We start from the raw sequence: 55,695 nt of genomic DNA, 5'->3' as shown, positions 1-55,695 counted from the left end.
GGCGGTCGCGGTGGAGCGCCGGAGCGGGCACCCGATGATGTCGGGCTTCCACGGCCTCTACAGCCTCGGCTGCATCCTGGGGGCGCTGATCGCCAGCGGCCTGCTGGCGGCGGGCCTCGGCGCGGGCTGGAGCGTGCTGCTCCTGACCGCCGGCATCGCGGCCCTGTTCGCCGCCGCCTGGCCCGGCATCCTGCCGCCGGACAGGGGAGGGGCGCGCGGCGGCCCCGCCTTCGCGCTGCCCCGCGGCCCGGTGCTGGTCCTGGGCCTGCTCTGCTTCGTGGTGTTCCTCACCGAGGGCTCGGCCCTCGACTGGAGCGCGGTCTTCCTGATCCAGCAGCGGGGGCTCGATCCGGCCTGGGCGGCGCTCGGCTACGCGGCCTTCTCGGTGACGATGACGGTCGGCCGGCTCGCGGGCGACCGGGTCGTGGCCCGGCTCGGGCGCCGGAGCGTGGTCGTCCTCGGCGGCCTGCTGGCGGCCGTCGGCCTCGCGCTCTCGGTCCTCGTCCCGGCCTGGGAGGCGGCACTCGCCGGCTACGCGCTGGTCGGGGCGGGCTGCGCCAACATCGTCCCGGTCCTGTTCACGGCGGCCGGCCGCCAGAGGGCGATGGCCGCGCGCGTGGCGGTGCCGGCGGTGACGACGCTGGGCTATGCCGGGGTGCTGGCGGGCCCGGCCCTGATCGGCTTCGCCGCGCAGGCGCTCGGCCTTCCCGCGGCGCTCCTGATCGTGGCGATCCTGCTCGTCGGCGTGGCGGCGGCCGGGCGCTCCCTGCGGGTCTGACCTCAACCCTCCGCGTTGCGCGCCATGAAGCTGGCCGGCGTCCCGTCCTCCGGGTTCACGAAGATGATGTCGGTCGGCGCCCGGCGGGGCGTGTCGATCGACAGGAACACCACCGGGTCCCCGGGCTCGAGCGCCGGCATCGCGTGGACCGTGCCCTTCTCGAAGAACAGGAGCTGGCCGGGGCCGAACGCGGTCACCGCGGCGGGATCGCGCATCCAGAAGGTGCCCCGGCCCGAGAGGCAGTAGAGGTACTCGTCGCAGGTGGCGTGGTAGTGCGGCGGCGTCGGCCGGTAGACCCGGAACACCCGGGCGCTCGCGGCCTCCCGGTCGGTCAGGTAGGTGTCGACCAGGAGGGTCCCGGCGCTGTCGGGCAGCGCCGCCGCCAGTGCCGCCACGTCGAAGATCCCGGTCCCCGCCGCCTCCGTCATCGCGTCCTCACTCCGAGAAGCCTTCGAGCACGATCTTGCCCCTGGCGCGCCCGCTCTCGATCAGGCCGTGGGCGCGCCGGAGATTCGCGGCGTCGATCCGCCCGTAATGCTCTCCCAGGGTGGTGCGCAGGCGGCCCGAATCAATGAGGCGGGCGACCTCGTCGAGGAGCGCGCCCTGGGCAGCGATGTCGGCGGTGGCGAACATCGAGCGGGTGAACATGAACTCCCAGTGCAGCGACAGGCTCTTGCGCTTGAGGAGCCCGACATCGAGGCGCTCCGGATCGTCGATCAGGGCGAGGCGGCCCTGCGGGGCGATGAGCTCGACGATCGCGGCGAGGTGCGCGTCGGTGTTGGTCGTGGAGAAGACGAGGCCCGGCGCGCCGAGCCCCAGGGCCGCCACCTCGGCCGCCAGGGGCTTGGAATGGTCGACCACGTGGTGGGCGCCGAGGTCCCGGCACCAGGCCGCCGTCTCGGGCCGCGACGCGGTGGCGATCACGGTGAGGTCGGTGAGTTCCCGGGCGAGCTGGATGGCCACCGAGCCGACGCCCCCCGCGCCGCCGACGATCAGGATCGCCGGGGCGGCGCCCGGAACCGGCTTGCCCGTGTCGAGCCGGTCGAACAGCGTCTCCCAGGCGGTGATCGCGGTGAGCGGCAGGGCGGCGGCCTGCGCCCAGTCGAGGCGCGCGGGCTTGCGCCCGACGATGCGGGCATCGACGCAGTGGAACTGGGCGTTCGTCCCCGGCCGGGTGAGGTCGCCCGCGTAGAACACCGCGTCGCCCGCGGCGAAGCCCTGGACCTCCGCGCCGGCGGCGACGACGGTGCCGGCCGCGTCCCAGCCGAGCACCTTGGCGCCGCCGGCCTCCGGCTCGGCCCGCCGCCGGACCTTGGTGTCGACGGGGTTCACCGAGACCGCCTCGACCTTCACCAGCAGGTCCAGCGGGCCGGGCGCCGGCTGGGGCAGGTCGAGGTCGACCAGGGCTTCGGGATCGGTGATCGGCAGGGACTTGCGGTAGCCGACGGCGCGCATGGTGATCTCCTCGGGCTGTCGCCGCAGGAGATGCCGCCCGCCTTCACGGGCCGCAAGTACGCACATAAAACGCCGCTAGTGCCGGAAACGATACCGTCGGAGACGCCCATGCCCCGCACCCGCCGCCACACGGGGGCCTGCAGCCCCGGCTGCGCCGTCGAGGCGACGCTCCGGCTCATCGACGGCAAGTGGAAGGGCGTGATCCTCTATCACCTGCTGGAGGGGACCCTGCGGTTCAACGAGATCCGGCGGCGCCTCGCCAGCGTGACCCAGCGCATGCTCACGAACCAGTTGCGCGAAATGGAAGCCGACGGCCTGATCACCCGGACGGTCTATGCCGAGGTTCCCCCGAAGGTCGAATACAGCCTGACCGAGCGGGGGCGGTCCCTCGAGCCGGTCATCCGCGCGCTGAAGACCTGGGGAGATCTGCACGTCGAATTGGCAGATGCGGCCCAAAACGCCGCCTGATTGGGCAGACCGGTCCCGGATCCGCGCGAGACCCATAACCGGATTTTTATGACTTGGCCGGAAGGTGGCGCGTCTCCTGCCGGACGGTTCCAGATCTTCCGATGCCGATCCTCGCCTCGCTCCGCGCCCGCATCCTGGCGGTGGCGCTCGCCCCGTGCCTCGCCTTCGCGGGGGCGGCCGGCCTCGCCGTGTCGGACCAGTGGGCGCGGCGGGCCGAGATGGACCGGGTTGAGGGCCTGGTCGGCCTCGCCTCCCGGATCAGCGCCTTCGTGCACGAGGCCCAGCGGGAGCGCGGGGCCTCGAGCCTGTTCCTGGGCGCGCAGGGCGCGCAGTTCGGTCCGGAACTGGCGGCCCAGCGCAGGCGCACCGACGCGGCGCTCGCCGGACTGCCCGAGGCCGTGACCGCCGCGACGGGCTTCGGGCCGGTCTTCGCGGCCCGGAGCGAGGGCTTCGCGCAGGCGCTCACCGGACTGGCCGCGCAGCGCCGGGCCGTCGACGCCCTGACGGCGGCCACGCCGCAGGCCGTGGCCTACTACACGGGCCTGATCGGGGAGGGGCTCGGGCTGGTGCGGGCCATGGGCGGCGCGATCGACGAGGCCGGCCTCGCCGCCCGGGCGAACGCCTACGCGGCCTTCCTGGCGCTGAAGGAGGCGGCCGGCCAGGAGCGGGCCGTCGCCGCGGCGGTCTTCGCCTCCGGCAACCTCGACCTCGCGGCCGCCCGCCGCCTCGCGACCCTCGCGGCCGAGCAGGCGACCTATGCCGGCCTGTTCCGGGCCGGGGCCGAGGCCGGGCAGGCGCACCTGCTCGACGCCGCGGAGGCGACCGGGCCGGCCCGCGAGGTCGCGCGCCTGCGGACGGTCGCGCAGGAGACGATGCCGGGGACGCCCCTCGCCTTCCGCGACGCGCCGGCGTGGTTCCGCCTCGCCACGCAGCGCATCGACGCCCTGAAGGGCGTGGAGGACCGGCTCACCGCCGACCTGGTGGCGGCCGCGGGGGCGGTGCACGCCCGCGCCGGGCGGATGCTGTCCCTCTGGGCCGCCGGCGGCCTCGCCCTGTTCGCCCTCTCGGCCGGCCTCGCGGTCTGGCTCGGCACGGCCATCGCCCGTCCGCTCTCCCGGATGGCCGGGGTGCTGACCGCGATCGGCCGGGACGCGGGCACGGCCGACCTGACCATCCCGACCGGCGGGCCGCGCGAGGTCCGGGCGATCGCCGCCGCCGCCCTGGCGTTCCGCGACAGCGTCGCCGAGCGCCGGGCGGCCCGGGCCGCGCAGGAGCGGCTCGCCGCCGAGACCGCGGCGGCCCAGCGCGCGGCCGCCCTCGGCCTCGCCGACAGCTTCGAGCGCCAGGTCGGCGGGATCGTCGCGGCCGTCTCGGCGGCGGCGGCCCAGCTGGAGGCCTCCGCGCACGGGATGGCCCGCGCCGCCCAGGACACGACCGATCTCAGCCGGGCGGTGGCGGTGTCGGCCGATTCGGCTGCCCGCTCGGCCGACACGGTGGCGGCGGCCACCGAGGAGCTCACCGCCTCGGTCCGGGAGATCGGCGTGCAGGTCGGGTCCTCGGCGGACCTCGCGGCGGCCGCCACGCGGAGCGCGGACGGCATGGCCGGGGAAGTCCACCGCCTCGCCCAGGCGGCCGGCAGCATCGGGGAGATCGTCGCGATCATCTCGCAGATCGCCGGCCAGACCAACCTGCTGGCGCTCAACGCCACCATCGAGGCGGCGCGCGCCGGGGAGGCCGGCCGCGGCTTCGCGGTGGTCGCCGCCGAGGTCAAGCACCTCGCGGAGCAGACCGCCCGGGCCACCGAGGAGATCGCCGGCAAGGTCTCGGAGATCACCGGATCGACCGAGGCCTCGGTCCGGTCGATCGGCGGCATCACCGCGGTGATCCGCGACCTCGCCCGGATCGGCGCCGAGATCGCCGCCATGGTCGAGCAGCAGGGCGCGGCCACCGCGGAGATCGCCCGGACTACCGCGCAGACCTCGCAGGACACAAGCGGGGTCTCGAAGCACATGGCGGGCGTCGGCGCGGCGGCCGGCACCGCGAGCCAGGGCTCGGCCCAGGTGCTGCACGCGGCGGCCGACCTGTCCCGGCAGGCGGGCGATCTGCGCGGCGCGGTCGAGACCTTCCTCACCCGGGTTCGCGCAGCCTGACGCGGGATCCCGAAGGGCTCGGCCCTTCGGCGGGGTGTCGGGGCAGTGCCCCGACATGCGGGCCGCGCCCGCGAAAGGTCCCGGACCTCCCGAACCGGGCTTTCCCTACGCGGCGAGGCCGAGCCCGAGGAGCCGGTCGGCGTTGCGCCAGAGGGCGGCCTCCAGGGCCTCCTCGGACAGGCCGAGGCCGCGGAAATCCGCGACGCCCTGGCCCATCGGGCGGAACGGGAACGAGGAGCCGAACAGGAACTGGTCCTTCATGAACCCGTTCGCCGCCTCGACGTAGAGGCCGCCGCCCGGCGCGAACGTGTACATGTCGGGCGAGACGAAGACGTTCGCGTTGCGGAACGCCACCGTCACCATGTCGGCGACGTGCGGGTAGAACCCGTGGCAGCACACGATCGGCAGCGCCGGGAAGGTCCTGGCGACCCGGTCGACGGCGAGCGGGTCGTTGAGGCGCAGGTCCGGCGTCGTCGGCCCCGACATCACGAAGGCCGGGACCTCGAGCTCCTGGCACAGCTCGTAGAGCGGCATCAGGCGCTCGTCGTCGGCCCGCATGGCCTCGCGGTAGAAGCCGGCATCGAGGTTGATGCCCTTGAAGCCGAGCTCGGTCACGGCGCGCCGCGCCTCCGCGAGGGCGGCCTTGCGGCCGAGCTTCACCGGATCCACCGAGGCGATGCCGATCAGCCGCCTCGGGTCGTGCCGGGCGGCCTCCGCCAGGGCGTCGTTCGAGACCCGCACCCCCGGGACCGAGCGGGCGACCATGACGGCGACGTCGATGCCGGCCCCGTCCATCTCGGCACGGAAGCCCTCGATCGTCGCGCCGCGGGTGAAGTGCTCCACCTCCCGGCTGCCGACCCGGGCATTGAGCCAGCGGGCCACGCCGAACTCGGGCGTGTCCGGCTCGGCGCCGAAGAATCTGTGCAGGAAGGTCGGCCGGCTGCGCATGTCCACGACGGGCATTGTTCGCGAGTCTCCTGTGCGGATCGAGCTGTGTGTCCGGTCGGTCCTCGTCTCAGCGCGAGACGGCCTCCAGCACCTTGCCGCGGGTCTCGACGCCGAGGGTCAGGACCAGCAGGGCGGCGATCAGGAAGCCGCCGGCGCCGACCTGGAACGCGGTGGCCGGGCCGTGGTCGCGCACCAGCACCGGCACGATCATCGGCCCCAGGATGGCGCCGATCCGCCCGAAGGCCGAGGCGAAGCCGGCGCCCGTGGCCCGGGCCCGGGTCGGGTAGAGTTCCGGCGTGTAGGCGTAGAGGCAGCTCCACATGCCGAACATGAAGAACTGCATGATGAAGCCGGCGACGAACAGCCAGGTCACGGCGACGCCCGAGACGGTCAGCACCGTCCCGGCGCCGGCATTGCCGTACAGGTAGGCCGCCGCCGCCGCGCAGATCAGGAACAGGGCGGTGGTGGGCTTGCGGCCGACCCGCTCGAGCAGCACGGCCGCCGCGGCGAAGCCCGGGATGCCGCCGAGGGTGATCAGGGTGACGAAGCCCACCGAGCCGACGATCGAGAAGCCGCGCTCCTTGAGCAGCACGGCGATCCAGGAATTGAGGCCGAAGAAGCCGATCAGCGCGAAGAACCACAGCCCGAACGCCATCACGGTGCGCAGGCGGTATTCGGGCGCGAACAGAGTCGCGACGGCGCCGCGGTGCGGACCCTGATGCGGACCCTGATGCGGATCTTGCCGCGGGCCGGGCACGGCCGCCGTCGCCGCGGCCAGGGCCGGCGCGACCGGGGGGAGGGGGCAGCCGGTGGCGCGCTCGACGGCCCGCTCCATCGCGGCCATCGCGGATTCCGCCTCCGCTTCGCGGCCCGCCTCGGCGAGCCAGCGGGGCGATTCCGGCATCGTGCGGCGCACCGCCAGCACCACGAGCGACAGCAGGCCGACCACCACGAAGGCCCAGCGCCAACCGAGATGGGGCAGGACGAAGAAGCTGATCGCCCCCGAGAGGACGTAGCCGACCGCCCAGAACCCCTCCAGGATCGCGATGTACTTGCCGCGCACCCGGGCCGGTACGATCTCCGAGACCATCGCCTGCGCCACCGGCGCCTCGCCGCCGACGCCGACCCCGATCAGGAACCGGCAGGCCATCAGCACGGGCAGGCTCCAGGCGGCCGCCGCCGCGAGGCTCGCCAGCCCCCAGACCACCATGGTCACCTGGAACACCGCCTTGCGGCCGAACCGGTCGGAGGCGGTGCCCGCGAGGACGTTGCCCACGAGCTGGCCCGCGAAGGTCATGGCGGCGAGCTGGCCGGCCTCGGTGGGCGTCAGGCCGAAGGCCGCCACGATCGCGCCGAGCAGGAAGGTCAGGAGCGCCACGTCGATCTGGTCGACGAGCCACGCCGAGGCGATGACCGCGAAGATCCGGCGCTGGTAGCCCGACATGGGCAGCCGCTCCAGGCGCGCCGCGATGTCGGAGGCGTGCGGCCGCGCGGCCCCGGATGACGGGGCGACCGGGCGTTCGGCGGCTGGCGGCACGGTCGGCTGCTCCCTCCGCGTCCCGGACCGTACCGGGGCGGTTCCGCGGATCCGGTACATCACGCCGGGGTCTCGGAACAGGGACGGTGCGCGCCCGTGCGCTTCGGAGCGGGACCCGGGCCGGATCCCGGTCGGCCGGGGCCGCCCCCGGGGTTTCCGGTTCAGTCGGGAATCGCGAAGCCGATCGACAGGCACAGGGCCGCGACGGCCGTCAGGGCCATGGCGGCCTGACGGACCTGGTGCCAGCGCGCGCTGCGCGCGCGCTCCTCCGGGCTGGCGCCGAGCCGGAGCTCGTCGTCGAAGCCCGTCACGAAGGATTCGAAGCTCGGGAAGGCGCGCCGCGCGAGCCAAATCCACACACCGACGGCGACCAGGCCGAGGGCCCAACCGCCGTAGGTAAACGCATCGTCCAACATCCGGCGCAGCCCTCGAGCCGACGCCCCCCTCGCCGCGTATTCTACGGGAAGTTGCGAAGATTGCCTAGGCGGAACAGGGGCTTCCGGGCCCGGTTCCGTGTTTCCGAACGTATCGCGGCGGCCCCGCTCGGGGACTGGTCCGGCCGCGTCACGGTCCCGTCAGTCCCTCTTCCGGCCGAGGGCGTAGAGGGTGATGGCGGCGGCGTTCGAGACGTTGAGGCTGCGGATCGCGCCCGAGAAGGGGATCCGGGCCAGGACGTCGCAGCAGCCCCGGGTCCGCTCGCGCAGGCCCTTGCCCTCGGCGCCCAGCACGATCACCAGGGGCCGCGCGACCGTCAGCGCGTCGAGGCTCTCGGGCGCGTCCGAATCGAGGCCGACCCGGGTGAAGCCGCGTTCGCCCAGTTCGATCAGGGCCTCGGCGAGGTTCCGGACAGTCACGAAGGGCACGTGTTCCAGGCCGCCGGAAGCGGATTTCGCCAGGACCCCGGTGGCGCCCGGCGCGTGGCGCGCCGTGGTGACGATCCCGGCCACGCCGAAGGCCGCGGCGGTGCGCACGATCGCCCCGACATTGTGCGGGTCGGTGATCTGGTCGAGCGCCAGCAGCAGCGCGTCGGCGGGCAGATCGTCGAGGCCGGGGGCGGGTAGGGGCTCGGCCTCCAGGTACAGCCCCTGGTGGACGGCGTCCGGGCCGAGCAGGCGGCCGATGTCGCTCGGCCGGACCAGTTCCGGGGTGATCCGCACGGCGCCGCCGAACTCGGCCTCCAGGCGCGCGGCCGCGTTCTCGGTGGCGAGCAGCCGGTGCAGGCCGCGCTGGGCGTTGCCCAGGGCCTGCACCACGGGATGCCAGCCGTAGAGCACGGTCGGCCCGTCGCCGCCCTCCTCCCGCGGGCGGGCCGCCGCGGCTGGGCGGCTTCCGGGCCGGGGGGCCGGGCGCCGGGGCCAGGGCGGGCGTGGCCGGCTGGGGCGTCCGCCGGGCGGGCGGCCGTCGTCGCGGCGATCCGTCATCGGGCTGCGATCGGCGAAGGGGCCCAGGGCAGGGCGAGGCTGGGCCGGGCGAATTCGGGCAAGGGGGGCATCGGCGCGCTCTTCTCTGAGGGCCCTCTCGGAAGGAGCCGAGAAACCGGGCCGCATCGTCCGCGTCAAGCCGCCATCACACCGTGACCCTGGCCGAACCCCGGTGCGATGCCGGAGGCCACCCGGTCGTCGGCGGGGCGCGGCGGCACGGCACGGAACTCCTTCGCCGTTCCGTCAAGCCGCGACGGTCGTTCCCCGTGGGAATGTGGAAAACCTGCTCATATTCCCTTTGAACCCTGTGCATGTGCGGCGCGACACGGTCGTTCGTCAGAACGAACGGGCTGGTCCGCAGTAGGAAGATTATCTGGATGAATCTTTCAGAGAGTCAGTTCAGCAGGTTATATGGGGTGGCGAATTCCGCATGTGTGCCAGTGGTTTGGCGCGCGTTCGCGCATCCGACTCTGCGCGGGGATGCATTGAACTCTGCGCGGCGGCGTATCCGATTCTGCGCCCGGGCCGCGCCCCGCCGTATCGGAATCTGCGCGGCCGCGTATCCGATTCGGCGCGGATTCGCCCCCGGATCGGTGGATAACGGGGACGGTCACCGGGCACCCGCGCGTATCGGACTCTGCGCCGGACGCGGCGTCGGCTCGGCGTCGGATCGGCGGGCGACAAGACCCGTATCGAACTCTGCGCGCCGGGGCGGGCGCCGGCCGTGAAGCGACCGGCGTCGGCCCGCTCGCGGGCGTGATCCCGCACCGGGGAAGCGTGGATTGCCGGGACAAGGCCGACCGGACGGGGGCCGCGGCGGGCGAATCGTGGCATGGCAGGATCGGGCCGTCCGTCCGCCCGCCGGATGGACGGCCCGTGCAGCGCGGGCCGAGGGGCGATGAGCATCGAGGAGAAGATCGCCGGGATCCATGACCCGGACCTGCGGGCCGAGATCGAGGCGGCGCGCGGCGGCTTCCTGTTCGCGCAGATCGTCGAGCACGTGCTGCACCGTCAGCGCGAGCGCGATGCCCGGGCCGCCCTCCTGGGGGAGGAGGAGAGCCGCCGGGCCGGGCTGTCGCGCGACCAGCGCCGCCGCGACGCGGTGCGCCTCGTGATCGAGAACGAGCCGGCCCTCCCGTCGAGCCTCCAGCACATCCACTCGGTCCTGGCTCTGTGCGGCCTGCCCTACCGCGATCCCGGGCCGGTGCGGGAATTCTCCCGCAGCTACGGCCGCAACTCGCTCAACCTGATCGCCGGCCGGATCAAGGACCCGGAGACCGGCGCCTTCGAGCCCCAGGGGCTGCCCTACGGCCCGAAGGCCCGGCTGGTCCTGCTCCACCTCTGCACCGAGGCCGTGCGCCAGCGCAGCCCCACCGTGAAGGTGGCCGAGACCCTGTCTGGCTTCATGCGCGAGATGGGCTTCGCGGTCACGGGGGGCGAGCGCGGCACCATCCGCCAGTTCAAGGAACAGCTGAACCGGCTGGCCGCCTGCTCCATGCAGATCGGCCTCTGGGACGGGCGCGACAGCGCCACCACCCTCAACGTCCCGCCGTTCCGCAGCCTGGAGCTGTGGCGCCCCCGCGCCGGGGAGGGGGACGACGAGGCCGGCCGCACGGTGCGCTTCGATCCCGAATTCTACGAGACCCTGATCCGGCACGCCCTGCCGGTGGACGTGCGGGCGGCCCGGGCCTTCTCGGGCTCGGCGCGCAAGCTCGACCTGCTGTTCTGGACCGGCTACCGCCTGCGGTCCCTGCAGCGGCCGCTCCGCCTGACCTGGGCGAACCTCCACGCGCAGTTCGGGGCCGAGAACGCCTCGATCCGCAGCTTCCGCCAGGCGTTCAAGGCCGATCTCGCGCACCTGCGCGAGGTGTTTCCGCGGCTGCCGCTGGTGCTCGACGACGGCGGCCTGACCCTGCACCCGGCCGATCCCAGCACGCTGCTCGTGCCGCCCCGCCCGGCGAGCAAGGGAATACGGAAGCGCGCGAAGGAATAGATCAGAGCGCGAGGTTCATTCCCTCACGGAATGAAACGGGCCAGGATGGAGAGTCGGTCGTATTCCCTCTGCCGATCGGAATGAGTATATGTTCCGTCCGCTTGGAAGGAACATGACGTGGGCCTGTCGGACTCCGAGATCGCGGCGCGGCTCGCCGCGCTGCGCCGCCAGCGCGAGGCGCTCGATCGGGAGATCGCCGATCTCGTCCTCTACCAGGAGCTCGGTCGCCGACTGGCGGCCGGCGGAGCGGACGCGCGGCCGGACCCGACCCTGAAGCCCGATCCGCCGGCGGGGCTGCGCCGAGACCCGGCCGACGGGCCGCCGCGGGGTCGGGACGTGCCGGAGGGCCGGCCCGGGGCGCCTGCCGACGGGGAGCCCGCGGCCCGCGGACGGCGGGGCGTGCGGGTCGATCCGGCGGCGCGGTCCGCGGGGGCGCCCGATCCCGCCGGCGCCGCCGGGCCGATCCCGCCGGTGATCGCCTTCACGGAGGACGCCGCCGGCGCCCGCCGCTACGGCCGGGCCGTGGTGCAGGCGGCCTGCGCGGCGATCGCGCGGGCGGGCCGGCCGCTGCACGCGGCCGAGATCCTGGAGGTGCTCGCCCGGCAGGGCTTCACCCTGCCCGGCCGGGATCCGGTGGCGGCCCTCAACACGCGCCTGTGGAAGCGGTCGGGGCCGGGCGGCCCCCTGAACCGGGTCGCCGAGGCCACCTACGCCCTGGCATCTTCGGAGCCGGACCCAGCCCGAGGGGTGCCAGTCACGAAGACGTGACGCCGGACCCCGCCACCGTCTCCCCACTTGGGCGCGCGTCGGGCCCGGCGATCCGCTCGGCCGCGCGCTGACCCAGGCCGCCCGCGCCCACGCGGATCTGATCACGCGGCTGCTCGCCGTCGCGGCGGTCGGCGCGGCCGTGCCGGTGCTCCTCGTCGCCTCCCGCGACCACGCGCCGGAGGGTTGGGACCTTCGACGAGGTCACGGTCTACGCGGCCTCCTGGCCCGGCCGCCGGGCGCCGGCAGCGCCGGTCGGGCCGCTTCAGTTGACCAGGCAGAAGCCCTGACCGGTGCCGACCCGGCGCTCCTGCGCGCACCAGGGCTTGGACGCGCCGGAGCCGGTCGCCGGGGCCCTCAGGCTGGCGGTCGTCTGCGCGGGGTCGGCCGCGGTGCCGCGGAGGGTGAGGCTGCCGAGGGGCGCCCGGCCGGGCTCGGGCCGGAGCGCGGCCTGATCGGGGCCGGCCTCCGGTCGCGACCCCGGCGCGACCGCCCTGTCCGGCGCCGGGAGCGCGGGGCTCGCGGCCACCGGCTGCACCGGGTCGGGCGGGCTCAGGGTCGCGAGGCCGGGCATGTCCTGCGCTGCCGCGGCGCCGCACAGGACCAGGCAGGCGGCCGGGGCCGCGAGGAACCTGATCATCGACGAAGCTCCTGACGAGAACCATTCCGCCGGCCGGTCCCGCGGCGCGGGCCTGCCGTGGGGCTGAGTCTGGCCTTCCGCTCGTTAAAGGGGCGCGAAGATTCAGGATTAACCGGTTTTGAAGATCGCCGGGTCCCCGGACCCGGACAGCCTTGACGGCCCGCGCGGCGGGCTGCCGCCGCCCGGAGAGCGGGGCCGGTGGCCGGACGCGGCGCGGAGCCGCTCCCGATCGCCCCAGCGACGGGAACGGCTCCGCGCCGTTGTTTCTCGGGCCGCGGCTTCGGCGCCCGGCCCGCGCTGCGGGCGCCCGCCGCCGGACCGGGCCGGCCGCCGGCAGAGGGCGCGGGGCCCTTCAGTGGGCCGGGGCCGCCACCGCGGCGGCGAGCCGGTCGTGCGGGACGCCCGAGCCGCCGACCACCGCGATCCGGCTGCCGCCGGCGCTGCGCCGGCTCGCCCAGTCGCCGATCATCTCCAGGCAGGTGTGGTCGATGGCCGCGAGGTTGTCGGTGGCGAGGCGGACCTCGCCGCCCGCCGGGGTGCGCTCCAGGGCCGCCGTGAGGCTCGGCAGCTGCAGGAAGGTGGCCGCCCCCGACAGGCGCAGCTCCGGCACGCCCGGCACTTCGGGGGCCGCCGCGTGCTCGATCCGGAGCCGTCCCTTGCGCAGGCTCGGCAGGGCCTGGAGCAGGCTCAGGGCGAGGCCGGTCAGCACCCCGGTGAGCAGGTCCACCGCCACCACGGTGGCCATCGTGGCGAGCCAGATCGCCGCGGTCAGCCAGCCGTAGCGGGCCTGCAGGTGCAGGGCGTGGGCCGGGCTCGCCAGACGCCAGCCGGTGACCACCAGGATGCCGGCGAGGCTCGCGGTCGGCACCAGGGCCAGCAGCCAGGGCAGCGCGAGCAGGAAGGCCAGGATCCAGGTCCCGTGCATCACCGTGGCGGCGCGGCTCACGGCGCCCGCCTGGACGTTGGCCGAGGAGCGCACGATCACCCCGGTCATCGGCAGCGCGCCGACGAGCCCGCAGATCAGGTTGCCGATGCCCTGCGAGCCGAGTTCCCGGTTGAACTGGGTGCGGGGGCCGTCGTGCATCCGGTCGACGGCGGCCGCCGAGAGCAGGCTCTCGGCGCTGGCGATCACCGCGATCACCAGGGCCATGATCAGGATCTCGGCCTCGGCGAGGCGCGCCCAGGACTCGGCGGCCGGCAGGGCGAGGCCGGAGAACAGCGCCTCCGGCACCGCCACGCGCTTGACGGCGAAATCCCCGAGCCCCGCCACGAGGCTGCCCGCCAGCACGCCGACGAGCGCCCCGGGCAGGAGCCGGAGCCGCGCCGGGCGCAGCCGCTCCCAGGCGATCATCGCCGCGATGGTGATCCCGCCGACGATCACGGCCCCGGTGCGGTCGCCCGTGCCGGTGACGAAGTTGAAGAACGCGGCCGGGATCGCCACGAGATTGTCGAGGCCGCTCGCCCGGGGGAGGGCGTCGGTCAGGACGTGGATCTGGGCCAGCACGATCAGGATCCCGATGCCGGCCAGCATGCCGTGCACCACGGCCGGCGAGATCGCCCGGAACCAGCCGCCGACCCGCAGGGCGCCGGCGGCGAGCTGGATGAGGCCCGCCACCACCAGGACGGGGCCCAGGGCGTCGAGACCGTGCGCCTGCACGAACCCGTAGACGATCACGGCGAGCCCGGCGGCTGGCCCGCTGACCTGGAGCGGCGAGCCGGCGAGGAGGCCGACCACGATGCCGCCGACGATGCCGGTGATGAGGCCGCGCTCCGGCGGCACGCCGGACGCGATGGCGATGCCCATGCACAGGGGCAGCGCCACCAGGAAGACCACCACGGAGGCGGGCAGGTCCCGGGCGAGGCTCGCCCGGACGGCGCCGCCCGGGGCGAGGGCGCTCTGCAGGGTCGTGGTCAGGCGGCCGGGGGGGCGCATGATCAGGCCGCCTGCAGGCGGCTGCTGGCGGAGGAATCCTGCGCCACGGGCATGTCGGCCCCGGCGATCGGCCGGAAGCGCCCGCTCGCGCCGTCATAGGCCAGGAGGGCCCCGGTCTCGATCTCGAAGAACCAGCCGTGCAGCCGCAGGGAACCCTTGGCCAGGGCGGCGGCGACGCTCGGATGGGTGCGCAGGTTGGCGAGCTGGACCACCACGTTCTCCAGGGCCAGGGCGTGGTGGCGGGCCTGCGCGTCCATCCCCTCGGGATAGGCCTCGCAGACGATCCGCTCGGCGGCCTCGGCGTGGCGCAGCCAGGCGGCGACGCTGGGCATCCGCTTGAGCAGGTCCCGGTTCATCAGCCCCTTCATGGCGCCGCAATCCGAGTGGCCGCAGACCACGATGTCGCGCACGCCGAGGGCCACCACGGCGTACTCGATCGCCGAGGAGACGCCGCCGACCACGTCGGAGGCCGGGGGCACGATGTTGCCGGCGTTGCGGCAGACGAACAGGTCCCCGGGCCCCGCCTGGGTGATGTGCTCGGGCGAGACCCGGGAATCCGCGCAGGCGATGATCAGCGCGCTCGGGTGCTGCCCGTCGCGCACCAGCTGCTGGTACATCTGCCGCTGGCCGGGAAAGACGCTGCCCTGGAAGCTGGCGATGCCCTGGATGATGTTGTTCATGAAGGGTCCCTGAAGCTGGGAGAGCCGGAAGGCGGAACGGGGAAGGGCGATGCGCCGGAGCGCGCCTGCCGGACGGCGGCGCTGCGCGGGAGCGCGGAGCGGTGTTCGGTCGGGTCGGGACCGCCCGGCCGGAGGGGCCGGGCGGTGAGTCTCGGTGTCGGGGTGTCGCGTCCGAAGTCTCGGCGTGCGAAGTCTCAGCGACGGACCCGGCGGCGCTCCGCGGTTCCGGAGGCCCAGTGCGGGTCGACGACCTGGCCACGCGCCACGCTGGCCCCGGCCCTGTCGTGAACCATCGGCGCCCCGAGGAGCTGCCCGGACCCGGAACGCTGCGAGTGCAGCGAGCGCGGGTCGTGGTGGGGGTCGCTGATGTAGGAGCTCATGTGGCCGCCGCCGGCGGCCTGGCGGCTCCCACCGCCGCCTTCGCCCGCCTGCGCCGCCAGGGGCGCGCCGAGGATTCCGGTCAGGAGGCCCAGGGCGAGGCCGAAGGCGGAACCGGCCGTGCGGCCGCGAGCCGGGAGATGTCGGGACTGGGTCATGGCGTTTCCTCGCTGTTCAACCTGTGGCGCGGGACACTGCATCCCTGCCGCTAAGTCGAACCTAGTCTAAATTTCCGGAATAGCGTGTGCGCATCGGCACATTATATCGATTAACACTTTAATCCTCGGCATATGTACTATCGTGTGCGCCCGCACACGTCTTCGTTGCGCCGTGAAATCATGGCCGGGATTAAAGGGGAATCCGGCCTCGCCGGCGCGCAGGGCTGCGCGGCCGCCCCGCCGCAGAGGGGCGCGCGATGTCGGGTCGAGGCGGGGACGACGGTCGCCCGGGTCGGGGCGGGATCAGGCCCGCCCGGCGTTCGGACGCGGCGCGGACCGTGCGGGCGCGCGGCCGGCGGCGGGCAGAGGATTGGCCGCCACGTAGACGAGGCCGCCGGCCTCGTAGGTGAGGCTGGCGGTCCTGCCCCCGGCGAAGCCCCGCTCGAGCAGGCGGGTGCCGAACCCCTTCCGCGAGGGGGAGACGACCGGCGGGCCGCCGCGCTCGCGCCAGGTCAGCCGCAGGGTCTCGGTGTCCGGACCGGCCTCCACCGTCCAGGCCAGCGCGGCTCGCCCGGCCGGAACCGACAGGGCGCCGTGCTTGACCGCGTTGGTGCACAATTCGTGCAGGATCATCGTGAGCGCGAGCGCTCCCTCGGGCGGCAGCCGCAGGTCGGGGCCGTCCAGGGTGATGCGCGGGGTGTTCGCGCCCAGAGCGTCCCGGTCCGAAGTCTCCCGGTCCGAAGTCTCCCGGTCCGAAGTCTCCCGACCGGAAGAATCCCGGTTCGACGGATCGCCGCCCGCGGGTTCCGGACCCAGGAAGGGCCGCACCGCCTGGGCGGCGATGCCGCGCAGATCCGCGCTCGCCCAGCTCTCGCGGGTCAGGATATCGTGGGCGCGCGACAGGGCGAGGAGCCGCGCCTCGAAGGCGTCGCGCCCTGCCGCCGCGCCGGCGCCGAGATTCTTCAGGCTCTGCGCCGCCATCGCCTGCACGGTGGCGAGGGTATTCTTCACCCGGTGATTGAGTTCGTCGATCAGCAGCCGGTGGGTCTCCGCGCGCCGGGCCCGTTCGTCCGCCGCCGCCGCCAGGGCGGCGGCGATCGTCGCGCCCTCGCGCACGAAGGAGCGGGGCAGCGGCGGCAGGGGCTGGTCGCGGCCCAGGGTCTCGGCAGCGGCCGCCAGATCCAGCAGGGGGCGGGCGATCAGGCCGGCCAGCAGCCACGCGAGCAGCGCCGCCGCGAGGGCCACCGCGCTGCCCGCCGCCAGGATGCTCCCGCGCAGGGCCGCCACCGAGGTCAGGGCCCGGTCGGCCACCTGCCGGACCACCACCTGCCAGCCGAGGCCCGGATAGTCGCGGTGGCCGGCCGTGGACGCGCGGGCGCTGAGATACGCGGTGCCGTCCGGCCAGGGGCCGACCCGGCTCGTGCCCTCCGGATCGAGGGGCCGTCCGCCCGCCAGGACCGACCGGGGCAGGGGGGCGCCCTGCAGGGCGGGCGGACCGAGGAGCACGGTGCCGTCGCGGGACAGGATCAGGATCTCGGCACCCTGGCGGTGGCCCCGGAGGGCGCCTTCGAGGACGCGGGCCATGTCGCGCGCCCAGGCCCAGTCGAGATGCGCGGCCAGCACCCCGAGGACGCGGCCGTCCGGCGCCCGGACCGGGGCCGCGACGTCGAGGAGCCGCAGGGGCTCGCGCGCCGCCGCGCGCGCGGCGGCCTCGTCCGGGGGCATCAGCGCCTCGAGGAGCTTGGCCGGGTGCACGTCGCCCACGTAGGGGCCCGCGCGGCCGCCGCGGAAGTAGTCGCGACCGGAGACGTCCGCGCCCTCCAGGGCGCCGGTGCTGGTGACGGAGACGCGCCCGTCGGAGTCGATCAGCCCGATGATCGAGTAGGCCGGGTAGGTCGCCTGGAGCCGCTCCATCACGGCGCGCTTGGCGGCCGTTCCGGCTCCGGGATCGCGCAGACTGTCCGAGGCGGCGGCGATCTGGATGTCGCGCCAGCGCTCGAACATCCCGATATCGAGGCCCCGGGCCATCTGCCCGGCGATCTCGACGAGCTGCCCGCCGACCTCCGCCTCGAGCCGGCGGGTCGCCTCCCGGCTCGCCAGGGCGGCGAGCGCCAGGGTCGTCAGGAAGCCGAGCGTGCCGAAACCCAGGGCCAGCACGACGCGCAGCCGCGGCGCGCGCCATCCGCCGCGCCGTCCGCCGCGGTGGCTGGCGCGCGCCGCGGGGCCGGCGCAGGGCGCCGCCGCAGGGGGTTCCGATCGCGCGACCGCTTGCATCCGATCTCCCTGGGATCGGCCGGCTCCCGGTAGGGGGAGATCGTGCCCGCGAGCCCGTCTCAGCACGGGCGGCAAGCCTCAGCAAGACGGAAACCGGCCTCGTCGATGCGGAATTTCTATCGGGAGTTGCAAATCTGCACGCGGTCGTCCCCCGCGTCGTCGCGGGTCCGGTGCGGGAGCCCGGCCGGGGCCTCAGCCCTCGAGCAGGGCGTGGGCCGCCCGGACCAGGATCCCGCCGGGCCGGCGCAGGGCGTCGAGCACCGAGAAGTGATCGGCCCCCGGGACCGGGAGCAGGGATCCCGGGGCATGGGCCGCCGCCCGCAGGGCGTGCAGGTTGCGGGCGTCGTGGATCAGCGCCGGCAATTCGCGGGAGCCGTAGGCGATGCAGAGCGGCTTCGCCACCGCCGGGAGGCGCAGGGGCGACAAGGTCTCGACCTCGCCGTCGGTGAGGCCCAGCTTGGCGTCCAGGGCGGTCTGTCGGATCGGCGCGAGGTCGTAGACGCCGGAGATCGCCAGGCCCGCCGCCACCGCCGGATGGCCGAGCTGCATCGCGGTGAGCAGCCCGCCCGCCGACCAGCCCGACAGCACCAGGGGACCGCGGATCCCGCGCGCGGCCCCGTGGGCGGCCAGCCAGTCGAGGGCCGCGCCGATCTCCGCCACGATCCGGGCGAGGCTCGCCTCCGGCGCCAGGGTGTAGCCCACCATCGCCACCGACCAGCCGGCGGCGTTCGGGCCCTGCGCGAAGCAGGCGAACAGCTCCCGGGCGCCCCGCTGCCAGTAGCCGCCGTGGACGAAGACCAGGCAGGGCGCCGCCGCGTCCCGCGCCGGGTAGAGGTCGAGGGCGTTGCGGGCGCCGGGGCCGTAGGGCACGTCGAGGCCGGCCGGATGCGCGGCCCGGTAGGCGGCCGAGGCCGCGTCCCGGGCGGCGACCTGGGCGGCGCTGTCGGCCACCGCGCGGGTGTTGTCGTAGCAGGCGTCCCGCGCCTCCTGCGCCAGGGTGTCCCAGCGGCGGCGCGGATCCGCGGGGGTCGGGTCGTCCAGGCGGAACTCCAGCACCATCGTGTCCGTCTCGGGCCGCTGCTTTCGCCCGCACCATGGCAGCCGGCCGGGTTCGGGTCGAGGCGGTTCAGAAACCGGGCGCGGCATCCGGGACGGTGCCGCCGTAGCCCCAGCCCGTGAGCGGCGGCGCCGCGACCCGCTCGCGCGCCGACGGGGGGAGCATCCGGGCGAGGGGCCGGGGCCGCTGCCAGACCCGCCAGAGGGGCCGGTCGCGCGCCGCCATGCGGGCGAGGGTCAGGTCCGTGTCGGAGGCCGCGCGGTGATGCGGTCGCCCGGCCGGGGGAGCGGCCTGCCGGCGGGCCTCGGCCGGGGCGGCCAGCAGCAGGAGCGTCGGCAGCAGGAGCGTCGGCAGGAGGGCGGCGAGGATCGGGGCGGGACCGGGACGCATGGTCGGGGCTCCGGGACGGGCGACCTGACGGGCTTCACCGGCGGCTACGCCCGAGCGCCGCCCCGGTTCCGGGGCGCCGCCGGCCGGGCATTGCCCGGGATCCCGGAAGCGCCGAAAACCCTCTAGGACTCCGCGCGCCCTCGAGACCGATTCGCGCGGGTCGGCACGCCGGCCGCGACCCGGCCAAGATCCGGCCAAGATCCGGTCACGACCTCGCCACGCCATGGGATCCATGACAGAGCCCGCACAGACCGCCACGCCGCGCCCCGGCACGCCCGATCCGGCGGCACTGCTCGCCGCGCTCGTCGCCTTCGATACGGTGAGCGCCCGCTCGAACCTGCCGCTGATCGACTGGGCGGAGGCCTATTGCCGCGGCCACGGCGCCGCGGTCGAGCGAGTGCCGGATCCGTCGGGCCGGAAGGCGGCGCTGCTGGTCAGCGTCGGACCGTTCGAGACCCGCCCCGGCTACGTGCTCTCCGGCCACAGCGACGTGGTGCCGACCGACGGCCAGCCCTGGTCGTCGGACCCGTTCGTCCTGCGGGAGGAGGGCGGGCGGCTCTACGGGCGCGGCACCTCCGACATGAAGGGGTTCCTCGCGGTCTGCCTCGCGCTCCTGCCCGAGATGGTGGCGGCGGAGCTCGCCACCCCGATCCACCTCGCGATCTCGTACGACGAGGAGATCGGGTGCCTCGGCGTGCGCCCGCTGATCGCCCGGATGCTCGAGCGCGTGCCGCGGCCGCTCGGCTGCTTCGTGGGCGAGCCGACCGGGATGGACGTGGTGGTCGGCCACAAGGGCAAGGCGGCCGCCCGCCTCACCTTCCGCGGCAAGGCCAGCCACTCGGCCCTGGCGCCCCAGGGGGTCAACGCGGTCGAGTACGCCGCCCGCTTCATCGAGCATGTCCGCCTGTCCGCGGAGGCCATCGCCCGGGACGGGGCCCGCGACCCGCTCTACGACGTGCCCCACACCACCGGCCTGTCGAGCGTGGTCCGGGGCGGATCGGCGCTCAACATCGTGCCCGACACCTGCAGCGTCGAGTTCGAGTACCGGGCGATCGGCGCGGACGATGCCGCCGCGCTGGCGGCGTCCGCGATCGCCTACGCCACCGGGACGCTGGCGCCGCTGATGCGGGCCGGCGATCCGGCCTGCGGCGTCGCGGTCGAGCCGCTGATCGACTATCCGGGCCTCGACACCGATCCGGAGGCGGAGATCGTGACCCTGGCCAAGCGCCTCGCGGGCCGCAACGGCCACGCCAAGGTCTCGTACGGCACGGAGGGCGGGCTGTTCGAGCGGCTCGGCGGCGTGCCGGCCGTGGTGATCGGGCCGGGCTCGATCGCGCGCGCCCACAGGGCGGACGAGTACGTCACCCGGGACGAACTCGAGGCCTGCGCGGGCTTCGTGCGGCGGCTGATCGGCGCCTGCGTGACCGGCCCCGCGTCAGCGTCCCGAGGGGTGATCCCCGGCTGAACCGGCCTCCGCGTCGGTCGCGAGAGGCGCCGGTCCGCCGAGCGTCCGCCGCGCGGCGCGATCTCACCAGGGGATGCGGCCGAAGCGGTCGACCAGCCGCCGGTACTCGGCCTCGCTCTCGGCTCGCGACGTCCCGCCCTGGCCGACATCCGAGCTCCCGGAGCCCGGATGCACGAGGCGGCACACCAGCGGCAGGACGAAGCCGTGGCGCGCGAGGGATATGCTGGGGCCGCCGAGCTGGAGGACGTTGGCGAGCCACGGGCGGACCAGGATCGCGTCCTGCAGCGTGACCGGCGCCGTCGCCTCGACGAGGTGGGCGCGGCGCAGGCCGGTCTCGGCGAGGCGGCCGAGCCACTCGTTGTCGTAGTGCCACTTCGAGGCCGGGCTGATCGCGCCGACCTGCGCGAAGGTGGCCCGCCGCATCAGCCAGCCCGACGGCGTCGCGAAGTCGTTGATCCGGACCACCTCGCCGGCCTCGTCCACCTCGAGCTGCGTCGAGGAGACGAAATCGAAGCTGTCCAGGGCTCGGACGGCGACGCCCAGATAGGGCGGCAGCCAACGATCGTCGTCCTCGAGGAAGCCGACGAGGTCCCAGCTGTCGTCGACGGCGCCGATGGCCGCGTTCAGCGCGGGGATCTGCCCCTTGCGCGCGCCGCGCGCGAAGGTGACCTGCGGGTGCGCGGCGAGCCGCGCCGGGATCTCGGTCTCCGGATCGGTCCCGACGAAGAAGTGGATCGTCGCCGGCCGGTCGAGCTCCTGGGCGTTGGCGCTCTCGATCGCGTGTTCCAGGAAGTACTGACCGGCCTTTCCGACCAGGGTCGAGGGCTTGAGCCGCGACGGCGTGATGATCGCGATGCGCATGGTCAAGATTCGACACTCTCACGGACACTGATCGGCGCGTGGTTCCCCCGGGCCGGCGCCTCGGCAATCATCGCCGCGCGTCGACCGGGGGAAACGTCGAGAAATCGAGCCGTGAAGTGAGCGTGCCTGTCAAGATTTGGGCGAATGATCTGAGATGATTTCGAATAATGATCACGAAATTGCCGATACGGTGTCTAGGCCGATATCTATCATCGATTGAAGGATGGGTCGTAATTTTCAGAAGGATCCGGAACTCGACCATCTGCGCGAAGCGGATTGAACCATTGTTGCCGCCATGCCACCCTCGATCGAGGAAGCGCGCCATTCCGGGCGGTGCCGCCCATCCTGGCCGGGCGGCACCGGCGCGTGGCCAAGGAAACCTTTGGGCCGCTCGCGGCTTGGATCAGCGCCTTGGATCAGCGCCTTGGACCGGTGCCTCGGATCGGCGCACCGGGCCGGGTTGAGGGAGACCGTTCAGCGCATGGCCAGCCTCAGCGTCGCGATCGCGTTCGGCGTCCGCCTGCTCCTCGTGCTGCTGTTCCTGCCGTTCAGCGCCCTCGACAAGATCCTGAACTTCAGGGGTGCGGTCGGGCAGGCGCGGCAGGCCGTGCACGCCACCGCGCCCGCGGTGGCGCTGATCGTGATCGGGCTCTGCGTCGAGATCGGGATGTCGCTCTGCATCCTGACCGGGACCGCCGACCGGGCCGCCGCCTTCGTGCTCGCCGGCTATTGCGGGGTGACGGCGCTGCTGTGGAAGCAGTTCTGGGTGCCGGGGGATTTCTGGGCCGGGGGCAAGGGCCGCGAGCTGTTCTGGGACTTCCTGAAGAACTTCGCGCTGGCGGGCGGCTTCCTGCTCATCACCTTCGGCACGGGCGCCGGGACGGTCCAGGACTTCCTCGCCGACCCGCTCGGATCGACCCATCCCTACGCGATCGCCGACCGGGCCCGGCCGTAGCGAGGCCCGGCGCGGCGGGGCCCTCAGCCCTTCGGCACGGTGGCTTCCATGGACGGGCGGCGCTCGAACTCCGCGTACCAGGCGGCGACCGCCGGGCGGCCCTCCCGCCACGCGAGATCGGGGAAGCGCAGATCCAGGTAGCCGAGCGCGCAGCCCAGCGCGACCGTGCCGATATCCAGCGCCGGCATCCCGCCGACCAGGCTCTCGAAGCGGTCCAGCGCCGCGCGGATCTTGCCGACCTGACCGGCCTCCCAGGCGTCCCAGCGCTGGGATTCGGGGCGCAGCACCCGCTCGTAGCGGGTGAGCAGCGCCGCATCGAGCAGGCCGTCGGCGAGCGCCTGCCGGGTCAGCGCGTCCCAGCGGGCGGCCCCCTCGGGGAACAGGTGCGGCCCGGACGAGAGGCCGTCGAGGTACTCGCAGATCACCCGGCTGTCGTAGAGGGCGGTACCGTCCTCCAGCACAAGGGCGGGGATCTTGCCCAGCGGGTTGTGGGCGGCGACCTCCGCGGAGGGGCCCGTCGGCGAGGCCCCCGCGACGGTGACGGCGATCCGGTCGATCAGTCCCGTCTCGTGGGCGAGGACCAGCACCTTGCGGGCATAGGGGGAGGCGGGGGAGTAGAGGAGCTTCATCGGACCGTCCCGGTTGGTCTCAGGCGCCGTGATCGCGGCGTCGGGACCTTGCACCGATGCCGCGGGGAATCCAGTCCCCAGCGCCCCGCCGGAGGCTCAGACCTTCCGGGTCATCCGGGCGCCGGCATGGACCACCCGGCTCCGGCTCCGGCTCCGGCTCGGGCTCGGGCTCGGGCGTCGCGCCCGCATCCGCGCGCGCCAGACGAGGATGGCGCTCGCCACCCGATCGAGGGCGAGCATGCACAGGCTGCCGACGATGGCGAGCACGCAGGCGGCCCCGATCAGGACGCCCCAGATCCCGGGGGCCGGGATGATCATCAGGCACAGGAGACCGAAGACGGCCGCGCCAGGAATCCACTTCGCCATCGCGCCGTCCGCCGGAACAAGAAGGGTGTCGCTCGTGCACACCCTGCACCGAGACCCTTAAGAGTGTTGGTTCGACTGGTGTGTCGGCGAATAATTCCACCTTTAGAGGATACGTATCTGTCGATCTAGGTTTATTTGCGGTAAATACGGCGATGAATATAGGCGGTGATTGCCGTCCCGCGGCCGGATCCTAATCCGCCAGCGACAAGGTCCGGCCGGCGCTGACCAGATGGTAGAAGCGGCCGTCGAACATCTGCATCACCGCCTCGGTGGCGGCGTGCGATTCCGGTCGGATCGGCGAGGCGAGGCAGGCGTCCAGGGCCGCCTGATCGGGGAAGTCCATCTCCAGGATCATGGCGATCGGCCGCGCGTCGTCGTCCTTGGAGACGAGGCGCTGGACCCGCACGGCGGTGACGCCCGGGAACCGCCGCCAGAACGGCTCGAGCTCGTCCCGGACCCGGCGGAAGAACTCCTCCTCCCGGCCGTCGCGCACCGTGCCCTCGTAGATCGCGGTCCTGGTCAGCATCGGCCGTCCTCCGGAATTCCCCGTCCAACCGCCGGATCAACCGCCGGCGGCCGGGATCGCTCCCGCGGTGACTCCGCGGTGCCTCCGGGGTGACCCGGCGGCGACCCGGCGGTGACAACGCGCACCGGCTGTCGGCGGAATCGGCCGCCGGCGGGGCGGGCGGGCTTCTCCCCCGCGGCCGATCGGCGTATCCGGGACCGGCCCATCGTGACGATGCGGGAGAGACCGGGATCTTCCCAGCAGAGGGGACCCGGCGCCGACGGAGCAACCGCCCCGGAAACTCTCAGGCACCGGAACCGTGTCGTCAGGGCGATCTGGAGAGCGGTGCAGCGGGCGAGCCCGTGGGCACCCGCCGAAGGGGACGTCCGCGAAAAGCCTCGCCAGGGCCGGTCGCGGATCAAGCTCTCAGGCACCGGGACAGATGGGGCGCGCAACCGGCCGACCGCTCGCGGGCGGCCTCCACGCGTCCAGTCCCGGAGTCCAAGCCCATGACCCACATCGCCGTGATCGGCGCCGGCATCACCGGCGTGACGACCGCCTACGCGCTCGCCCAGCGCGGCTACCGCGTCACCGTCCTCGACCGGCAGCGCTACGCCGCCATGGAGACCTCCTTCGCCAATGGCGGCCAGCTCTCGGCCTGCAACGCCGAGGTCTGGAACAAGCTCTCCACGGTGATGCAGGGCCTGCGCTGGATGACGCGGCGCGACGCGCCGCTGCTGATGAATCCCAAGCTCTCCTGGCACAAGCTGTCCTGGATGGCCGAATTCGTCCGCGAGATCGCCCATTACCGGGAGAACACCGTGGAGACGGTGCGGCTGGCCCTGAAGGCCCGGGAGGCGCTGTTCGCCATGGCCGAGGCCGAGGGGATCGACTTCGACCTGAAGACCCGCGGCATCCTGCACTTCTACCGGGACCGGGCGAGCTTCGAGAAGGCCACCGCCGTCAACGCCCTGCTGCGGGAGGGGGGCCTCGAGCGCTACGCCGTGACCCCGGAGGAGATCCGCGCCATCGAGCCGACGCTGGCCGGGCGCTATCACGGCGGCTTCTTCACGCCCTCCGACGCCACCGGCGACATTCACAAATTCACCCGCGGCCTCGCGGCCGCCTGCGCGCGCAGGGGCGTCCGCTTCGTCCAGGACGCCAGCGTCGAGACGATCGCGCCGGGGGAGGGGGGCTACGCGGTTCGCTGGCGTGACGCGGGCCAGCCGGCCGGCGACGCGCGGGTCCTGCGGGCCGACGCGGTGGTGATCTGCGCGGGCTGCGCCAGCCGGCACTTCGCGGCGATGCTCGGCGACCGGGTCAACGTCTACCCGGTGAAGGGCTACTCGATCACCGTGAACCTGCTGACGCCGGAGGCCCAGAAGGCGGCGCCCGAGGTGAGCATCCTCGACGAGGCGGCCAAGATCGTCACGAGCCGGCTCGGCGACGAGCGCCTGCGGGTCGCCGGCACGGCGGAGTTCAACGGCTTCAACCGCGACATCCGCCACGACCGGATCCAGCCCCTGGTCGACTGGACCCGGGAGCAGTTCCCCCTGGTCGACACCGACCGGGTGGTGGCCTGGAGCGGCCTGCGGCCGATGCTGCCGAACATGCTGCCCAAGGTCGGCCGGGGCCGCCGGCCGGGCGTGTTCTACAACACCGGGCACGGCCATCTCGGCTGGACCCTCTCGGGCGCCACCGCCGAGCTCGTCGCCGGGGCGATCGCCGCCGAGCACGCCCCGGAGCCGACGGTTCTGCCGCTCGCGGCCTGACCCGGGTTTTTAGGGGGCCCGAGGCCCTTCGGCGGGTTGTCGGGGCGGAGCCCCGACGCGCAGCACGGCGCGCTGTCCCATCCCCGAACTGGGGGGCGCGTCGTCGCAGATTATTTTGTATTCTCTTTTCCGAACCACCCCGGAAACCGAGCCGCGATGCCTCCGTCCGCCGCCTATCTCGACCCCGCCACCGGGGCGACCTACCCGATCGAGACGCCGCGCTGGCGCTCGGAGACGGGCGGTCCGCTGATGATCACCGACCTGCCGGGGATCGGGCGCGGCGAGATCGACACGGGCCAGCGCTCCCTCTGGCGCTACGCCGCCGCCTTGCCGGTGGCGGTGGCCGACCCGGTCACGCTCGGGGAGGGCTGCACGCCGCTGGTGCGCCGGCCCTGGCGGGGCGGCCACGCGCATTTCAAGCTCGAATGGTTCGCGCCCTCGGGCAGCTTCAAGGACCGGGGCGCCTCCGTGATGCTGTCGATCCTGCGCCAGCAGGGGATCGACGCGGTGCTGGAGGATTCCTCCGGCAATGGCGGGGCCGCGGTGGCGACCTACGCGGCGGCGGCCGGGATGCGGGCCAAGATCCTGGTCCCGGCCTCGACCTCGCCGGCCAAGACCGTGCAGATGCGCGCCGTCGGCGCGGAGGTCGAGCTGATCCCCGGCACCCGCCAGGACACCGCCGACGCGGCCGTCGCCCAGGCGGACTCGATCTTCTACGCCAGCCACAACTGGCAGGCCCACTTCCTCCAGGGCACCAAGACGCTGGCCTACGAGCTGTGGGAGGATCTGGGTTTCGCCGCGCCCGACCATGTCATCATCCCCTGCGGCGCGGGCAGCAACATCCTCGGCTGCGACATCGGCTTCTCGGAGCTGCTGCGCCGGGGCGCGATCGCCCGTCTGCCGCGGCTCCACGCGGTCCAGCCGGCCCACTGCGCGCCCCTGCACGCGGGCTTCGAGGCCGGCGCGGCGGATTTCGTGCCGGTCACCCCGCGCCCGACGCTGGCCGAGGGCGCCTCGATCGCCCAGCCGGTCCGCGGCCGGGCGGTGCTGGCGGCGCTCCGCCGCTCCGGCGGCGGCACCGTGGCGGTCTCCGAGGAAGCCATCGAGGCGGCCCTGATGGAGCTCGCCCGCTCGGGCCTCTACGTCGAGCCGACCTGCGCCATGGCGGCGGCGGCGCTCACCGATCTCACCGCGCGCGGCGCGATCCGGCCCGAGGACACCACCGTGGTGGTGCTCACCGGCACCGGCATCAAGGCGACGCCGCGCATCGCCGAGCTTCTGGGCCTCGCCCCGTAACCGGGCCCCGCCACGAGATCCGCACGCGATCAGGAGGACACACCATGCGCAACAACATCCCCGCCACCGTCGGGATGCCGGTCGAGGAGGTGGACACCCCCTGCCTGCTGGTCGACCTCGACGCCCTCGAGCGCAACGTCGACAAGCTCGGCCGCTTCATGAAGGCGCACGGCCTGCGCCACCGGGCGCACGCCAAGACCCACAAGTCGTCCGACATCACGGTCCTGCAGATCGAGCGGGGCGGGGCCTGCGGCGTCTGCTGCCAGAAGGTCAGCGAGGCCGAGGCGCTGGTGAGCGCCGGCATCCGCGACGTGCTGGTCTCCAACCAAGTGGTCGCGCCGAAGAAGATCGAGCGCCTCGCCGCGCTCGCCACCCGGGCGCGGGTGCTGGTCTGCGTCGACGACCTCGGCAATGTCGACGACCTCTCGGCGGCGGCGGTCAAGTACGGCGTCACCCTCGAATGCCTCGTGGAGATCGACGTCGGCGCCGGCCGCTGCGGCGTCGCGCCGGGCGAGCCCGCCGTGGCGATCGCGCAGAAGATCGCGGCGGCGCCGGGCCTGAGCTTCGCGGGCCTGCAGGCCTACCAGGGCAAGGCGCAGCACGTGCGCGACTACGGCGAGCGCAAGGCCCTGATCCAGACGGCGATCGATGAGACGAAGCGCACCGTCGACCTGCTGAATGGAGTGGGCCTCGACTGCGCCATCGTGGCGGGGGCCGGCACCGGCAGCTTCGCCATGGAGGGCGGCAGCGGCGTCTACAACGAGCTGCAATGCGGCTCCTACGTCTTCATGGACGCGGACTACCAGCGGGTGAAGGACGCCGAGGGCCAGCCGATCGCGGAGTTCGAGAACAGCCTGTTCATCTACACGGCGATCATGAGCAAGGCGAAGGCGGACGTCGCCATCTGCGATGCCGGCCTGAAGGCGCAGAGCATCGACAGCGGCCTGCCGGTGGTGTTCGGCCGGGACGACGTGGAGTACATCAAGTGCTCGGACGAGCACGGGGTGATCAGCGATCCCGGCAACGTGCTGACGCTCAACGAGCGCCTGAAGCTGATCCCCGGCCATTGCGACCCGACGGTCAACGTCTACGACTGGTATGTCGGCGTGCGGAACGGCCGCGTCGAGGCGATCTGGCCGGTCACCGCACGCGGCATGACCCTGTAGGGGATTCCGAAGGGCCGAGGCCCCTCGGCGGGGTGTCGGGGCGGCGCCCCGACATCGGGCTCCGCCCGAGGGCAGGGCTCTGCCCTGCACCCGCGAAAGGTCTCGGACCTTTCGAAACCATGATTCTGGAGGTCCGTGAACCCATGCGCTTCATCTCGGAGGAGGAATCGGCCTCGTTGGTCGATCACGCCATGGCGTTCGACGCCGCCCGCGAGGCGCTGATCGCCGCGGTGGCGCCGGGTACCACCCTGTTCCCGGCGGTGCTCGGCCACGGCTCGGAGCCGGCCAACCGGTTCTCGATCAAGTCGGGCTCGACGGTCGATTATGCCGGCCTGAAGGTCGGCTCGTTCTGGCCCGGCAACCCGGACCGGGGCCTGCCGCGGCACAATTCGGTGATCCTGCTGTTCGACCAGGCTGTCGGCCGGGTCGACACGGTGATCGAGGCGGGCCGCGTCAACGCCTACCGGACCGCCGCTGCCGATGCCGTGGCGGCGAGCGTGCTGGCCCGGCCGGATTCGGTGGTGCTGGCGGTGTTCGGGGCCGGCAACCAGGCCGAGTTCGAGTGCGCGGCGCTCGCCCGGATCCTCCCGATCCGGACGGTGCTGGTGGTCGCCCGGGACGCCGCCAAGGTCGCGGGGCTCAGTGAGCGCCTGGCGGGGCAGGGGGCCTCCGGGCTCGACGTGCGGGCGGCCTCTGCCCAGGAGGCCTGCGCGGCCGCCGACGTGATCGTCACGGCGACGCCCGCCCGGGCGCCGCTGTTCGAGGCCGGCTGGGTCCGCCCCGGCACGCATGTCGCCGCCATGGGGGCGGACGCGAAGGGCAAGCAGGAGCTGCCCCCCGCCCTGCTGGAGCGGGCGGCCCTGTTCTGCGACCTGCCGGAGCAGTCGCGCACCATCGGCGAGTTCCAGCACGCCTCCGCGCAGGCTCAAGGCGGCCTCACGGCGCTCGGCGACGTGCTGCGGCGCGGGGAGGGGGGCCGGACGGACCGGGACCAGATCACCGTGTTCGATTCCTCCGGCATCGCCCTGCAGGACCTGACCATCGCCCGGGCGATCCTCGCCAAAGCCGACGCGCGCTTGTAGGGGAGGCCGGCGCCGGCCCTCCCCGCCCCGGCGGAGGACGGCATGCAGGACAGGCAGATCCGGGTCATCGGCATCGGCACGGGCGATCCCGAGCACCTGACCCTCCAGGCTGTGCGGGCGCTCGCCGACGTCGACGCGGTGTTCGTCCTCGACAAGCGCGCCGAGACCGCCGACCTCGTCGAGATCCGCCGCCGGATCTGCGCGGCCCATATCCGAAAACCCCACCGGGTCGTCACCGTCGAGGACCCGCCCCGGGAGCGCCACCCGGCCGATTACGGGCGCACCGTCGAGGCTTGGCACGCGGCCCGGGCCGAGCGGCTGGAGGCGGCCTTCGCGGCCCATCTCGGGGCCGGGGAGGTGGGGGCGATCCTGGCCTGGGGGGACCCGGCCCTCTACGACAGCGTCCTGCGCATCCTCGACCACATCCTGGCCCGCGGACGCGTGCCGTTCCGGCGCCGCGTCGTGCCCGGTCTGTCCAGCGTGCAGGTCCTGGCCGCCCGCCACGGCGTGCCGCTGAACGGCATCGGCGGGTCGGTGCTGATCACCACCGGCCGCCGCCTCGCCGCGGGGTGGCCGGCGGAGGCGGAGAGCGTCGTGGTGATGCTCGACGGCGACCCGTCCTTCGCGCATCTCGACCCGGACCTGACGATCCACTGGGGCGCCTATCTCGGCAGCCCGGACGAGATCCTGATCTCCGGCCGGCTGGGCGACGCGGGCGCCGAGATCCGCCGGGTCCGCGCCGAGGCCCGGGCCCGGCACGGCTGGATCATGGACATCTACCTGCTGCGCCGTGACCGCGCCGCCACGGACAGGGCCGGCGCGGCCGGCTAGACCGCCGCCATGCTGCGCCTGCGGGACTACCAGCGCGCCAGCCTCGACGCGCTCTCGGCCGCCTGGGCGCGGGGAGGGGCGGACGACGCGGCGCCCGGCCACCTGATCGTCCTGCCCACCGGGGCCGGCAAGGCGCTCGTGATCGCGGCCCTCGCCCGGGAGACCCTGGACGAGAACCCCCTCGCCCGGGTGGCGATCGTCACCCACAGCCGCGAGCTGGTCGCCCAGAATTTCTCCGAGCTGACCCGGTCCTGGCCGGGGGCGCCGGCCGGCATCTTCTCGGCCGGGCTCCGGCGGCGGGAGGCCGGGGCGCAGGTGCTGGTCTGCGGCATCCAGTCGGTGGCCGACCGGCTCGACGCGATCGGTCCGCGCGACCTCGTGATCGTCGACGAGGCCCACCTGATCCCCCGCGCCGCCGACACCCGCTACGGCCGCTTCCTGGCGGGCCTGCGCGCGCGGACCCCCGGGCTGCGTGTGGCGGGCTTCACCGCCACGCCCTACCGGCTCGATTCGGGCCGCCTCGACGAAGGCGAGCACCGGCTCTTCTCCGGCATCGCCTACGAGGCCGACACGTTCACGCTGATCCGGCGCGGCTTCCTGGCGCCCCTCGTCTCCAAGGCGACGCTCACCCAGCTCGACGTCTCGGGCGTCGGCCGGCGCGGGGGCGACTACATCCCGGGCGAGCTGGAGGCGGCGGTCAACCGCGACTGGATCACCCGCGCGGCGGTCGCGGAGCTCGCGGAGTACGGGCGCGCCCGCCGGGCCTGGCTCGCCTTCTGCGCCGGCCTCGCCCACGCGGAGGCCGTGCGCGACGCGGTGCGGGCGGAAGGGTATTCCTGCGAGAGCGTCTCGGGCGAGACGCCCCGCCGGGAGCGCGACCGCATCGTCGCGGCGTTCCGGGCCGGGCAGATCCGCTGCCTGACCTCGGTGGGCGTGCTCGGGACCGGCTTCAACGTGCCCGAGGTCGATCTGGTGGCGCTGCTGCGCCCGACCCGCAGCACCGGCCTCTACGTGCAGCAGGTCGGCCGGGCGCTGCGCTGCGCGCCCGGAAAGGCCGACGCGCTGATCCTGGACTATGCCGGTCTGGTGCGGATGCACGGGCCTGTCGACGCCGTGACGGTCCGGAGCGCCACACAGGGATTGGGCGGGGCAGGGGCCTCGCGCGCCAAGCCCTGCCCCGGCTGCGGCGCCCTGATCGCGCTGAACGCCTCCACCTGCGAGGCGTGCTGGACCGAGCCGGAGGCGGACCCGGACGCCGAGGCGCCGCACGAGGCCGCCGCCGACGACGAGCTGGCGATCCTCTCGGCGGATCCCGGGCTGCCCGGTCCCGAGCCGGCGGGCCCTGCCCCGGCGGCGGAGGCCGGCTGGCAGGAGGCCGCGTGGCATCCAGTCACGGCCCTGAAGCTGGAGGCCGCGCCCGACGGGCTCGACCTCGTCCTCGGCTGGCGGGACGGCCCCGCCGAGGCGGCGTGGCGCGTCCGCCTGCGGCCCGAGCGCAGCGGCTACGAGCGGGATAAGGCGGTGTCCTGGTGGCGCGGCCTCGGCGGCGGCCGGGACGCGCCGATGAGCGCCGCGGAATTCTTGGAGCGCGCCGCGCTCCTGGCCCGGCCGGCATCGATCCGGATCCGGACCGGCCGTCTGTCGGAGCATATCGACTGCCGGACGCGGGACGGCCGGATCCTCGGCGACGTCCGCCGCACGGCCGGGCGCGCCGCGTGAGGGCGCGCGGGCGGCACGCCGCGCCGCGGGGAGGGGGCTCGGACCGCCCTCGCCCGATCCGGAAGCCGCCCGGCCGGACGGGACCCGACGCCGGGGCCGCACCGCCCGGATCGGAGGCGGCGCGAGGCGGGATCCCATCTGGGCGCGCCGGCCGGCGGAGCGACCGCCCCTCACCCGACCTGGGACGCCCTTTGCATTCCATAATATATCTTATGCGAACAACGGGGAGAGGTTCGTGGGACCGGATCGTCCCGTGTCCCGGCGTCGCCGCCCGAAGGCCGCCCGAAGGCCGCCCGAGGGCGGCACGGGGCTGGATGCGACTGGATGCGGCTGGATGAAGGCCGCTGATCGGGCGGGAGGTCGAGGCCACGGGGATGGGAGGCCGCGCGCCGCCGCCGGACACGCTCGGCTCCGACCCGGGCCGCCGCGCGCCCGTCGTCGCGCGCGGCGAGGCGCGGTCGCAACGGGCGCGATGACGAAGCGGCTGACGGGCGCCGACACCGGCGCTCCCGGGCAGGGCGGTCGGGTCAGGGGGGTGGAGGCCCCTCCCCGCGACGGGTGGACCGGGACGACGTCCGGCCGATCGCCGCGGCGCTGACCCGGCTCGCCCGGCGTCGCTCGCGGCGGCGGCTGGAGCGGCGGTCCGGCTCTCCGGGCGTGACCGCCCGCGACCCCGGCGGCGGCGATCTCCGGCGCGCCCGCGCGGGTCCCGTCCGCGCGGGCGAGGGCCCCTGCGCGCTGGCCCGGGGCTCACCGGCCCCCTGCCCTGCCTGACGGCTCCCGGGCCGGATGAGCGACCCGACAGGGTCGCCGCAGGCAGGCGGTGCGCGCCGCGTCAGCGCATCACCGACACGCTGGTCAGCCAGAGCCGGCAGAGCCTCGGCCAGAGGGCGACCGGCGCCTCCGACCGGCCGATCCCGAAACCGTGGCCGCCGACCGCGAAGCGGTGGTACTCGACCGGCACGCCCGCCGCGCGGCAGGCCGCGTCCAGGATGCGGCTGTGCTCCGGGCTGATGACCGGGTCGTCGTCCGCCTGCACGAGGAACAGCGTCGGGCAGCCGGACCGGATATGGGTCTGGAGCGACCAGTCCCGGCTCGCCTCCGGGCTCGGGGCCTCGCCGACCAGGGAGCGCCGGGTGGTCGTGCGGTCGTGGGGCGGCTCCAGGCTCACCACGGGGTAGATCAGCGTCGCGAAATCGGGCCGCGCCGACAGGTCGTCGGCCGCGTCCACGGGTTCGTAGGCCCGGAACGCGGAGCGCGCGGCGATCAGGCCGCCGAGGTGGCCGCCGGCGGAGAAGCCGAGCACGCCGACGCGGGCCGGGTCGATCCGGAAGCGCCCGGAAGCGGCGCGGATCAGGCGCAGGGCCCGCTGCCCGTCCTGGAGCGGCGCCAGGGGGCCCGCCGCCCAGCCCTCGCCCGGCAGGCGGTAGGTGAGCACGAAGGCCGTGATGCCCTGCGCGGCGAGCCAGAGCGCGGCGGGGAGCGCCTCCTTGACTATCCCGATCCGCGCGTAGCCGCCGCCGCCGGCGACGAGGACCGCCACGCCGGTCGGCGTCTCCGGGGCGTACACCTCCAGGACCGGCACGGCGACGTTCTTCACGGCGCCGCTGTCGTCGCGGACCGGCGGACCCTGCGGACCGCCGCCGCCCGGCGGCTGCCCCGGCCAGAGCGGGATCCGCTCCGGCGCCCCGACGGCGTCGGCGCCCCGCGTCGACAGGAGCGCCGACCCCGCGGCCAGGGTGAGGAGCAGAGAGCGGCGGTCGGGCACGGAACCGGGCATGGGCTCCCTCGCGACGGGCGCTGTCCCGTGCGGCCCGGTAGGCAAGACCGCCGTGCCGGATCGGTTCCCGGTCGGGTGCCGGTCCGGGGTCTACAGGACCCGCGGCAGCAGCCGGCCGAGGAGATCCCGGCCCGGGAACCGGGCCGGCGGCATCCGCAGCTCCGGCGCCGGCTCATCGCCGGGGATCGGCCCCTCGGCGAAGCGGGCCCCGGCGGACCAGAACCCGTCCCGCCGCGTGCCGATCATGCCGAGCCCGACGGGCTCCCGCGCCGCGTCGGGGCGCAGCCGTCCCGCCGCCCAGACGCGCTGCCAGCACCGGCGCCGCGACAGGTCGGCGTCCCGCCAGCCGAGCCGCGCGTAGCCGGCCGCCGCGAAGACCCGGTCCCCGGCGAAGTCCTCCGGGATCCACACCCAGCTCGAGAACACGTGGACCGTGTCGGCGCGGAAGCCGGCCGGATCCACCGCCCGCGTGTAGGCGCTCAAGGCCGTCGCCCGGTGCCGGCCGACATGCCGGCGCAGGCGTCCCGGCAGCGCCAGCGCCTCCGGGAAGGCGGCGGCGTCGAGGCGGGTCGGCGCCGCGCCGCGCTCCAGCGCGTAGGCGCTGTCCACGAGGTGCATCCAGGGTTCGAGATCGACCTCCCAGGCCTGCTCCACCGGCGCGAACCGGCGGACCTGTCCCGCGATCAGCCGGTCGGCGACGCGCCGGGCCGGTTCGGGAACCCAGTCCGGTCCGGCCTCGGTCACGCGCAGCAGCGTCGAGGGCCCGTGCGCCCGGACCGCCTCGACCAGGCGGGCGAAGTCGGCCTCGGTCTCGTCGCGGCCGACCTTGCGCACCAGGATCTTCGAGCCGTCCGCGAGTTCGTCGAGCAGCTTGCGCTTGAGATGGGCCAGCCGGCCGTATTCCCGCTCCAGCAGCACCTCCGGCTCGATCGAGCCGGCCGGGTGCCCGGTATTCGCCCAGATGTTGTAGGCGACGCTGTGGCAGTAATAGGTGCCGCCGGAACTCACGGAGAGCCGCAGGTCGCCCGGCACGCCGAAATCCGCGAAGCCGCAGCGCAGGCCGCGGATCAGGTCCTCCATGGGCGTGTAGGAGAAGCGCAGCAGGCCGGAGGGCTCGACCCCGCCGTAGCGCTGCACGAACCCGAACTCGCAATTGTCGCCGAGGCTCCGAAAGGCGTGGAGCCGTTCGGCGAGGAGCGCCGCCGTCGTCCTGTCTCCGGTCACTGCATCCGCTCTGTCTCGCCGAACCCGCCGCGCCCAGATCGCGGCGGGGCAGGGCCTCTGTCCAGTCCCCGCCCGGTCGGGGAGCACGCCGCGCTCAGCCGGCCGGGGGCATCTCCAGGGGCACCTCCAGGCGGAAGCAGGTGCCCTTCTCCCGGGCCGGAATCGTCAGGCTGCCGCCGAGCTGGCGCGTGAGGCTGCCGACCACCCGCATCCCGAGGCTCCTCGAGTTACGCCCGATCTCGAATCCCGCCGGCAGGCCGATCCCGTCGTCGGCCACCTCGACCACGAGCCCCTCGGGCCGGCGCTCGGCGCGGACCCGGATCTCGCCGCCTGCCGGGTGCGTCTCGGGGGGGTAGGCGTATTTGAGCGCGTTGGTGACGAGTTCGTTGACCAGCAGGCCGATAGGGATCGCCCGATCGGCCGAGATCCGCTGCGGGCAGGCCGCGCAGGCGAGCCGCTGGCCCGGCACGCCGCTGGCGAGGTTGGCCACGAGCTTCTCGAGGAAGGGCGCGAGGTCGAGCTCGCCCGGCACCCCCTCCCCCTCCCCCTCCGCCTTGTCACCCTGCCGCCAGAGCTGGTCGTGGACGCCCGCGATCGCCTCGACGCGGCTGCGCGCGTCCGCCAGGGCCGTCTGCACGGCCGGGTCCTCGGCGGCCCGGGCCTGCAGGGCGAGGAGGCTCGCCACGATGGCGAGGCTGTTCTTGACCCGGTGGCTCATCTCGCGGGCGAGCAGGTCCTGCCGGGCGAGGGCGGCCCGCAGCAGGCTCTCGGTCCGCTGGCGCTCGATGGCGCCCCCGAGCAGGTTGGCGAAGCCCTGCATGAAGGCGATGTCGGCCTCCGCGAACATGCCCTCGCGGGTGTCGTCAACCTCCAGCACCCCGAAGGCGCCGTCCCGGTTCTCGATCAGCACGTTGATCGCCCGGCGAATGCCGTGCTCGGCCATGAGCTGCGGCGTGCGGAACCGGGTCTCGTCGGCGAGGTGGTTGGAGATCACCGGCCGGCCGGTCTTGAGGGCGAAGCCCGCGGGGGAGGCGAGGTCCGCCCCGATCCGGGCCTTCCCGATCACGTCGGGTCCCCAGCCGACGCCGGCCCGGACCAGCAGGGTGTCGGCGCCGCGCTGATATTCCAGGGCCTTGCAGAACTCCGCGCCCATGCCCTGCGCGCACAGTTCCGCGGCCCGCTGCAGCAGGTGATCGACATCGGTGCCGCGCAGAGCCTCGACGCCGAACTCGGACAGGATCGCCTGCTGGCGCAGGCGATAGTCGAGATCGGGCGGCGCGGGCGCGGGGCGCGTCTCGGGGCTCGGTTCCACTTCGGTCTGATCGGTGTGCTGGGTCATGGAGAGCGGCAGATTAGCAGCAAGCCGGGCCCGGCGCGAAGCGGCGCCGCTCCGGCGGGCGCGCCTGTCGTCGCACCTGTCGCCGCGCGTGTCGTCGCACCCTGGCGTCCGTCCGGACCCCTCAGGCCCGTACGGCGTTCGTCCGACGAACCCGACGCGAGGAGCGCACGCATGGCCGACGACCTGAACGGACTCTCCGACAAGGCCCTCTCGATCTTCGCCTTCGCGGCCTACCACCGCCTCGTCAGCGGCGAGAGGGTCACCTCGGTGATCCGCCGGGACGGCGCCGGCCACGAGGCCGACCCGGAGGGCGTGGAGGAACTGGAGGCGCGCGGCCTCGTCACCGCCGGCGAGACCGACATCGACCTCGGTGAGACCGCGCAGGCGGCGGTCGAGACGATGGTCGCGGCCCTGCGCCGGGAGGTCGGGCGCTGAGTGCGGCATCCCGGCCGTGGAGAGCCGGGAACGCACCCGCTCCCGGCGCCTTGTCCCGCAGCCACGACGGAGGATCGGATGACTGCCAAGGCCAAGGTGAAGACCGGCGACGACGTCACCTACAAATGGGGCAAGGGCACCGTCTCGGGCGAGGTGACCAAGGTCCACACCCAGGACGTCGAGAAGACCATCCAGGGCAACACGGTGAAGCGCGAGGCTTCGAAGGCGAAGCCGGCGGTGGAGATCAAGACCGCCAAGGGCAAGACGGCGCTGAAATCCGCCTCGGAGGTCACGGTCAAGTCAGCGTGAACGCGCAACCTGCGCGTGCTGTGATCTTGCGCACATCGCTTTCTGCATAAGGTCTCGCCGAGGGCGCGGCGGCGGCTATCTGTAACGGTTCCAGCCTCAAAAGCCGGGACCCCCGCATGACCATTCCCCTCAGGCTCACCCTGAACGGGCAGCCGCGCGAGATCGCCCTCGACGATCCGCGCGTCACCCTCCTCGATCTCCTGCGCGAGCGCCTCGGCCTGACGGGCGCCAAGAAGGGCTGCGACCGCGGCCAGTGCGGCGCCTGCACGGTCCTGGTGAACGGGCGGCGCATCAACAGCTGCCTGACCCTCGTCGCGAGCCTCGACGGCGCCGAGATCCTGACCATCGAGGGGCTCGCCGAGGGCGACCGGCTGCACCCGGTCCAGGCGGCCTTCATCGCCCATGACGGCTTCCAGTGCGGCTTCTGCACCCCCGGCCAGATCATGAGCGCGGTCGGCCTGATCCGCGAGGGTCATGCCGGCACCGATCCGGAGCGCATCCGCGAGGGCATGAGCGGCAATCTCTGCCGCTGCGGCGCCTACGCGGGCATCCTGGACGCCGTGCAGGACGCGGCGGCCCGGACCTCGGAGCAGCGGGAGGACGCGGCGTGAGGACCTTCGACTACATCCGCCCCGCGAGCGTGCCCGAGGCCGTGGCGGCCGGCCAGCTTCCGGGCACGGCCTACCTCGCCGCCGGCACCAACCTCGTCGACCTGATGAAGGGCGGCGTCGCCACGCCGGAGCGGGTCGTCGACATCACCCGCCTCCCCGGCCTCTCGGCCATCGAGCGGCTGCCGGACGGCACCGCCCGGGTCGGCGCCCTGGTGCGCAACAGCGACCTCGCCCACGACCTGGCCTTCGCCGAGGCCTACCCGATGGTGGCCGAGGCCCTGCTGGCCGGCGCCTCGGCGCAGCTGCGCAACGCCGCCACGGTCGGCGGCAACCTGATGCAGCGCACCCGCTGCCAGTACTTCACCGACGCGGTCTCGCCCTGCAACAAGCGCGCGCCCGGTTCCGGCTGCGCGGCCCTGGGGCACGCCACCCGCATCCACGCGGTCCAGGGCTGGAGCGAGCACTGCATCGCCACCCACCCGTCCGATTTCTGCGTGCCGCTCGCCGCCCTCGACGCGGTGGTCGAGATCGCCGGGCCGGACGGCGCCCGGGAGGTGCCGCTCACCGCGTTCCACCACCTCCCCGGCGACCACCCGGAGTGGGAGACCGACCTGCGGCCCGGCGAGCTGATCACCGCCCTGCGCCTGCCCCCGGAGGCGGCGTCCTTCCGGGGCAACGCCCGCTACCTCAAGGTCCGCGACCGCACCTCCTACGCCTTCGCGGTCGTCTCGGCGGCGGCCGCCCTCACCCTGGAGGCCGGCGGCCGGATCGGGCAGGCCCGGCTCGCCCTGGGCGGGCTGGCGCTCAAGCCCTGGCGGGTGGCGGAGGCCGAGGCGGCGCTCGCCGGACAGGCACCCTCCGCCGAGGCCTTCGCGAAGGCCGCCGACGCGGCGCTGTCCGGCGCCAGGCCCACCGGCGAAGCCAACGCCTTCAAGATCGAGCTCGCCCGCCGGGTGGCGATCCGCGCGCTGACCCAGGCCGCCGCGGGCACGCCCGCCCGGATCCCGGCGCTCCCCGCCTCCCCGTTCGGCATCGTCTGACCCCGCCCCCGGTCGGCGGCTCGGCGCCGTCATCGCGGGCGGAGCGAGCCGGGCGGCGCCACGATGCCCGACGTCGCGCTGCCCTGGGTCACTTCGCTCCGCTCGCGATGACGGAGCGGGTCGCCGCAACCGAAGGCTTCAACCGGACCCCTTTGAGGAGACCCGCATGACCGCGACCTCCAAGCCATCGAACATGCCCGCCTCGAACCTCCCCGCCGGCGCGATCCGCCACGGCTCCAGCATCGGCCAGCCGCTGACCCGGCGCGACGGCCCCCTCAAGGTGACGGGCCAGGCCCGCTTCTCCGCCGACAACCTGCCTCCCGGCACCCTCCACGCGGCGCTCTGCGTCGCCCGGATCGCCCGCGGCCGCGTCACCGGCCTCGACGTGGCCGCCGCCGAGGCGCATCCCGGCGTCGTGGCGGTGATGCGGCCGGGGCACGCCCCGGCGCTCGCCAAGGACCCGGACGCCAAGGACGGGCCGTTCACGTTCCGCCTCGACCTCCTGCAGAACGACCGCGTCCGCTACGCCAACCAGCCCATCGCCGTGGTGATCGCCGAGACCCTGGAGGCGGCCACCGAGGGCGCCCGGCTGCTCGCCCCGACCTACGCGGCCGAGACGCCGCGGATCGGGCTCGATGCCGGCGCGGCCTTCACGCCGGATTCGGTCGGCGTCGGCGCCCCGCCCGTCGAGACGGACGGCGACGTCGAGGCCGGACTCGCGGCCGCGTCCAGGACGATCGCCGCGACCTACGAGACGCCGGCCCAGTACCACAACGCCATGGAGCCCCACGCGGCGGTGGCGAGCTGGGACGGGAACCGGCTGACGCTCTTCATGCCGACCCAGGCGCTCGCCATGTCGCAGGCCCGGCTCGCCGGGCTCTTCGGCATCAGCCCCGACGACATCCACATCGAGAGCCCCTATCTCGGCGGCGGCTTCGGCTCGAAGGGCGTCCCCGCCGGGCCGCAGGTGCTCGCCTGCATGGCGGCGAAGCTCGTCGGCAGGCCGGTGAAGCTCGTCCCGACCCGCACGCAGATGTACGGCCCGATGGGCCATCGCGGGCCGACCCGGCAGACCCTCCGGCTCGGCGCCGACGCGTCCGGCAAGCTGACGGCCCTCGACCACCACATCCGCACCGCCTCGTCGAGCTTCGACGACTTCTTCGAGCCGGCGGGCCGGGCGACCAGCACCCTCTACGCGAGCCCCGCCATCGCCATCCGGCACGAGGCCGTGCGCCTCGACACCGGCACGCCGCTGTTCATGCGCGCGCCCGGCGAGGCCACCGGCAGCGTCGCCCTGGAGAGCGCGCTGGACGAGATGGCCCACGAACTCGGCATGGACCCGCTGGAGTTCCGCCTCGCCAACTACGCCGAGGTCGAGCCGATCACCGGCAAGCCGTTCTCCTCCAAGGCCCTGCGGGACTGCTACCGCCGCGGCGCCGAGGCGTTCGGCTGGGCCGGGCGCCCGCTCCAGCCCCGGCAGACGCGCGACAAGGACGGGTTCCTGGTCGGCACCGGCATGGGCACCGCCACCTTCCCGGCGCTGATCTTCGAAGGCATGGCCCGGGCCGAGATCCGCGCCGACGGCACCGGCACGGTGGAGCTCGGGGCGATCGACATGGGCCAGGGCTCGTGGACGGCGCTGGCCCAGATCGCCGCCGACGGGCTCGGGATCGGGATGGACGCCCTCACCTTCCGGATGGGCTCGTCCGACCTGCCGAATGCCGGCATCGCGGGCGGCTCGGGCCACACCGCCACCGCGGGCGGTGCGGTCCACGCGGCGGCCGGCGACGTGATCCGGCAGCTGGCGGAGCTCGCCACCAACGATCCCGCCTCCCCGCTCTACGGCGCCGGCAACGCCGGCGTGACCGCCGCGGACGGGCGTCTGACCCGGCGCGACGACCCGGGTCGGAGCGAGTCCTTCACCGACATCCTCAGGCGGGCCGGCCGGTCGAGGATCGAGGGCCAGGGCAAGGCCGGCGCCGACCCGGCGGCGCAGGCCTCCTACGCCATGCACGCCCACGGCGCGGTCTTCGCCGAGGTGAAGGTCGATCCCGATCTCGGCCAGATCCGCGTGAGCCGCCTCGTCGGCGCCTTCGCGGCCGGACGGGTGATCAACCCGCGCCTCGTCCGGAGCCAGTATTACGGCGGGATGATCTGGGGCCTGTCCTTCGCCCTGCACGAGCGGGCCGAGATGGACCCGCGCACCGGCCGGTTCCTCAACGACAACCTCGCCGAGTACCACGTGCCGGTGAACGCCGACGTGCCCGCCATGGAGGCGATCCTGGTCCACGAGGACGACGCGGTGGTGAACAACCTCGGCGTGAAGGGGGTCGGCGAGATCGGCATCACCGGCACGGTGGGCGCCATCGCCAACGCGGTCTGGCACGCCACCGGCGTGCGGGTCCGCGAGATGCCGATCACCCTCGACAAGCTGCTGGGCTGACCGAGCGGGTCGGTCGCGCGCCGAACGCGGTCCGATCCCGTCCAGCGCCCGATCCCGTCCCGGGCGCGTCGCGTCGCCCGGGATTTTTTAGTATGGGGCATGCCACCCGGCGGCCGGCGGCCGCCGCAGCAGCAGCGCGGAGACCGGCATGCCTCTCACCAGCGACATCGGCGGCGTCGTCCCGATCGCGCCGACGCCGTTCCATCCGGACGGCCGGATCGACGAGGTCTCCCTCGACCGGATGACCGACTTCTTCGGGGCGGCCGGCGTCGACGGCCTGACGATCCTCGGCCAGCTCGGCGAGGCCGGCAAGCTCGACCACGCGGAGGGGATCGCGGTGGCGCGGCGCGTCCTCGGGCGCACCCGGCTGCCGGTGATCGTCGGCGTCACGGCGCCGGGCTTCGCGGCCATGCGGGCGCTCGCCCGGGAGGTGATGGAGCTGGGCGCGGCCGGCGTGATGATCGCGCCGCCCAACACGCTCCGCACCGACGACCAGGTGGTCGGCTATTTTCGGAATGCCGCCGAGGCCGTGGGCCCGGACGTGCCCTTCGTGCTTCAGGACTACCCCCTCACCTTCTCGGTCCAGATGACCCCCGGCGTGATCCGCCGGATCGTGTCCGAGAACCCCTCCTGCGTGATGCTCAAGCACGAGGACTGGCCGGGCCTGGAGAAGATCTCCACGCTGCGCGGCTTCGAGGCGGACGGCTCGATGCGCCACATCTCCATCCTCGTGGGCAATGGCGGCCTGTTCCTCGACTTCGAGACCGAGCGCGGCGCCGACGGGGCCAATACCGGCTACGCCTTCCCGGAGATGCTGGTCGACGTGGTCCGCCTCGGCCGGGCGGGGCAGCGCGACGCTGCCCACGACCTGTTCGACGCCCACCTCCCCTATCTCCGCTACGAGCAGCAGCAGGGCCCGCTGGGGCTCGCGGTGCGCAAATACGTGTTCATGCGCCGGGGGATCTTCGCGTCCGACGCGCAGCGCAAGCCGTCGCAGGCTCTGACCGCGCAGGCGAAGGCCGAGGTCGAGTACCTGCTGGCCCGCCTCGCCCGCACCGACGCGCGGGCCCGGCTCGCGGCCTAGAACGCCGCCCCGGCGGGAAGGGCCGGGGCCTCGCCGAAGCCGCCGCAGCGCCCGCTTCGGCGGCCGGCCGGCGCGCGACGGCTCACTCCAGCCTGAAGGCGATGACCGAGTCGCCCGGCGTGGTGCCGAGGGCGCCGTGCCCGCCCGCCGCGATCACCACGTACTGCCGGCCGTCACGGCCGCGATAGGTCATCGGCGTGGCCTGGCCGCCGGCCGGCAACGTCGTGGACCACAGGACCTCACCGGTCCGCATGTCGTAGCCGCGCATGCGGTCGTCGAGCGTGGCGGCCGTGAACGCGACGCCGCCCGCCGTGGTCAGGGTGCCGCCGTGGGCCAGCATGCCCATCTCCAGGGGGAGCGGGACCGCCAGGCCGCCGACCTTCTGCCCCGCGACCGTGCCGTTGCGGCGCTTCCAGGCGAGCGTGCCGTCGGCGAGATTCACGCCGACCCGCACGCCCCAGGGCGGCGCGCTGCAGGGGATGCCGAGGGCGGAGCGCATGTGCGCGATGGAGACCGCGTAGGGGCCGCCGAGATTCTCGTTGACCGGGCTCGCCTCGGGATCGGCGCCGACGAGGCGCCGTTCCGGCTCGCCCGGCGGGCGCGGGAGCAGGCGGTAGATGTAGGGCAGGTATTGCGGCGTCGCGATCATCCAGTGATGGACCGGATCGACCGCTACCGACCCCCAGTTGAACACCCCGATATTGCCGGGCCAGACGATCGCGCCCTCCGACGCCTGGGGCGGTGTGAACGGGTTGCCGTCGTAGCGGTTCGACCGGAAGGCGAGGCGGCACTGAATCTGGTCGAAGGGCGTGACGCCCCACATGCCGGCCTCCGTCAGCGGCGCCGGCGTGAAGCGGAGGGACGACATCGGCTGGACCGGGGACGGCGTCTCCCCCGGGATGTCGGTCCGGGTCGAGACCGGGACCTCGGAGACCGGCCGGATCGGGGCGCCGGTGCGGCGGTCGAGGACCCAGACGTTGCCGACCTTGGTGGGGATCAGGATCGCCGGCACCGTCCCCTCGCCCTGCGGCAGGGTGAGGAGGACCGGCTGGGACGGGTTATCGCGGTCCCAGAGGTCGTGATACGTGGTCCGGAACGCCCAGCGCAGCGTGCCCGTCTCCAGATCCAGCGCCGCCAGGGCGTCGATGAGGTCCTCGTCCGTCTTCGACCGGGCCACGCCCACCTGATCGGGCGCCCGGTTGCCGAACGGCACGTAGACGAGCCCCAGGGCCTCGTCGGCCGAGAACTGCGTCCAGGCCACCGCCGAGTTGGGCTCGTACTTGTCGCCGGGCCGCAGCGGCGCGGTCGCGTCGGGCTTGCCGGCGTCGAACTTCCAGACGATCGCGCCGGTGCGCACGTCGAAGGCGCGGATCACGCCCGAGGGGTTGTCCGCGTAGTAGTTGTCGGCGATGGCGCTGCCGAGGACGATGAGGTTCCGGGTCACCAGCGGTGCCGAGGTCTGCTGATAGGCGGCGCGCCGGAGGTTCGGCATCTGCGCCTTCAGATCGACGAACCCGTCCGCCCCGAAGGTCCGGCACAGGGCGCCGGTCTCGGCGTTCAGCGCGTAGAGGCGCGCGTCGACCGAGGCCGCGATGATCCGGCGCGGACATTCGGCGACCGCGGCCACGACGGCGGCGGCCCTGTCCGCATCGGCCTCGGCGGGCGGCGCGTAGCCGGTCGAGTCGTTGTAGGACACGCCGCGGCAGGTCTGGTGCTGGTACTGGCCGTCCCGCGCCATCTTCGGGTCGAAGGCCCAGACCAGCCGGCCGGTTTCGGGCTCCAGGGCCTGGACGATGTTGTGCGGCGTGCAGAGGTAGAGCAGCCCGTTCACCTTGATGGGCGTGGCCTCGAAGGTGAATTCCTTCGGATCCGCCCGGCTGTCGCCGCGCAGGTCGCCGGTATGGTGCTCCCAGGCCACGGCGAGGCCCCGGACATTGGCGGTGCCGATATCCGCCAGCGCCGAGTAGCGCTGGCCGAGATTGGTGCCGCCGTAGGCGACCCAATCGTCGGCCGGATAGGGAACGCCGCTCGGATCGACGGCGGCGGGCCCCGCCCCCGCGACCTTCGGCAGGCTGCCCCGCGTCTCGACCGGGTCGAAGAACCAGGACGCGGCACCCGAGGCCGCGATCAGCAGCACGACGACCCGGAGGGCGAGCGGGCCGTTCCCGAGGCCAGGCTTCCAGGGCCGCTCCGGCGCGTCGCGCAGGCGCCGCACCACGGGGGGCAGGCAGAGCACGAGTCCGACGAGGAGGAGCAGGGCCCCGCGCGGGATCCATTGCCACTTGTCGAGCCCGACCTCGCCGACCGTCCAGGCGAAGGCCGCGGCCAGCACCAGCGCGTAGATCCCGAGGCCGCGCTGCCGCCGCCGGGCCAGCTCGACGCCGGAGGCCAGCACGCCCACGCCCAGGGCGACGTAGAACCAGGTCCCCCCCGCGAGGGCCAGTGTCAGCCCGAGGATCGCCAGGGCGAGCCCAAGCAGCGCGATCGACAGCGCTATCGTTCCGAGTGCCACGGCGGTGAGATCCGCTTCCTGAGCCGGCCGGTCACGGCGGCGCCGGGGTCTGACCCCGCGTCGGCCGCCGCGTGCCCGGCGCTTATCGCCGCCGGAGCTGTCCCAGGGCTGGACACGGCGGCCGGACGGCGGGCGCCCGTCCCGTGCCGCGCGTACGGCCGCCGCCCACAGCGCGGCTCACGCCCCGGCCCGGTCCTCCGGACGCAGGGTGACCCTGTCGCCGTCGCGCAGCGAGGCCGGCGGGCCCACGACGACGCGCTCGCCGCCGCTCAGGCCGTCGCGCAGTTCCAGCAGCGTGCGGGTCTGCCGGAAGATCGTGACCGGGCGCATCCGCACCACGCCGCCCCCCTCCCCAGCCGCCTCGACCACGGCCACGCGGGTCCCGTGCTGGTCGAAGATCAGGGCGTCGTTCGGCACCGTCACGGCGGGCGAGACGCGCGGGATCTCCAGCGTGATGGTGATGTAGAGCCCCGGCCGCAGCGCGCCGTCGGGATTGGGGATGTCGACCTGCGTGACCAGCGTGCGCGCGGCCGAGAGCAGCGTCGTCGACGAGCGCGAGACCGTGCCGGGGAAGATCCGGCCCGGGATCTGCGCCACCTCGACCTTGGCGGCCAGCCCGTCGCGGACGCCGTCGGCGGCGTAGAGCGGCACGTTCACCGCCATGCGCAGCACGTCGTCGCGGTTCAGCGTGAGGAGCGGCGCCCCCGTATTGGTGTCCGCCGTGACCGCGTCGCCGACGTCGTTGTTGCGGGCCGTCACCACCCCGTCGAAGGGCGCGCGGATCTCCTCGAACCCGGTCAGGACCTTGAGCCGGGCGACCTGCGCCTCCTGGGCGGCGATGTTCGCCTCCGCGACCTTCACGGCGGCCCTGGCGGCGTCGACGTTGGCGGTCTGCGCCAGCACCCCGGCCTGGGACGTGTCGGCGTTCTGCCGGGTCTCGACCCCGGTGCCGGCCAGTGTCGAGGTCCGCCGGTTGGTGACGTCGGCGAGGTGGCGGTTGGCCTCGGCCTGGTCCACCATCGCCCGCGCCTGGATCAGCGCCGCCTGGAGCTGCAGCACCTGCGACTGGGCCTGAACCAGCTGCTGGTCGAGGTCGGGCGCGCTGATCCGGAACAGCAGGTCGCCCGCCTTCACGTGCGAGCCGATATCGACCTTGCGCTCGACGATGTAGCCGGTCGCCCGCGGGTAGAGGTTCGCGATGTCGAACGCCTGGGTGGTGCCCGTCTGGGTCAGGCTCAGGGTGTCGGAGGCCCGGGCCGCGGCGGCGACCCGCACGGTCGGCGGCTTCGCCTCGGCGGCGGCGGGCGGACTCGCCGCGCGGGACGCTTCCGGCCACAGGCGGTATCCGAGGGCACCGAGGCCCGCCAGCGCCAGCAGGGCGAGCCACCGGCGGCCGCCGCGGGCGGGCGGGACGGTTCCGTCCGCGGCTGAACTGTCCCGGTCCGCCATCCTGCCCTCGGGTCGCGCCGCGCCTGAACCGCCGCATCGGCGCCCGGTCGGGACGCGTCCGGTGCCGTATCCAATGCGCCGTACGCAATGCATAGACCGCGCGCGGTCTCCGGGCGAGATGCCGCAGCGCACAGTGCGGCCCGTCCGCGGATCCTCCGAGCACGCGACCGGTTTCCCTGCCACTGACGCAGGGACCGATCCACGATGACCGAGATCTCCAGGCGCGCCGTCATCGCAGCCGCCGGCGGCGCGATGGCGGCATCCTCCGCCGCGGCGCAATCCGCCGGGCCCTCCGCGCCCCGTCCCGAGCGCGGCGGCAAGGGGGCCGACATCCTGGGCCCGCAGAACAGGCCTCGCGCCGCCGAGGAGCCGTTCACCCTGGCGCCGCCCGCCACCGATCACGGCACGATGCCGAACCTGAAATGGTCCTTCGCGGACAGCCACATGCGGCTGGAGGAGGGCGGCTGGGCGCGCCAGACCACGATCCGCGAGCTGCCGGTCTCCAAGGCCATGGCGGGGGTCAACATGCGGCTCAAGGCCGGCGCGGTCCGCGAGATGCACTGGCACAAGGAATCCGAGTGGGCCTACATGATCAAGGGCAAGGCCCGGATCACCGCGGTCGACCAGGACGGGCGCACCTTCGCGGACGACGTCGGCGAGGGCGATCTCTGGTACTTCCCGGGCGGCATCCCGCACTCGATCCAGGGGCTCGCCGCCGACGGGGTCGACGGCTGCGAGTTCCTGCTCGTGTTCGACGACGGCGGCTTCTCGGAGGATTCCACCTTCCTGCTGACCGACTGGCTGGCGCACACGCCGACGGACGTGCTCGCCAAGAACTTCGGCCTGCCCGAGGCCGCCTTCGCCGAGGTTCCGCAGAAGGAACTCTACATCTTCCCCGGTCCCAAGCCGGGACCGCTCGCGGCCGACAAGATGGGCGGCTCCGGGCCGGTGCCGAAGACCTTCAGCCACCGGATGCTGGCGCAGGAGCCGGTCCGCACCCGGGGCGGCAGCGTGCGCGTCACCGATTCCACGGTGTTCCCGGCCTCCGTGACGATCGCGGCGGCGCTGGTCGAGGTCGAGCCCGGAGGGCTGCGCGAGCTGCACTGGCACCCGAACAGCGACGAGTGGCAGTACTACCTCTCCGGCCAGGGCCGGATGACGGTGTTCGGCTCGGAATCGAAGGCCCGCACCTTCGACTACCGGGCCGGCGACGTCGGCTACGTGCCCTTCGCCATGGGGCACTATATCGAGAATACCGGCGACACGACCCTGACCTTCCTGGAGATGTTCAAGAGCCCGCGCTATGCCGACATCTCCCTGACGCAGTGGCTGGCCCTCACACCGCACCCCCTGGTCCAGGCCCATACCGGCCTGGATCCCAAGCTCGTCGAGGCCCTGCCGGAGACGAAATCCCCCGTCGTGCCGGGTTGACGCGCCCGGGAACCCGGACCGATCCTGGCGCGTCGACTTCGGACAAGCGTTTCCGGAGACCGCTCGAATCTCCCACGGAGGGACCCATGCGCGCCGCGTCCCGCGCGCTCCTCGTCCTGGCGCTCGCCCTCCCGGCGAGCTCCGCCCGGGCGCAGGTGCAGCAGAACGACCCGAACGCCGCCAACGCCTCGTTTGCCCTGCAGGGCCAGATCCGGTCGCTCAACCAGCAGCGGGTCTCGGACTTCAACACGCTGAACCAGACGATCCAGCGCAACGTCCAGGCCGACTCCTTCGGGCCCTACCTGCCCTATCGGGGCGTCCGCGGGGACGTGTACCGGGGCCGCCATATCGGCCGCAACGGGGTCGTGCGGCGGGGGGGCGGCCTCAACACGAGCGTCTGCATCGGCTGCTGACATCGGCCTCCGAGCCGCCGGGATATCCGCGCAGAGCGGGGAAAGCCCGAAAAAAACCTTTTCCCGCGGGCACGCTTCCCCCAGAAGCTGGGCCCATGGTGGCGCGCGCATGAACATCCTGCTGATCGGCTCCGGCGGCCGCGAGCACGCCCTGGCCTGGCGACTGGCCCAGAGCCCGCTCTGCACCCGCCTGTTCACGGCGCCGGGCAATCCCGGCACGGCCCGCCACGGGACCAACCGACCGGACCTCAAGGTCACGGACCACGCGGCCGTGGCCGCCTTCTGCGCGGCGGAGTCGATCGGCCTCGTGGTGGTCGGGCCCGAGGCGCCCCTCGTCGCCGGCCTGGTGGACGACCTGAAGGCCGCCGGGATCCGCGCCTTCGGGCCGACCCGCGACGCCGCGCGGCTCGAGGGCTCGAAGGGCTTCACCAAGGATCTCTGCGCCGCCTGCAACATCCCCACCGCCGCCTTCGCGCGCTTCACCGAACTGGAGCCGGCGCTGGCCTATGTCCGCCAGCAGGGGGCCCCGATCGTCGTGAAGGCCGACGGCCTCGCCGCCGGCAAGGGCGTCACCGTGGCCGAAACCGTCGACCAGGCCGAGGACGCGCTGACCGCCCTCTTCGCCGAGCCCGGCGCCGAGGTGGTGGTCGAGGAGTGCCTGTTCGGCGAGGAGGCGAGCTTCTTCGCCCTGTGCGACGGCACGCGGGCGATCCCCCTCGGCACCGCCCAGGACCACAAGCGGGTCTTCGACGGCGACCGCGGTCCCAATACCGGCGGCATGGGCGCCTATTCCCCGGCCCGGGTGGTCACCCCGGAGATCGAGGCCCGGGTCATGGCCGAGATCATCGCGCCGACGCTCGCCGGCATGCGGGCCCGCGGCTGCCCGTTCACCGGCATCCTGTACGCCGGCCTGATGCTCACCGCCGACGGCCCCAAGCTGATCGAGTACAACACCCGCTTCGGCGACCCCGAGGCGCAGGTGCTGATGCCGCGCCTCGCCTCCGACCTCGTGCCGGCCCTGCTCTCGGCCTGCGACGGCGACCTCTCCGGCGTGGGCCTGGAATTCGATCCCCACCGGGCGGCCCTCACCGTGGTGATGGCGGCGGCCGGCTACCCGGGCGCCGTGGTCCGGGGCTCGGTGATCCGGGGCGTCGACGCCGCCGAGGGCGACGGGGTCCACGTGTTCCAGGCCGGCACCCGCGCGGAGGACGGGCAGCTGCTCGCCGACGGCGGCCGGGTCCTGGCGGTGACGGCCCTCGGCGACAGCGTCACCGACGCCAAGGCCCGCGCCTACGCGGCGGTGGCCCGGATCGACTGGCCGGAGGGTTTCTGCCGGCGCGACATCGGGTTCCGCGCCGTGGCGCGGGAGGCGGGAGAGGGCTGAGCGGCGCCCGTGTTCGACGCCGCGGCGGGCCGTGCGCCCCCTGCCCCGGACGCCCGGGTCGCCGCGGAGGCTGATCCGGGACCCGAGCCCGCGCGGTGCCGCGCAGCCTCCGGGACCCTCCCCTACTCCCCCACAGCCGCGCCGGCCGGCCGGCGGTTGTCGTTGGCGCCGTAGAGCAGGCCCGGCCGCATCCGCTCCGTGCGCGAGGCGTCGTTGCCCGACGACGCGGCCTCCGGCAGGGCGGGCGCCGCGGCGCGGACCGCGATGAGTTCCTGTGCGCCCCAGGGCTTCTGCTCGACGATCGTGTGGCCCATGCCCCGCAGGAGGCCCTGCGTGTCCGCCGAGAGCGCGAAGGGCTCGGCGTAGATCGTGTCGGGCAGCCACTGGTGGTGGATGCGCGGGGCGTCCACCGCCTCCTGCGGCTCCATGCCGAAGTCGAGCATGTTGATCAGCGTCTGCGCGTTGATCGTGATGATCCGCGAGCCCCCCGGCGAGCCCGCCACCAGCGCGACCCTGCCGTCGCGCAGCACGATCGTGGGCGCCATGGACGAGAGCGGGCGCTTGCCCGGCTGGATCGCGTTCTTCGTCCCCTGCACGAGGCCGAACAGGTTCGGCACCCCGGTCTTGACCGTGAAGTCGTCCATCTCGTCGTTGAGGAAGAACCCGGTGTCGCCGGCGATCACCCCGGCGCCGAAATAGCCGTTGATCGTGTAGGTCAGCGCGACCGCGTTGCCGGCCCTGTCCATCACCGAGATGTGGGTGGTCTCGGGCCGTTCCCGCGTCTCCGGGCCGGGATCCGGCCGGATCTCCGCCGACGGGGTCGCCCGGTCCGGGCGGATCGAGGCCCGGAGCGTCTCCGCGTAGGCCGGCGACAGCAGCCGGTCGACCGGGTTCTCCACGAAGGCCGGGTCGCCGAGCAGCAGGTTGCGGTCCGCGTAGGCGCGCCGCATCGCCTCGACCATCAGGTGCACGGTCCGGGCCGAGTTGAACCCGGCGGCCCGCAGGTCGTAGCCGTCGAGGACGGTGAGGATCTCGCAGAGCGTGGTCCCGCCCGACGAGGGCGGGGGCGCCGACAGGATCGTCGCGCCCCGGTAGCGGCAGGTGAGCGGCTCGGACTGCGTCACCGTGTAGGCGGCGAAGTCGGACGCCGTCAGCAGGCCGCCGCCCGCCCGGGAGGCCGCCTCCACGGCGGCCGGGATCGCGCCCCTGTAGAACGCGTCCGCGCCGCGGTCGGCGATGGCCTGGAGGGTGCGGGCGAGGTCGGCCTGGACCAGCCGGTCCCCGGGCCGCCAGGGGCTGCCGTCCGGGCGCAGGAAGATCCGGGCGACGTTCGCTTGGCCCGCGAACACCTTCGTGCCGGATTCGAGGATGTCGGTATCGCCCCGGGTCAGCACGAACCCGTCCCGGGCGAGCGCGATCGCCGGCGCCATCACCTGGGCCAGCGGCAGGGTCCCGTACGCGGCGAGCGCGGTGTTGAGGCCGAGCACCGTCCCGGGCACGCCGGCCGCCTTCCAGCCGCGCAGGCTCGCGCCCTTCACGACGTTGCCGGCGGCGTCGAGATACATGTCCCGGGTGGCGGCCGCCGGAGCCGTCTCGCGGAAGTTGATGAATCGGCTGCGCCCGTCGGCGCTGTGGAGCACCAGGAAGCCGCCGCCGCCGAGATTGCCGCAGCAGGGGTTCACCACCGCCTCGGCGTAGGCCACCGCCACCGCGGCGTCGACGGCGTTGCCGCCGGCCCTCAGGATGTCGGCGCCCACCTGCGAGGCGAGGCGCTGGGACGAGACCACCATCCCGTTCTCGGCCTCCACGGCCGGTCCCGAGGCGGCCCGCGCGGCGGGCGCGCCCAGGGCGAGCAGGGCCGCCAGGAGCAATGCGCGTGCCGGTGCGATCATCCTTGCCCTCTCCGGTTCGGGTCCCGCGCCGTTGCTGGCGCAGGCCGCCATATAGGGCAGGTGGGACGACGCGGGTGCCGGCCGACCGGTCCCACGCGCGACCCCGTCCTGAGGCGCCGGAGCGCAGGCCCCGAAGGAGGGCTCCTTCGAGGCGGCTTCGCCGCACCTCAGGACAGGGGCGGGTGGAAGGGAGAGGCCGGGCAGGCCTTCCGATCCCGCCTCAGCCGTTGCGGAACGTGTAGCTGTAGCCGTTCAGCGCCGGTGCGCCGCCGAGATGGGCGTAGAGCACCTTCGAGCCCTTCGGGAAGAAGCCCTTCTTCACGAGGTCGATCATGCCCTGCATCGACTTCCCCTCGTAGACCGGGTCGGTGATCATCCCCTCGAGCCGGGCCGAGAGCCGGATCGCCTCCACGGTCTCCTTCGAGGGCACGCCGTAGACCGGGTAGGCGTAATCCTCGTTGAGCACCACGTCGTCGGCCACGATGTCACCCGCGCCGACCAGGGCGGCGGTGTTCTGGGCGATGTCGAGGACCTGGGCCTTGGTCTGGGCCGGTGTGCAGGAGGCGTCGATGCCGATGACGTTGCGGGCGCGCCCGTCGGCCGAGAAGCCCACCAGCATGCCGGCATGGGTCGAGCCCGTCACCGTGCAGACCACCACGTAGTCGAAGCGCAGGCCCATCTCGGCCTCCTGCTTGCGGACCTCCTCCGCGAAGCCGACGTAGCCGAGCCCGCCGTACTTGTGCACGGAGGCGCCGGCCGGGATCGCGTAGGGCTTGCCGCCCTCGGCCTCGACCTCGGCGAGCGCCCGCTTCCACGAATCGCGGATGCCGATGTCGAACCCGTCATCGACGAGCTGCGTCTGCGCGCCCATGATCCGCGACAGGAGGATGTTGCCGACCCGGTCGTAGACCGCGTCCTCGTGCGGCACCCAGGCCTCCTGGATCAGCCGGCACTTCATCCCGATCTTGGCGGCGACCGCCGCGACCATGCGGGTGTGGTTCGACTGCACGCCGCCGATCGACACCAGCGTGTCGGCGCCGCTCGCGATGGCGTCCGGCACGATGTACTCGAGCTTGCGCAGCTTGTTGCCGCCGTAGGCGAGGCCGGAATTGCAATCCTCGCGCTTGGCGTAGAGCTCGACCTCCCCGCCGAGATGCGCGGTCAGGCGCTTGAGCGGCTCGATCGGCGTCGGGCCGAAGGTCAGGGGATAGCGCTCGAATTTGTCCAGCATCGGGTCTCTCCGGGTCTCGGGGCGCGGCCGGGGGCAGGAGCGGTCTCCGCCGGGCCCGGACGCGTCGAAGCGAGGCCTCGGGGACGGCCCGGCGCGAGGCCCGGCTCCGTCTTCGAGGCGCGGGGAAAACTACCCGATCCGCGATGAAAGGTGCTCTCGATCTTTCAGCTCAGACATCCCGCCACTTGCGTTGCTGGGCGCCTCAGCTGCAGAGAATTCCGGATTGAGCTGTGACCCTGAAAGAATCGTCCATGTCCGCAGGGCTCGACCGGATCGACCAGAAGATCCTCCGCCTCCTCCAGGCGGACGGGCGCATGGCCAATGCCGAGATCGCCGAGCGGGTCGGCACCAGCGCGGCCACCTGCCATCGCCGGATCCAGCGCCTGTTCGCGGACGGGTTCGTGCGGGCGGTCCGGGCGCTGATCGATCCGATGCGGGTCGGACGCGGCACCCTGGTCTTCGTCGGCGTCGTGCTCGACCGCTCGACCCCCGAGAGTTTCTCGGAATTCGAGGCGGCCGTGCGGGCGATTCCCGCGCTCCTCGACTGCCACCTCGTGGCCGGCGACTTCGACTACATGCTGAAGATCCGGGTCTCCGACATGGCCGACTTCAACCGCCTCCACAGCGCCACGCTGATCGGCCTGCCGGGGGTGCGCCAGACCCGGACCTTCTTCGTGATGAAGGAGGTGATCGACAACGCGCCCCTCGATCTGTGAGGCCGCCTACCCCTCCCCGCGCCGTTCCTTCCGCAACGCCTCCCAGCGGTCGAGGCGCTCGGCGATGCGGTTCTCGTAGCCCCGTTCGGTCGGCTGATAGAGGTGCTGGCGCCCCAGCGCGTCGGGCCAGTAATCCTGGCCCGAGAAGGCGTCGGGCTCGTCGTGGTCGTAGCGGTAGCCCTCGCCGTAGCCGATCCGCTTCATCAGCTTGGTCGGCGCGTTGAGGATGGTGCGCGGCGGCGGCAGGGACCCCGCCTCCTTGGCGAGGCGCGTCGCGGCCTTGTAGGCGGTGTAGACGGCGTTCGATTTCGGCGCGCAGGCGAGGTAGATCGCCGCCTGGGCGAGGGCCAGCTCGCCCTCGGGGCTGCCGAGGAAGTCGAAGGCGTCCTTGGCGGCGTTGGCCACCACCAGCGCCTGCGGGTCGGCGAGCCCGATATCCTCCACCGCCATGCGCACCAGCCGGCGGGCGATGAACAGCCGGTCCTCGCCGGCATCGAGCATCCGGCAGAGATAGTAGAGCGCCGCGTCCGGGTCCGAGCCGCGGACGGTCTTGTGGAGCGCCGAGATCAGGTTGTAGTGGCCCTCCTGCGCCTTGTCGTAGATCGGCGCGCGCCGCTGCACGATCTCTTGAAGCGCCTCGGCGTCGAGGGTCTCGCCGGGTCGGGCCGAGCGCCAGACCTCCTCCGCCAGCGTCAGGGCCGCCCGACCGTCCCCGTCGGCCATGCGGACCAGCACGCCCCGGGCCTCCTCGGTGAGCGGCAGGGCCTGGCCCGTCAGCGCCTCGGCCCGGACCAGGAGCCGCGCGACGGCGCCCGGGTCGAGCGCCCGGAACAGCAGCACCCGGGCGCGGGACAGGAGCGCGGCGTTGAGCTCGAAGGACGGATTCTCCGTCGTCGCGCCCACCAGCGTGACGGTCCCGTCCTCCATCACCGGCAGGAAGGCGTCGAGCTGCGCCCGGTTGAACCGGTGGATCTCGTCGACGAACAGCAGGGTCCCCTGCCCGGTCGCCCGGCGCTTGCGGGCGGCCTCGAACACCTTCCGCAGGTCGGACACGCCGGAGAAGATCGCCGAGATCTGCTCGAAATGCAGGTCCGTGCCCTGGGCGAGCAGCCGCGCCACCGTGGTCTTGCCGGTGCCGGGCGGTCCCCAGAAAATCAGCGAGCCGAGCGTCCGTCCCCGCAGCAGGCGCGTGAGCGCCCCGCCCTCCCCGGTCAGGTGTTCCTGGCCGACGACCTCGGCGAGGGTCTGCGGGCGCAGCCGGTCCGCCAGCGGGCGGGCGGCCTCGGCACCGGGGGCGCGGCCGGGATCCGGCGCGGGAGGCGGTTCCGCGGAGGCGAACAGGTCGGACATCCGCGCATCAACACCGGGCGCGGCCGGGGGCGCAAGCCGGGAGCCGGGGCTTGCCCACGGCCACGGACCTGGCGCCCCCGGACGGGATCAGCCGCCGAACACCGAGGTCAGGATCTCGCCGTTGCGGTTGATCGCGACCTCCCACGAATTGAGGCTGTTGCGGGTGACCCGGTCGAGATCCTTGGTGGTCGACATCGGCACGCCGTTGACCGCCACGATCACGTCGCCCTTCTGCAGCCCGACCCGGGCCGCGATGGAGTTCTCGTCCACCGCCTGCACGGCCACGCCCTCGGCCGGGAAGTCCACCTGCATCTCCTCGGCCACCGCCGGCGAGGTGTTGACGAGGGTCGCGCCGACGAACGGCGAGCGGGTCTTCACCTTGAGCACGTCCCGCGGGCGCGTCTCGGGAGCCGGGGCGAGCTTGACCGAGACCGTCTGCCGGGCCGTGCCGCGCAGGATCCCGAACCGGGCGTGGCCCTGCACGCCCTTCAGGGCGAAGCGGTAGCCGAAGGCCTCCGGGTCGGCCACCTCCTGGCCGTCGACCGTGAGGATCAGGTCGCCGCGCTTCAGGCCCGCCTCCTCGGCCGGGCTCTTGGGCTGGAGGCTCGCCACCAGCACGCCGGTCGGGTGGTCGAGACCCATGCTGTCGGCGATGTCGGGGGTCACGCTCTGGATCCGCGCCCCGAGCCAGGGCCGGCGCACCACGCTCGCCCCGTCGCGGGCGGCGTCGACCACCGCCTTGACCATGCCCACCGGGATCGCGAAGCCGATGCCGTGGCTGCCGCCCGATTGCGAGTAGATCGCGGTGTTGATGCCGACGAGCTGGCCGCGCAGGTCCACCAGCGCGCCGCCGGAATTGCCCGGGTTGATCGCCGCGTCGGTCTGGATGAAGTACTGATAGTCCGCCGAGCCGACCTGCGTGCGCGCCAGGGCCGAGACGATGCCCTGCGTCACCGTCTGGCCGACGCCGAACGGGTTGCCGATCGCCATCACGAAGTCGCCGACCTCCAGGGCGTCGGCATCGCCGAACGGCATCGGCACGAGGCCCTTCGGCGGCTCCTTGATCTTGAGCACCGCGAGGTCGGTGCGGGTGTCGCGCATCACGATCGTGGCCTCGAACTCGCGGCGATCCGCCAGGGCGATCCGGACCTCGTTCATGTTGTCGATGACGTGGTTGTTGGTGATCACGAGCCCGTCGGCATCGACCAGGACGCCCGAGCCCAGGGACCGCTGCGCCCGGTCACCCCGGGGACCGCGACCGCCCTCCGGCTCGCCGAAGAAGCGGCGCATGAACTCCTCCATGGCGCTGGTGCGCGCGCTGGAGCGCTTGTCCACGTGGGAGGCGTAGACGTTCACCACCGACGGCGCGGCCCGCTTCAC

The 55,695-nt window shown here is 73.8% G+C and carries 50 protein-coding genes and 2 riboswitches (2 of these 52 cut by a window edge); of the genes, 23 read left to right on the top strand and 27 right to left on the bottom strand.

Going from position 1 to position 55,695, the window contains the following annotated elements; translation table 11 throughout:
• Positions 1-778 carry the 3' portion of an MFS transporter gene (locus tag J3A75_RS12435; protein WP_024830468.1) on the top strand. The gene continues 401 nt to the left of window position 1, outside the view, so only the last 778 of its 1,179 coding nucleotides appear in the window; the start codon falls outside the window, past its left edge; its stop codon occupies positions 776-778.
• Between the two features lie 2 nt (positions 779-780).
• Here J3A75_RS12435 and J3A75_RS12430 read toward each other — a convergent pair whose 3' ends face one another.
• Together J3A75_RS12430 and J3A75_RS12425 are read right to left on the bottom strand one after the other, a co-directional pair.
• Positions 781-1,206 (bottom strand): cupin domain-containing protein, encoded by a 426-nt coding sequence (locus J3A75_RS12430; RefSeq protein WP_012318549.1) that lies wholly within the window; start codon positions 1,204-1,206, stop codon positions 781-783.
• Between the two features lie 7 nt (positions 1,207-1,213).
• The gene (locus J3A75_RS12425; RefSeq protein ID WP_012318548.1) at positions 1,214-2,233 is read right to left on the bottom strand and encodes a zinc-binding alcohol dehydrogenase family protein; all 1,020 of its coding nucleotides are present in this window, start codon (positions 2,231-2,233) and stop codon (positions 1,214-1,216) included.
• Positions 2,234-2,341: 108 nt separating this feature from the next.
• Here J3A75_RS12425 and J3A75_RS12420 point away from each other — a divergent pair, with 108 nt between their 5' ends.
• Both J3A75_RS12420 and J3A75_RS12415 read left to right on the top strand, forming a co-directional pair.
• Positions 2,342-2,701: a winged helix-turn-helix transcriptional regulator gene (locus tag J3A75_RS12420; RefSeq protein WP_012318547.1), complete on the top strand. Its 360-nt coding sequence runs from the start codon at positions 2,342-2,344 to the stop codon at positions 2,699-2,701.
• A 101-nt stretch (positions 2,702-2,802) separates the two neighbouring features.
• Positions 2,803-4,851, top strand: a complete 2,049-nt coding sequence (locus J3A75_RS12415) for a methyl-accepting chemotaxis protein (protein WP_209650257.1) — start codon at positions 2,803-2,805, stop codon at positions 4,849-4,851.
• Positions 4,852-4,956: 105 nt separating this feature from the next.
• On the opposite strand, the gene J3A75_RS12410 is transcribed toward J3A75_RS12415, so the two are convergent.
• The 4 genes from J3A75_RS12410 to J3A75_RS12395 all read right to left on the bottom strand — a co-directional run bounded on the left by J3A75_RS12410 (position 4,957) and on the right by J3A75_RS12395 (position 8,757).
• Positions 4,957-5,814 (bottom strand): amidohydrolase family protein, encoded by an 858-nt coding sequence (locus tag J3A75_RS12410; RefSeq protein ID WP_012318545.1) that lies wholly within the window; start codon positions 5,812-5,814, stop codon positions 4,957-4,959.
• A 52-nt stretch (positions 5,815-5,866) separates the two neighbouring features.
• Entirely contained in the window at positions 5,867-7,336 is a 1,470-nt protein-coding gene (locus tag J3A75_RS12405; RefSeq protein WP_041372557.1) for an MFS transporter, read from the bottom strand.
• A gap of 161 nt (positions 7,337-7,497) precedes the next feature.
• Positions 7,498-7,752: a hypothetical protein gene (locus tag J3A75_RS12400; protein WP_024830472.1), complete on the bottom strand. Its 255-nt coding sequence runs from the start codon at positions 7,750-7,752 to the stop codon at positions 7,498-7,500.
• A gap of 159 nt (positions 7,753-7,911) precedes the next feature.
• On the bottom strand, positions 7,912-8,757 hold the full coding sequence (locus J3A75_RS12395; RefSeq protein WP_012318542.1) for a TrmH family RNA methyltransferase: 846 nt from the start codon (positions 8,755-8,757) through the stop codon (positions 7,912-7,914).
• A gap of 898 nt (positions 8,758-9,655) precedes the next feature.
• On the opposite strand from J3A75_RS12395, the gene J3A75_RS12390 reads away from it, so the two are divergent.
• Both J3A75_RS12390 and J3A75_RS12385 read left to right on the top strand, forming a co-directional pair.
• A complete protein-coding gene (locus tag J3A75_RS12390; protein WP_063110519.1) occupies positions 9,656-10,750 on the top strand; it encodes a replication protein RepA in 1,095 nt (364 codons plus the stop codon).
• A 117-nt stretch (positions 10,751-10,867) separates the two neighbouring features.
• Positions 10,868-11,518, top strand: a complete 651-nt coding sequence (locus J3A75_RS12385; RefSeq protein ID WP_012318540.1) for a hypothetical protein — start codon at positions 10,868-10,870, stop codon at positions 11,516-11,518.
• On the opposite strand, the gene J3A75_RS12380 is transcribed toward J3A75_RS12385, so the two are convergent.
• From J3A75_RS12380 to J3A75_RS12345, 8 genes are all read right to left on the bottom strand, one after another.
• Positions 11,505-11,723, bottom strand: a complete 219-nt coding sequence (locus tag J3A75_RS12380) for a hypothetical protein (RefSeq protein ID WP_012318539.1) — start codon at positions 11,721-11,723, stop codon at positions 11,505-11,507. The genes J3A75_RS12385 and J3A75_RS12380 overlap by 14 nt on opposite strands.
• A gap of 57 nt (positions 11,724-11,780) precedes the next feature.
• Entirely contained in the window at positions 11,781-12,155 is a 375-nt protein-coding gene (locus J3A75_RS12375) for a hypothetical protein (protein WP_012318538.1), read from the bottom strand.
• Positions 12,156-12,507: 352 nt separating this feature from the next.
• Entirely contained in the window at positions 12,508-14,088 is a 1,581-nt protein-coding gene (locus tag J3A75_RS12370; RefSeq protein ID WP_245364328.1) for a SulP family inorganic anion transporter, read from the bottom strand.
• A 2-nt stretch (positions 14,089-14,090) separates the two neighbouring features.
• Complete coding sequence (locus J3A75_RS12365; RefSeq protein ID WP_012318536.1) at positions 14,091-14,768, bottom strand: carbonic anhydrase; 678 nt, start codon at positions 14,766-14,768, stop codon at positions 14,091-14,093.
• A gap of 194 nt (positions 14,769-14,962) precedes the next feature.
• The gene (locus J3A75_RS12360) at positions 14,963-15,304 is read right to left on the bottom strand and encodes a hypothetical protein (RefSeq protein ID WP_012318535.1); all 342 of its coding nucleotides are present in this window, start codon (positions 15,302-15,304) and stop codon (positions 14,963-14,965) included.
• A gap of 303 nt (positions 15,305-15,607) precedes the next feature.
• A complete protein-coding gene (locus J3A75_RS12355; protein ID WP_409518661.1) occupies positions 15,608-17,461 on the bottom strand; it encodes a sensor histidine kinase in 1,854 nt (617 codons plus the stop codon).
• 309 nt (positions 17,462-17,770) lie between these two features.
• A complete protein-coding gene (locus J3A75_RS12350; protein WP_076729827.1) occupies positions 17,771-18,637 on the bottom strand; it encodes an alpha/beta hydrolase in 867 nt (288 codons plus the stop codon).
• Between the two features lie 67 nt (positions 18,638-18,704).
• Positions 18,705-19,025 (bottom strand): hypothetical protein, encoded by a 321-nt coding sequence (locus J3A75_RS12345; protein ID WP_012318532.1) that lies wholly within the window; start codon positions 19,023-19,025, stop codon positions 18,705-18,707.
• 232 nt (positions 19,026-19,257) lie between these two features.
• Between J3A75_RS12345 and argE the strand changes: the two genes are divergently transcribed.
• Positions 19,258-20,490, top strand: coding sequence for an acetylornithine deacetylase (gene argE / locus J3A75_RS12340; protein WP_029361272.1), 1,233 nt, complete (start codon positions 19,258-19,260; stop codon positions 20,488-20,490).
• A gap of 63 nt (positions 20,491-20,553) precedes the next feature.
• Here argE and J3A75_RS12335 read toward each other — a convergent pair whose 3' ends face one another.
• The gene (locus J3A75_RS12335) at positions 20,554-21,351 is read right to left on the bottom strand and encodes a glycosyltransferase family 2 protein (protein ID WP_012318530.1); all 798 of its coding nucleotides are present in this window, start codon (positions 21,349-21,351) and stop codon (positions 20,554-20,556) included.
• 481 nt (positions 21,352-21,832) lie between these two features.
• Between J3A75_RS12335 and J3A75_RS12330 the strand changes: the two genes are divergently transcribed.
• A complete protein-coding gene (locus J3A75_RS12330; protein ID WP_012318529.1) occupies positions 21,833-22,306 on the top strand; it encodes a DoxX family membrane protein in 474 nt (157 codons plus the stop codon).
• Between the two features lie 23 nt (positions 22,307-22,329).
• Here the strand turns inward: J3A75_RS12330 and J3A75_RS12325 are convergent, their stop codons facing one another.
• From J3A75_RS12325 to J3A75_RS12315, 3 genes are all read right to left on the bottom strand, one after another.
• Complete coding sequence (locus tag J3A75_RS12325) at positions 22,330-22,935, bottom strand: glutathione S-transferase (RefSeq protein WP_012318528.1); 606 nt, start codon at positions 22,933-22,935, stop codon at positions 22,330-22,332.
• Between the two features lie 96 nt (positions 22,936-23,031).
• Positions 23,032-23,301: a hypothetical protein gene (locus J3A75_RS12320; protein ID WP_209650255.1), complete on the bottom strand. Its 270-nt coding sequence runs from the start codon at positions 23,299-23,301 to the stop codon at positions 23,032-23,034.
• Positions 23,302-23,491: 190 nt separating this feature from the next.
• On the bottom strand, positions 23,492-23,827 hold the full coding sequence (locus tag J3A75_RS12315; RefSeq protein ID WP_012318526.1) for an ethyl tert-butyl ether degradation protein: 336 nt from the start codon (positions 23,825-23,827) through the stop codon (positions 23,492-23,494).
• A 206-nt stretch (positions 23,828-24,033) separates the two neighbouring features.
• Positions 24,034-24,136, top strand: a riboswitch (glycine riboswitch).
• 3 nt (positions 24,137-24,139) lie between these two features.
• Positions 24,140-24,250: riboswitch (glycine riboswitch) on the top strand.
• Positions 24,251-24,315: 65 nt separating this feature from the next.
• On the opposite strand from J3A75_RS12315, the gene J3A75_RS12310 reads away from it, so the two are divergent.
• The 6 genes from J3A75_RS12310 to J3A75_RS12285 all read left to right on the top strand — a co-directional run bounded on the left by J3A75_RS12310 (position 24,316) and on the right by J3A75_RS12285 (position 31,672).
• Entirely contained in the window at positions 24,316-25,578 is a 1,263-nt protein-coding gene (locus tag J3A75_RS12310; RefSeq protein WP_012318525.1) for a D-amino acid dehydrogenase, read from the top strand.
• A 156-nt stretch (positions 25,579-25,734) separates the two neighbouring features.
• On the top strand, positions 25,735-26,874 hold the full coding sequence (locus J3A75_RS12305; protein ID WP_024830479.1) for a pyridoxal-phosphate dependent enzyme: 1,140 nt from the start codon (positions 25,735-25,737) through the stop codon (positions 26,872-26,874).
• A gap of 44 nt (positions 26,875-26,918) precedes the next feature.
• The gene (locus J3A75_RS12300) at positions 26,919-28,040 is read left to right on the top strand and encodes a DSD1 family PLP-dependent enzyme (protein WP_209650254.1); all 1,122 of its coding nucleotides are present in this window, start codon (positions 26,919-26,921) and stop codon (positions 28,038-28,040) included.
• 143 nt (positions 28,041-28,183) lie between these two features.
• Positions 28,184-29,122, top strand: coding sequence for an ornithine cyclodeaminase family protein (locus J3A75_RS12295; RefSeq protein WP_070999194.1), 939 nt, complete (start codon positions 28,184-28,186; stop codon positions 29,120-29,122).
• Positions 29,123-29,164: 42 nt separating this feature from the next.
• The gene (gene cobF / locus J3A75_RS12290) at positions 29,165-29,953 is read left to right on the top strand and encodes a precorrin-6A synthase (deacetylating) (RefSeq protein ID WP_043374616.1); all 789 of its coding nucleotides are present in this window, start codon (positions 29,165-29,167) and stop codon (positions 29,951-29,953) included.
• 9 nt (positions 29,954-29,962) lie between these two features.
• Positions 29,963-31,672 (top strand): DEAD/DEAH box helicase, encoded by a 1,710-nt coding sequence (locus J3A75_RS12285; protein WP_012318520.1) that lies wholly within the window; start codon positions 29,963-29,965, stop codon positions 31,670-31,672.
• 835 nt (positions 31,673-32,507) lie between these two features.
• Here J3A75_RS12285 and J3A75_RS12280 read toward each other — a convergent pair.
• From J3A75_RS12280 to J3A75_RS12270, 3 genes are all read right to left on the bottom strand, one after another.
• Positions 32,508-33,452: an alpha/beta hydrolase gene (locus J3A75_RS12280; RefSeq protein ID WP_012318519.1), complete on the bottom strand. Its 945-nt coding sequence runs from the start codon at positions 33,450-33,452 to the stop codon at positions 32,508-32,510.
• A 90-nt stretch (positions 33,453-33,542) separates the two neighbouring features.
• A complete protein-coding gene (locus tag J3A75_RS12275) occupies positions 33,543-34,676 on the bottom strand; it encodes a hypothetical protein (protein ID WP_024830483.1) in 1,134 nt (377 codons plus the stop codon).
• Positions 34,677-34,770: 94 nt separating this feature from the next.
• Positions 34,771-36,015, bottom strand: a complete 1,245-nt coding sequence (locus J3A75_RS12270) for a sensor histidine kinase (protein ID WP_012318517.1) — start codon at positions 36,013-36,015, stop codon at positions 34,771-34,773.
• A gap of 171 nt (positions 36,016-36,186) precedes the next feature.
• Here J3A75_RS12270 and J3A75_RS12265 point away from each other — a divergent pair, with 171 nt between their 5' ends.
• From J3A75_RS12265 to J3A75_RS12240, 6 genes are all read left to right on the top strand, one after another.
• Positions 36,187-36,450: a hypothetical protein gene (locus J3A75_RS12265; protein ID WP_012318516.1), complete on the top strand. Its 264-nt coding sequence runs from the start codon at positions 36,187-36,189 to the stop codon at positions 36,448-36,450.
• A 78-nt stretch (positions 36,451-36,528) separates the two neighbouring features.
• Positions 36,529-36,759, top strand: coding sequence for a DUF2945 domain-containing protein (locus J3A75_RS12260; protein WP_029360789.1), 231 nt, complete (start codon positions 36,529-36,531; stop codon positions 36,757-36,759).
• A gap of 116 nt (positions 36,760-36,875) precedes the next feature.
• A complete protein-coding gene (locus J3A75_RS12255) occupies positions 36,876-37,370 on the top strand; it encodes a (2Fe-2S)-binding protein (protein ID WP_116656975.1) in 495 nt (164 codons plus the stop codon).
• Positions 37,367-38,410, top strand: a complete 1,044-nt coding sequence (locus J3A75_RS12250; RefSeq protein ID WP_209650253.1) for a xanthine dehydrogenase family protein subunit M — start codon at positions 37,367-37,369, stop codon at positions 38,408-38,410. Before J3A75_RS12255 ends, J3A75_RS12250 begins: the two co-directional genes overlap by 4 nt.
• A 166-nt stretch (positions 38,411-38,576) precedes the next feature.
• Positions 38,577-40,853: a xanthine dehydrogenase family protein molybdopterin-binding subunit gene (locus tag J3A75_RS12245; RefSeq protein ID WP_089231052.1), complete on the top strand. Its 2,277-nt coding sequence runs from the start codon at positions 38,577-38,579 to the stop codon at positions 40,851-40,853.
• Between the two features lie 148 nt (positions 40,854-41,001).
• Positions 41,002-41,937 carry a dihydrodipicolinate synthase family protein gene (locus tag J3A75_RS12240; protein WP_012318511.1) on the top strand — a complete coding sequence of 312 codons (936 nt, stop codon included), beginning with the start codon at positions 41,002-41,004 and terminating at the stop codon, positions 41,935-41,937.
• A gap of 82 nt (positions 41,938-42,019) precedes the next feature.
• On the opposite strand, the gene J3A75_RS12235 is transcribed toward J3A75_RS12240, so the two are convergent.
• Together J3A75_RS12235 and J3A75_RS12230 are read right to left on the bottom strand one after the other, a co-directional pair.
• Entirely contained in the window at positions 42,020-44,449 is a 2,430-nt protein-coding gene (locus J3A75_RS12235) for a membrane-bound PQQ-dependent dehydrogenase, glucose/quinate/shikimate family (RefSeq protein WP_116656973.1), read from the bottom strand.
• 177 nt (positions 44,450-44,626) lie between these two features.
• Complete coding sequence (locus J3A75_RS12230; RefSeq protein WP_012318509.1) at positions 44,627-45,898, bottom strand: efflux RND transporter periplasmic adaptor subunit; 1,272 nt, start codon at positions 45,896-45,898, stop codon at positions 44,627-44,629.
• 204 nt (positions 45,899-46,102) lie between these two features.
• On the opposite strand from J3A75_RS12230, the gene J3A75_RS12225 reads away from it, so the two are divergent.
• The 3 genes from J3A75_RS12225 (at position 46,103) to purD (ending at position 49,126) form a co-directional block, all read left to right on the top strand.
• Entirely contained in the window at positions 46,103-47,329 is a 1,227-nt protein-coding gene (locus J3A75_RS12225) for an oxalate decarboxylase family bicupin (protein WP_024830489.1), read from the top strand.
• An 86-nt stretch (positions 47,330-47,415) separates the two neighbouring features.
• Positions 47,416-47,742 (top strand): hypothetical protein, encoded by a 327-nt coding sequence (locus J3A75_RS12220; protein ID WP_024830490.1) that lies wholly within the window; start codon positions 47,416-47,418, stop codon positions 47,740-47,742.
• Between the two features lie 109 nt (positions 47,743-47,851).
• Complete coding sequence (gene purD, locus J3A75_RS12215; RefSeq protein ID WP_012318506.1) at positions 47,852-49,126, top strand: phosphoribosylamine--glycine ligase; 1,275 nt, start codon at positions 47,852-47,854, stop codon at positions 49,124-49,126.
• A gap of 122 nt (positions 49,127-49,248) precedes the next feature.
• Here the strand turns inward: purD and ggt are convergent, their stop codons facing one another.
• Together ggt and J3A75_RS12205 are read right to left on the bottom strand one after the other, a co-directional pair.
• Positions 49,249-51,018 (bottom strand): gamma-glutamyltransferase, encoded by a 1,770-nt coding sequence (ggt, locus tag J3A75_RS12210; protein ID WP_209650252.1) that lies wholly within the window; start codon positions 51,016-51,018, stop codon positions 49,249-49,251.
• Positions 51,019-51,238: 220 nt separating this feature from the next.
• The gene (locus J3A75_RS12205; protein WP_012318504.1) at positions 51,239-52,249 is read right to left on the bottom strand and encodes a 1-aminocyclopropane-1-carboxylate deaminase; all 1,011 of its coding nucleotides are present in this window, start codon (positions 52,247-52,249) and stop codon (positions 51,239-51,241) included.
• Positions 52,250-52,500: 251 nt separating this feature from the next.
• Between J3A75_RS12205 and J3A75_RS12200 the strand changes: the two genes are divergently transcribed.
• Positions 52,501-52,965 (top strand): Lrp/AsnC family transcriptional regulator, encoded by a 465-nt coding sequence (locus J3A75_RS12200; RefSeq protein ID WP_041372296.1) that lies wholly within the window; start codon positions 52,501-52,503, stop codon positions 52,963-52,965.
• A gap of 6 nt (positions 52,966-52,971) precedes the next feature.
• On the opposite strand, the gene J3A75_RS12195 is transcribed toward J3A75_RS12200, so the two are convergent.
• Both J3A75_RS12195 and J3A75_RS12190 read right to left on the bottom strand, forming a co-directional pair.
• The gene (locus J3A75_RS12195; RefSeq protein ID WP_245364329.1) at positions 52,972-54,315 is read right to left on the bottom strand and encodes a replication-associated recombination protein A; all 1,344 of its coding nucleotides are present in this window, start codon (positions 54,313-54,315) and stop codon (positions 52,972-52,974) included.
• Between the two features lie 87 nt (positions 54,316-54,402).
• Positions 54,403-55,695, bottom strand: partial view of a Do family serine endopeptidase gene (locus J3A75_RS12190; protein ID WP_024830494.1) — the 3' portion only. 165 nt of this gene lie beyond the right edge of the window; only the last 1,293 of its 1,458 coding nucleotides appear in the window; its start codon lies off the right edge, out of view; the stop codon is at positions 54,403-54,405.

It is taken from the genome of Methylobacterium sp. PvP105 (genome assembly GCF_017876975.1).
GTDB lineage: Bacteria > Pseudomonadota > Alphaproteobacteria > Rhizobiales > Beijerinckiaceae > Methylobacterium > Methylobacterium radiotolerans.
Note: the sequence above shows the minus strand (reverse complement) of the source record. Positions and strands in the feature narration are given on the sequence as shown.

What these genes read in the sequence shown, in the direction of transcription:
- J3A75_RS12430 (WP_012318549.1), bottom strand. Translation starts at nt 1,206, where the DNA reads ATGACGGAGGCGGCGGGGACCGGGATCTTCGACGTGGCGGCACTGGCG.
- J3A75_RS12425 (WP_012318548.1), bottom strand. Translation starts at nt 2,233, where the DNA reads ATGCGCGCCGTCGGCTACCGCAAGTCCCTGCCGATCACCGATCCCGAA.
- J3A75_RS12420 (WP_012318547.1), top strand. Translation starts at nt 2,342, where the DNA reads ATGCCCCGCACCCGCCGCCACACGGGGGCCTGCAGCCCCGGCTGCGCC.
- J3A75_RS12415 (WP_209650257.1), top strand. Translation starts at nt 2,803, where the DNA reads ATGCCGATCCTCGCCTCGCTCCGCGCCCGCATCCTGGCGGTGGCGCTC.
- J3A75_RS12410 (WP_012318545.1), bottom strand. Translation starts at nt 5,814, where the DNA reads ATGCCCGTCGTGGACATGCGCAGCCGGCCGACCTTCCTGCACAGATTC.
- J3A75_RS12400 (WP_024830472.1), bottom strand. Translation starts at nt 7,752, where the DNA reads ATGTTGGACGATGCGTTTACCTACGGCGGTTGGGCCCTCGGCCTGGTC.
- J3A75_RS12395 (WP_012318542.1), bottom strand. Translation starts at nt 8,757, where the DNA reads ATGACGGATCGCCGCGACGACGGCCGCCCGCCCGGCGGACGCCCCAGC.
- J3A75_RS12390 (WP_063110519.1), top strand. Translation starts at nt 9,656, where the DNA reads ATGAGCATCGAGGAGAAGATCGCCGGGATCCATGACCCGGACCTGCGG.
- J3A75_RS12375 (WP_012318538.1), bottom strand. Translation starts at nt 12,155, where the DNA reads ATGATCAGGTTCCTCGCGGCCCCGGCCGCCTGCCTGGTCCTGTGCGGC.
- J3A75_RS12370 (WP_245364328.1), bottom strand. Translation starts at nt 14,088, where the DNA reads ATGCGCCCCCCCGGCCGCCTGACCACGACCCTGCAGAGCGCCCTCGCC.
- J3A75_RS12365 (WP_012318536.1), bottom strand. Translation starts at nt 14,768, where the DNA reads ATGAACAACATCATCCAGGGCATCGCCAGCTTCCAGGGCAGCGTCTTT.
- J3A75_RS12360 (WP_012318535.1), bottom strand. Translation starts at nt 15,304, where the DNA reads ATGACCCAGTCCCGACATCTCCCGGCTCGCGGCCGCACGGCCGGTTCC.
- J3A75_RS12350 (WP_076729827.1), bottom strand. Translation starts at nt 18,637, where the DNA reads ATGGTGCTGGAGTTCCGCCTGGACGACCCGACCCCCGCGGATCCGCGC.
- J3A75_RS12345 (WP_012318532.1), bottom strand. Translation starts at nt 19,025, where the DNA reads ATGCGTCCCGGTCCCGCCCCGATCCTCGCCGCCCTCCTGCCGACGCTC.
- argE (WP_029361272.1), top strand. Translation starts at nt 19,258, where the DNA reads ATGACAGAGCCCGCACAGACCGCCACGCCGCGCCCCGGCACGCCCGAT.
- J3A75_RS12335 (WP_012318530.1), bottom strand. Translation starts at nt 21,351, where the DNA reads ATGCGCATCGCGATCATCACGCCGTCGCGGCTCAAGCCCTCGACCCTG.
- J3A75_RS12330 (WP_012318529.1), top strand. Translation starts at nt 21,833, where the DNA reads ATGGCCAGCCTCAGCGTCGCGATCGCGTTCGGCGTCCGCCTGCTCCTC.
- J3A75_RS12325 (WP_012318528.1), bottom strand. Translation starts at nt 22,935, where the DNA reads ATGAAGCTCCTCTACTCCCCCGCCTCCCCCTATGCCCGCAAGGTGCTG.
- J3A75_RS12320 (WP_209650255.1), bottom strand. Translation starts at nt 23,301, where the DNA reads ATGGCGAAGTGGATTCCTGGCGCGGCCGTCTTCGGTCTCCTGTGCCTG.
- J3A75_RS12315 (WP_012318526.1), bottom strand. Translation starts at nt 23,827, where the DNA reads ATGCTGACCAGGACCGCGATCTACGAGGGCACGGTGCGCGACGGCCGG.
- J3A75_RS12310 (WP_012318525.1), top strand. Translation starts at nt 24,316, where the DNA reads ATGACCCACATCGCCGTGATCGGCGCCGGCATCACCGGCGTGACGACC.
- J3A75_RS12305 (WP_024830479.1), top strand. Translation starts at nt 25,735, where the DNA reads ATGCCTCCGTCCGCCGCCTATCTCGACCCCGCCACCGGGGCGACCTAC.
- J3A75_RS12300 (WP_209650254.1), top strand. Translation starts at nt 26,919, where the DNA reads ATGCGCAACAACATCCCCGCCACCGTCGGGATGCCGGTCGAGGAGGTG.
- J3A75_RS12295 (WP_070999194.1), top strand. Translation starts at nt 28,184, where the DNA reads ATGCGCTTCATCTCGGAGGAGGAATCGGCCTCGTTGGTCGATCACGCC.
- cobF (WP_043374616.1), top strand. Translation starts at nt 29,165, where the DNA reads ATGCAGGACAGGCAGATCCGGGTCATCGGCATCGGCACGGGCGATCCC.
- J3A75_RS12285 (WP_012318520.1), top strand. Translation starts at nt 29,963, where the DNA reads ATGCTGCGCCTGCGGGACTACCAGCGCGCCAGCCTCGACGCGCTCTCG.
- J3A75_RS12280 (WP_012318519.1), bottom strand. Translation starts at nt 33,452, where the DNA reads ATGCCCGGTTCCGTGCCCGACCGCCGCTCTCTGCTCCTCACCCTGGCC.
- J3A75_RS12270 (WP_012318517.1), bottom strand. Translation starts at nt 36,015, where the DNA reads ATGACCCAGCACACCGATCAGACCGAAGTGGAACCGAGCCCCGAGACG.
- J3A75_RS12265 (WP_012318516.1), top strand. Translation starts at nt 36,187, where the DNA reads ATGGCCGACGACCTGAACGGACTCTCCGACAAGGCCCTCTCGATCTTC.
- J3A75_RS12260 (WP_029360789.1), top strand. Translation starts at nt 36,529, where the DNA reads ATGACTGCCAAGGCCAAGGTGAAGACCGGCGACGACGTCACCTACAAA.
- J3A75_RS12255 (WP_116656975.1), top strand. Translation starts at nt 36,876, where the DNA reads ATGACCATTCCCCTCAGGCTCACCCTGAACGGGCAGCCGCGCGAGATC.
- J3A75_RS12245 (WP_089231052.1), top strand. Translation starts at nt 38,577, where the DNA reads ATGACCGCGACCTCCAAGCCATCGAACATGCCCGCCTCGAACCTCCCC.
- J3A75_RS12240 (WP_012318511.1), top strand. Translation starts at nt 41,002, where the DNA reads ATGCCTCTCACCAGCGACATCGGCGGCGTCGTCCCGATCGCGCCGACG.
- J3A75_RS12230 (WP_012318509.1), bottom strand. Translation starts at nt 45,898, where the DNA reads ATGGCGGACCGGGACAGTTCAGCCGCGGACGGAACCGTCCCGCCCGCC.
- J3A75_RS12225 (WP_024830489.1), top strand. Translation starts at nt 46,103, where the DNA reads ATGACCGAGATCTCCAGGCGCGCCGTCATCGCAGCCGCCGGCGGCGCG.
- J3A75_RS12220 (WP_024830490.1), top strand. Translation starts at nt 47,416, where the DNA reads ATGCGCGCCGCGTCCCGCGCGCTCCTCGTCCTGGCGCTCGCCCTCCCG.
- purD (WP_012318506.1), top strand. Translation starts at nt 47,852, where the DNA reads ATGAACATCCTGCTGATCGGCTCCGGCGGCCGCGAGCACGCCCTGGCC.
- ggt (WP_209650252.1), bottom strand. Translation starts at nt 51,018, where the DNA reads ATGATCGCACCGGCACGCGCATTGCTCCTGGCGGCCCTGCTCGCCCTG.
- J3A75_RS12205 (WP_012318504.1), bottom strand. Translation starts at nt 52,249, where the DNA reads ATGCTGGACAAATTCGAGCGCTATCCCCTGACCTTCGGCCCGACGCCG.
- J3A75_RS12200 (WP_041372296.1), top strand. Translation starts at nt 52,501, where the DNA reads ATGTCCGCAGGGCTCGACCGGATCGACCAGAAGATCCTCCGCCTCCTC.
- J3A75_RS12195 (WP_245364329.1), bottom strand. Translation starts at nt 54,315, where the DNA reads ATGTCCGACCTGTTCGCCTCCGCGGAACCGCCTCCCGCGCCGGATCCC.